This is a genomic window from Candidatus Ozemobacteraceae bacterium, from assembly GCA_035373905.1.
Lineage (GTDB): Bacteria > Muiribacteriota > Ozemobacteria > Ozemobacterales > Ozemobacteraceae > MWAR01.
On sequence record DAOSOK010000008.1, the window covers coordinates 1 to 57,671 of the forward strand.

The 57,671-nt window shown below is 62.1% G+C and carries 44 protein-coding genes (1 of these 44 running past the window's edge); 10 read left to right on the forward strand and 34 right to left on the reverse strand.

Annotated features, from left to right (window positions below; translation table 11 throughout):
- Positions 1-497: 497 nt before the first annotated feature.
- Entirely contained in the window at positions 498-1,307 is an 810-nt protein-coding gene (locus PLU72_05375; GenBank protein HOT27596.1) for an XdhC/CoxI family protein, read from the reverse strand.
- A gap of 363 nt (positions 1,308-1,670) precedes the next feature.
- Here PLU72_05375 and PLU72_05380 point away from each other — a divergent pair, with 363 nt between their 5' ends.
- The 6 genes from PLU72_05380 (at position 1,671) to PLU72_05405 (ending at position 6,512) form a co-directional block, all read left to right on the forward strand.
- Positions 1,671-2,891: a DNA methyltransferase gene (locus tag PLU72_05380; GenBank protein HOT27597.1), complete on the forward strand. Its 1,221-nt coding sequence runs from the start codon at positions 1,671-1,673 to the stop codon at positions 2,889-2,891.
- Positions 2,892-2,902: 11 nt separating this feature from the next.
- Positions 2,903-3,406, forward strand: a complete 504-nt coding sequence (locus PLU72_05385) for a DivIVA domain-containing protein (GenBank protein HOT27598.1) — start codon at positions 2,903-2,905, stop codon at positions 3,404-3,406.
- Positions 3,407-3,415: 9 nt separating this feature from the next.
- Positions 3,416-3,745, forward strand: a complete 330-nt coding sequence (locus tag PLU72_05390; GenBank protein ID HOT27599.1) for a DUF167 domain-containing protein — start codon at positions 3,416-3,418, stop codon at positions 3,743-3,745.
- Positions 3,742-4,188 (forward strand): hypothetical protein, encoded by a 447-nt coding sequence (locus PLU72_05395; GenBank protein ID HOT27600.1) that lies wholly within the window; start codon positions 3,742-3,744, stop codon positions 4,186-4,188. The genes PLU72_05390 and PLU72_05395 overlap by 4 nt, the downstream gene beginning before the upstream one ends.
- A gap of 153 nt (positions 4,189-4,341) precedes the next feature.
- The gene (locus tag PLU72_05400) at positions 4,342-5,202 is read left to right on the forward strand and encodes a zinc dependent phospholipase C family protein (GenBank protein ID HOT27601.1); all 861 of its coding nucleotides are present in this window, start codon (positions 4,342-4,344) and stop codon (positions 5,200-5,202) included.
- A complete protein-coding gene (locus PLU72_05405; protein HOT27602.1) occupies positions 5,199-6,512 on the forward strand; it encodes a pitrilysin family protein in 1,314 nt (437 codons plus the stop codon). Before PLU72_05400 ends, PLU72_05405 begins: the two co-directional genes overlap by 4 nt.
- Positions 6,513-6,527: 15 nt before the next feature.
- Here PLU72_05405 and PLU72_05410 read toward each other — a convergent pair whose 3' ends face one another.
- The 10 genes from PLU72_05410 to PLU72_05455 all read right to left on the reverse strand — a co-directional run bounded on the left by PLU72_05410 (position 6,528) and on the right by PLU72_05455 (position 26,072).
- Positions 6,528-7,001: a hypothetical protein gene (locus tag PLU72_05410; protein ID HOT27603.1), complete on the reverse strand. Its 474-nt coding sequence runs from the start codon at positions 6,999-7,001 to the stop codon at positions 6,528-6,530.
- A 64-nt stretch (positions 7,002-7,065) separates the two neighbouring features.
- On the reverse strand, positions 7,066-8,886 hold the full coding sequence (locus PLU72_05415) for a dockerin type I domain-containing protein (GenBank protein HOT27604.1): 1,821 nt from the start codon (positions 8,884-8,886) through the stop codon (positions 7,066-7,068).
- A gap of 117 nt (positions 8,887-9,003) precedes the next feature.
- Complete coding sequence (locus PLU72_05420; GenBank protein HOT27605.1) at positions 9,004-9,639, reverse strand: hypothetical protein; 636 nt, start codon at positions 9,637-9,639, stop codon at positions 9,004-9,006.
- Positions 9,636-10,154: a prepilin-type N-terminal cleavage/methylation domain-containing protein gene (locus PLU72_05425; GenBank protein ID HOT27606.1), complete on the reverse strand. Its 519-nt coding sequence runs from the start codon at positions 10,152-10,154 to the stop codon at positions 9,636-9,638. The genes PLU72_05420 and PLU72_05425 overlap by 4 nt, the downstream gene beginning before the upstream one ends.
- A 1-nt stretch (position 10,155) precedes the next feature.
- Positions 10,156-12,531, reverse strand: coding sequence for a hypothetical protein (locus tag PLU72_05430; protein ID HOT27607.1), 2,376 nt, complete (start codon positions 12,529-12,531; stop codon positions 10,156-10,158).
- A gap of 113 nt (positions 12,532-12,644) precedes the next feature.
- A complete protein-coding gene (locus PLU72_05435) occupies positions 12,645-15,053 on the reverse strand; it encodes an oligopeptide transporter, OPT family (GenBank protein ID HOT27608.1) in 2,409 nt (802 codons plus the stop codon).
- A 70-nt stretch (positions 15,054-15,123) separates the two neighbouring features.
- On the reverse strand, positions 15,124-16,467 hold the full coding sequence (locus PLU72_05440) for a HEAT repeat domain-containing protein (protein ID HOT27609.1): 1,344 nt from the start codon (positions 16,465-16,467) through the stop codon (positions 15,124-15,126).
- A gap of 21 nt (positions 16,468-16,488) precedes the next feature.
- Positions 16,489-22,254 (reverse strand): tetratricopeptide repeat protein, encoded by a 5,766-nt coding sequence (locus PLU72_05445; GenBank protein ID HOT27610.1) that lies wholly within the window; start codon positions 22,252-22,254, stop codon positions 16,489-16,491.
- Positions 22,255-22,368: 114 nt separating this feature from the next.
- Positions 22,369-22,980, reverse strand: a complete 612-nt coding sequence (locus tag PLU72_05450; GenBank protein HOT27611.1) for a hypothetical protein — start codon at positions 22,978-22,980, stop codon at positions 22,369-22,371.
- A 44-nt stretch (positions 22,981-23,024) separates the two neighbouring features.
- On the reverse strand, positions 23,025-26,072 hold the full coding sequence (locus PLU72_05455; GenBank protein ID HOT27612.1) for a hypothetical protein: 3,048 nt from the start codon (positions 26,070-26,072) through the stop codon (positions 23,025-23,027).
- 421 nt (positions 26,073-26,493) lie between these two features.
- Between PLU72_05455 and PLU72_05460 the strand changes: the two genes are divergently transcribed.
- Positions 26,494-28,836, forward strand: a complete 2,343-nt coding sequence (locus PLU72_05460; GenBank protein ID HOT27613.1) for a sulfite exporter TauE/SafE family protein — start codon at positions 26,494-26,496, stop codon at positions 28,834-28,836.
- 29 nt (positions 28,837-28,865) lie between these two features.
- Here PLU72_05460 and PLU72_05465 read toward each other — a convergent pair whose 3' ends face one another.
- From PLU72_05465 to PLU72_05480, 4 genes are all read right to left on the reverse strand, one after another.
- The gene (locus tag PLU72_05465) at positions 28,866-31,622 is read right to left on the reverse strand and encodes a hypothetical protein (GenBank protein ID HOT27614.1); all 2,757 of its coding nucleotides are present in this window, start codon (positions 31,620-31,622) and stop codon (positions 28,866-28,868) included.
- A gap of 3 nt (positions 31,623-31,625) precedes the next feature.
- Positions 31,626-33,173 (reverse strand): SpoIIE family protein phosphatase, encoded by a 1,548-nt coding sequence (locus tag PLU72_05470; GenBank protein ID HOT27615.1) that lies wholly within the window; start codon positions 33,171-33,173, stop codon positions 31,626-31,628.
- Positions 33,174-33,291: 118 nt separating this feature from the next.
- Positions 33,292-33,855: a hypothetical protein gene (locus PLU72_05475; GenBank protein HOT27616.1), complete on the reverse strand. Its 564-nt coding sequence runs from the start codon at positions 33,853-33,855 to the stop codon at positions 33,292-33,294.
- A gap of 224 nt (positions 33,856-34,079) precedes the next feature.
- Positions 34,080-34,232, reverse strand: coding sequence for a hypothetical protein (locus tag PLU72_05480; GenBank protein ID HOT27617.1), 153 nt, complete (start codon positions 34,230-34,232; stop codon positions 34,080-34,082).
- Between the two features lie 205 nt (positions 34,233-34,437).
- On the opposite strand from PLU72_05480, the gene PLU72_05485 reads away from it, so the two are divergent.
- Both PLU72_05485 and PLU72_05490 read left to right on the forward strand, forming a co-directional pair.
- Positions 34,438-35,166 carry a hypothetical protein gene (locus PLU72_05485; GenBank protein HOT27618.1) on the forward strand — a complete coding sequence of 243 codons (729 nt, stop codon included), beginning with the start codon at positions 34,438-34,440 and terminating at the stop codon, positions 35,164-35,166.
- Positions 35,167-35,244: 78 nt separating this feature from the next.
- Complete coding sequence (locus PLU72_05490; protein HOT27619.1) at positions 35,245-35,889, forward strand: two-component regulator propeller domain-containing protein; 645 nt, start codon at positions 35,245-35,247, stop codon at positions 35,887-35,889.
- A 63-nt stretch (positions 35,890-35,952) separates the two neighbouring features.
- On the opposite strand, the gene PLU72_05495 is transcribed toward PLU72_05490, so the two are convergent.
- The 4 genes from PLU72_05495 to PLU72_05510 all read right to left on the reverse strand — a co-directional run bounded on the left by PLU72_05495 (position 35,953) and on the right by PLU72_05510 (position 39,520).
- On the reverse strand, positions 35,953-36,294 hold the full coding sequence (locus PLU72_05495; GenBank protein HOT27620.1) for a hypothetical protein: 342 nt from the start codon (positions 36,292-36,294) through the stop codon (positions 35,953-35,955).
- Positions 36,295-36,397: 103 nt separating this feature from the next.
- Positions 36,398-37,024 carry a type II secretion system protein gene (locus PLU72_05500; protein ID HOT27621.1) on the reverse strand — a complete coding sequence of 209 codons (627 nt, stop codon included), beginning with the start codon at positions 37,022-37,024 and terminating at the stop codon, positions 36,398-36,400.
- Positions 37,024-37,413, reverse strand: coding sequence for a hypothetical protein (locus tag PLU72_05505; GenBank protein ID HOT27622.1), 390 nt, complete (start codon positions 37,411-37,413; stop codon positions 37,024-37,026). Before PLU72_05505 ends, PLU72_05500 begins: the two co-directional genes overlap by 1 nt.
- Before the next feature lie 64 nt (positions 37,414-37,477).
- Complete coding sequence (locus PLU72_05510) at positions 37,478-39,520, reverse strand: hypothetical protein (GenBank protein HOT27623.1); 2,043 nt, start codon at positions 39,518-39,520, stop codon at positions 37,478-37,480.
- Positions 39,521-39,619: 99 nt separating this feature from the next.
- Here PLU72_05510 and PLU72_05515 point away from each other — a divergent pair, with 99 nt between their 5' ends.
- Entirely contained in the window at positions 39,620-40,711 is a 1,092-nt protein-coding gene (locus tag PLU72_05515; protein ID HOT27624.1) for a hypothetical protein, read from the forward strand.
- Positions 40,712-40,722: 11 nt separating this feature from the next.
- On the opposite strand, the gene ccsB is transcribed toward PLU72_05515, so the two are convergent.
- The 15 genes from ccsB to PLU72_05590 all read right to left on the reverse strand — a co-directional run.
- Positions 40,723-41,790, reverse strand: coding sequence for a c-type cytochrome biogenesis protein CcsB (ccsB, locus tag PLU72_05520; protein HOT27625.1), 1,068 nt, complete (start codon positions 41,788-41,790; stop codon positions 40,723-40,725).
- Entirely contained in the window at positions 41,787-43,298 is a 1,512-nt protein-coding gene (locus PLU72_05525; protein HOT27626.1) for a cytochrome c biogenesis protein ResB, read from the reverse strand. Before PLU72_05525 ends, ccsB begins: the two co-directional genes overlap by 4 nt.
- A gap of 19 nt (positions 43,299-43,317) precedes the next feature.
- Positions 43,318-45,204 carry a 1-deoxy-D-xylulose-5-phosphate synthase gene (gene dxs / locus PLU72_05530; GenBank protein HOT27627.1) on the reverse strand — a complete coding sequence of 629 codons (1,887 nt, stop codon included), beginning with the start codon at positions 45,202-45,204 and terminating at the stop codon, positions 43,318-43,320.
- Positions 45,205-45,331: 127 nt separating this feature from the next.
- Positions 45,332-45,523, reverse strand: coding sequence for a DUF1858 domain-containing protein (locus tag PLU72_05535; protein HOT27628.1), 192 nt, complete (start codon positions 45,521-45,523; stop codon positions 45,332-45,334).
- Positions 45,524-45,565: 42 nt separating this feature from the next.
- Positions 45,566-47,011 carry a sugar transferase gene (locus tag PLU72_05540; GenBank protein HOT27629.1) on the reverse strand — a complete coding sequence of 482 codons (1,446 nt, stop codon included), beginning with the start codon at positions 47,009-47,011 and terminating at the stop codon, positions 45,566-45,568.
- Positions 47,008-47,499: a ferritin family protein gene (locus tag PLU72_05545; GenBank protein HOT27630.1), complete on the reverse strand. Its 492-nt coding sequence runs from the start codon at positions 47,497-47,499 to the stop codon at positions 47,008-47,010. Before PLU72_05545 ends, PLU72_05540 begins: the two co-directional genes overlap by 4 nt.
- Before the next feature lie 21 nt (positions 47,500-47,520).
- Complete coding sequence (locus PLU72_05550; GenBank protein ID HOT27631.1) at positions 47,521-48,585, reverse strand: chemotaxis response regulator protein-glutamate methylesterase; 1,065 nt, start codon at positions 48,583-48,585, stop codon at positions 47,521-47,523.
- Positions 48,575-49,456 carry a protein-glutamate O-methyltransferase CheR gene (locus tag PLU72_05555; GenBank protein ID HOT27632.1) on the reverse strand — a complete coding sequence of 294 codons (882 nt, stop codon included), beginning with the start codon at positions 49,454-49,456 and terminating at the stop codon, positions 48,575-48,577. The genes PLU72_05550 and PLU72_05555 overlap by 11 nt, the downstream gene beginning before the upstream one ends.
- Positions 49,453-49,878, reverse strand: a complete 426-nt coding sequence (locus tag PLU72_05560) for a 23S rRNA (pseudouridine(1915)-N(3))-methyltransferase RlmH (GenBank protein HOT27633.1) — start codon at positions 49,876-49,878, stop codon at positions 49,453-49,455. The genes PLU72_05555 and PLU72_05560 overlap by 4 nt, the downstream gene beginning before the upstream one ends.
- Before the next feature lies 1 nt (position 49,879).
- A complete protein-coding gene (locus PLU72_05565; GenBank protein HOT27634.1) occupies positions 49,880-50,758 on the reverse strand; it encodes an MBL fold metallo-hydrolase in 879 nt (292 codons plus the stop codon).
- Positions 50,759-50,910: 152 nt separating this feature from the next.
- The gene (locus PLU72_05570) at positions 50,911-52,476 is read right to left on the reverse strand and encodes an NAD(P)H-hydrate dehydratase (GenBank protein ID HOT27635.1); all 1,566 of its coding nucleotides are present in this window, start codon (positions 52,474-52,476) and stop codon (positions 50,911-50,913) included.
- 114 nt (positions 52,477-52,590) lie between these two features.
- Positions 52,591-53,328: a hypothetical protein gene (locus PLU72_05575; protein HOT27636.1), complete on the reverse strand. Its 738-nt coding sequence runs from the start codon at positions 53,326-53,328 to the stop codon at positions 52,591-52,593.
- Positions 53,325-53,675 (reverse strand): hypothetical protein, encoded by a 351-nt coding sequence (locus tag PLU72_05580; GenBank protein ID HOT27637.1) that lies wholly within the window; start codon positions 53,673-53,675, stop codon positions 53,325-53,327. Before PLU72_05580 ends, PLU72_05575 begins: the two co-directional genes overlap by 4 nt.
- Positions 53,676-53,767: 92 nt before the next feature.
- A complete protein-coding gene (locus PLU72_05585) occupies positions 53,768-56,215 on the reverse strand; it encodes a zinc ribbon domain-containing protein (protein ID HOT27638.1) in 2,448 nt (815 codons plus the stop codon).
- A gap of 18 nt (positions 56,216-56,233) precedes the next feature.
- Positions 56,234-57,671 carry the 3' portion of a 4Fe-4S binding protein gene (locus PLU72_05590; GenBank protein HOT27639.1) on the reverse strand. The gene runs 1,046 nt beyond the window's last position, so the window shows 1,438 of its 2,484 coding nt (coding positions 1,047-2,484); its start codon lies beyond the right edge, outside the window; the stop codon is at positions 56,234-56,236.

A 57,671-nucleotide genomic window follows, 5' to 3' on the forward strand; every position in this document is an offset into this window, starting at 1 on the left:
TTAGGCACGCCGCCAGCGTTAGTCCTGAGCCAGGATCAAACTCTCCACGAAAATTTTTCAAAAACAGATTCTTGCGAATCCGCCTTTTATCAACTCATGGAGTTTTATATCCCGAATTACTTCGGTCTAACAAACTCAACTTCCTTGGCGTAATCTTGCGATCACGCTCGGAAGCCCACTTGGCGTCTTCCTTGGTCCCTCGATCTTATTCTCAATGAGCTCCGGTCTTTCGATCGGTTCCTTCGGGGCTTGCGGCCTCGTTGGTAGGGTTATATTACCAGCTTCGGCTTCCCGAGTCAACTACCTTTTTTTAATTTTTTTCGGCCTGCGACCGGGGTTTGCGGTGTACCAGTATACAGTTCATACAGGAGATAGGAAACGTCTGTGGGGAGGGAGAGAGCCACCCCATGCAGGTTTTGCAATTTCTTCAGTACTTGCGGCACCCTATTCCTTCCATCCGTCCGTCATGGTCTGCAAAAATTGTTTCAGGATTTCCCTCATTTTCCAGAGGGCGTTCTTGCGTATCGGAGCGTGATGCCGTTCCGGAATGCGACGATCTGGGCGAGGATTTCGAGAGCGATCTCCTCGGGGGTCGTGCTCCCGAGATGGATGCCGATGGGCGCGAAAATGTTCTCGACCCGCTTCGGGTCGGCTCCCGATGCCAGTATGCTCTTTTTCATTTCCGCGACTTTCCTGGCCGAGCCGATCATCCCCACATATTCGGCCGGCGATGCGACGGCCTGCTCCAGCACTTCGAGATCGTGCAGGTGGCCGGGCGTGACGATGACGACGGCATCCGTCGCCTCGACGCCGATCGCCGCGACGCTCCCCGGGTAGGGGCGGCAGATCACGTGCTCGATCTCGGGAAACCTCGACGCATCGGCGTATTCCGGCCGGTCGTCGACGAGCGCCACATGAAAACGCATCTGGGAAGCAAGCCGGGCAAGGGCGAAGCCGATATGCCCGCCGCCAAAGATGACGATCCGGTTCCGGTCCGCCATGTATTCGAGAAAAACCTTCACGTTGCCGCCGCAGACAGGCTCGCCGCTGTCTATCTCGTTCGAGAGATCGTAAGAAAGCAGTCTCGTTCCGCCCCGCTCCGGGAACAGTTCCAGCGCGGCCCTTCTGGTCCGCTCCTCGTTGATACCGCCCCCGACCGTTCCGGCCGTCCGGCCGTCCTCGAAGACGATCATGCGCTGTCCCGATTTTCCAGGGCTGCTGCCGTCAACTTCGACGACAGTGCAGAGCACGAACGGTTTGCGACTGTTGAACGCTTCCTGAAGTTCCCTGAACAATTCCGTGGCCATGCGAACATTCCTTTCGATGTCGGATCCGCCTCATGCGGTCGTATCGTTTCTGTCCCGAATTGTAAATACTCGCTTTCCCAGAATCCAGCAATACTTTCATCTTCCTTCGAGTCATCCGCAGATCACGCAGATGGCGGAGATGTCGCCATTCGCTATTGAATAGGCATATTTATATTATAAAGGCACGACCGGGCCTTTATTTCTCATTTTCCGAATCTTCGAAAAATGTCCCGGAGAGGGCTTTTTCTCGTTCAAGGCTCTTTCCCGAAGGCGGTTTTTCGAGAAAGGCAACAGAAGCGTCAAGAAAACCCTTCGATGCGCCGATAACTTCCCTGATCGGTAGAAATCGTATTCGGAGGCATCATGAGCGCCCACCCCCTGTTCGCGTCACCGGAGACCGTCCGCTCCGTTCCCGGCAATGCCGGATTCATCGAAACGCCCCTTGGAGCGGTTCCCCGCATCTACGACGAATTCTGGACCGCGAAACAGCGCCAGATGCACTCGCTGCATTACGCCCTTTCGTATCGGGCCTCGTTCAAACCCGAGCTGCCCGACTACTTCATCCGAAAGTTCACGCGGCCGGGCGACGCCGTCGGCGACCCGTTCGGCGGCCGCGGCACGACGTTGCTCCAGGCGAACCTCCTCGGCCGGCGCGGCCACAGCAACGATGTGAACCCGCTTTCAGAGCGCATCGCCCGGCCCAAGGTCAATCCCGTGACGGTCGAAGCGGTCGAACGCCGTCTGCAGCAGATCCCGCTCGAGGCCCCCCGCGATCTTTCCCGGGAAGAGGATCTCAGCATGTTCTATCATCCGCAGACCTACATGGAGCTTCTGAATCTGCGGGATTATCTGAAAACGCACCGGGATGCGACCGACCGGTTCATCGAGATGCTTGCGCTCTCCCGCCTTCACGGTCATTCGCCGGGCTTCTTCTCAGCCTACTCGTTCCCGCAGATCTCGATTCCAAAGGCGAACCAGGTCAAGATCAACCGCACGCGGGGCGCGGATCCCGAGTATCGCGACATCGCTTCCCGCATCGTCAAGAAGGCGAAGAGCGCGCTGAAAGACGGACAACTCGACGAGATCAGGCAACATGGGAAAAACACCGTCATCACGACGGGCGATTCCCGGAACCTGAAGGGATGGGCCGACCACAGCGTCGATCTGATCGTCACCTCGCCCCCGTTTCTCAACACGGTCGATTACGTGCAGGATACCTGGCTCGAGACCTGGTTCTGCGGCATCGACTCGCAGAAGCTCGAGAAGGTCGTCGTCCAGACGCCCGATCTCGGGGAGTGGATGCAGTTCATCTCGGACACGCTCGCGGAGCTTCACCGCGTCGTGAAGAAGGGCGGCCTGGTGGCGATGGAAGTTGGCGAGGTGCGATATCAGGGCGAGCTGATCAACCTCGACGAGGCAGTTGTCAACCTGACGTGCAGCAAGAAATACAACGCCGGCCAGTTCAAGGTCGTCGAAGTCTACGTGCAGAGTCAGGAGTTCACGAAGCTGGCCAATTGTTTCAAGGTCACCAACAATCTTCTGGGAACGAACACGAACCGGATCGTCCTGATGGAAAACATCTAGGAGGCAAACAGATGAGAATCACACCCCTCGATATCTACCAGCGCGAGTTTTCGCGCAAGAAGATCGGCGGTCTCGACGAGAACGAGGTCTACGACTTTCTGAAGAAGGTCGGACGCGAATACGAGGCCGTCTACGCCGAGAGCAAGGACCTGAAAGACCAGGTCGAGCGCCTGACGGCCCAGATGAAGGATTATCTCGAGCTCGAGAAGACGCTCAAACAGACGCTCATTTCGGCCCAGAAGGCGTCAGGTGACCTCAAGAACAACGCCGAGAAGGAAGCCGAGCTGATCGTGAAGGAAGCCGAGATCCAGGCCGAGCGCATTCTCGACGAGGCGCGGTCCGAATCCGAGATGGTCGGCAAGGAGATCCGCGAGCTCAAGCGCCAGAAACGCATGCTCAAGGTCGAACTGAAGACGGTTCTCGAATCGTATATGGCGATGCTGACCGAGGATGGGCCTACGCCCATCAGGGCCGTCCCTTCCGTTTCCAAGGCTCCGGTCGCGGAAGCCGCCTGACGACCCGCAATGACGCTCGCCTGCCTGCGCCCGCACGCCCGCGGAACGTCCCTCAGCGTTCAGGCGGCGCCGCGGGCGTCACGGTCGGAAATTGTTGACATCAGCGGGGATCGTTGTAAAATGAGAATCAAGGCGGCTCCTGTCGAGGGGGAAGCCAACGAGGCTCTGACGGCGTTCATCGCCAAGACGTTCGGCATCACCAAGCGTCAAGTATCTCTGGAACACGGGGCTCGCGGCAAGCAGAAAACGTTCGTTCTTGCCGGCATCGCCCCGGAAACGGTTGAAATCATTCTTCGGCGTGCGGTTGAAGAATCCGCGCCGGACAAGGAGAGGGCATGAAAATCCAGTACTGGCTCTGGGCGTTATGGGGAGCCATGTTTCTGTCGATGCTCCTGAAGTGGAAGATCGACACCTATATGGTCGTGGCCCTCATCATTCTTCCCATCCTGATCGTCCTCATGGAAATGAAAGACGAGATTTCCGCTCTCCAGGAAGAATCGAAGCACCAGCGGAAGTTCGTCATGGACCGCTTCGCCGTCCTTTCCGACAAGCAGAAAGACCTCGCCAACCAGTTCGAGAAGAAGGTCGTCGTCGACTTCGCCGAGTTCGCCAAGAGCAACCCGCCTCCCGAAAAGGAGCAGCGGCCGCCCGCGGGCAACAAGAAGAAGAAGTCCGGCAAGCGGCCGGAAGCCGGCGAAGAGGCCGGCGGCGAGGCCCAGGCAGATCAGTCCGTCGATCTCGCCGAAGCGGACGAGAGAGACGCCGAGAAAAAAGAAGCCTGACAGCAAGACTGTTTTCCAGCGAGAATCCCCGGTCACGACGCCGGGGATTCGTTCTTTTCGTGCAGCACGCGGTACAGCCGTTTTCTTGACACCCTCCGGGATCATCCGTATAGTTACAGTATATGCCCCGCACTCGGGGCCAAGGACGGCATCATGCGCTTACGACACATCATGATCTCACTCGTCATTCTCACGGCCGTGCTGTTTGCTGCGGCTCCGGCCGATGCATGGGGCGGTCGCACGCACCGCAAGATCACTTCCGACGCCTATTTCATCATGCCGGCCGCGTTCCGCGCCTTTCTCGGGGCGACGGGCACGGGAGCGAGCGCAAAGAATCCCGCGCTCAAGCCGCTCCTGCAGGCATCCGTCGAACCCGACACCACCCTGAAGGATTTCAGGAACCATGTGTTTCACATTCACGGCAGCGACATGGGCAACGGTCCGTTCAAGGTCGAACAGCTTGCGAACGAGATCGTCGACGACATCAAAAGCAAAAAGTCGCGGGCGACGATCATCCAGAAGCTCGGCTGGCTGAGCCACTACGTCTCTGATCTCGTTCAGCCGCTTCACACCGGCATCGTCGTCATCGACGGCATCGAAGAAAAGCCGTATCACGCCGCCTCCGAGCGGGATATCAACGAGAACGTCCATCTGTTCGGCGTTTCGTTCGAAGGCTGCAGGAAGGTCGAGCGTCTCAGCGCCCTGATGGTATACTGGTCGCTATGGGCAAACAAGTATTACGACGCGATGATCGAGTATTACACGCCGGGAAACCTCAACCAGAAGAAAGGGCGGGCCATCGTCGCCTCCTGCTACTCACGGGCCGTGAACAACATCGTTCTGATGTGGTATACCATCTGGGCCCGCGCCGGCGGCAAGATCAATCCGAGCATCGACGCCCGGCCGAAGTATTTCCCCCCAAATACCGACAAGAACGAGATCTCCCTCCCGCACTCGACCGCCGAGATCGACGAACCCGACGAGGAGGCAGCTCCGGCTCCGGCTTCTGAATGATCTTTCCCTTCAGCCGCCTGTCGGCTCCCATCGAAACCATCGCGTTCCCGAACGGCCTCCAGCTGGTTCTTCACCCGTTTCCGTCGCCCGCCGTGGGTTTCGCCTGCCTGATCCGGAGCGGACCGATCTTCGAAACCGCCACGAACAGCGGCGTGTCGCATTTTCTCGAGCACATGCTGTTCCGCGGAACCCCCGAATACCCAACGTCATCCGAGTTGAGCTGCGCGCTCGACCGGGTCGGCTCGGAATCGAACGCGGCGACGTTTTCCGACATGACGATCGTCTCCTGCAAGGTGCTTCCAGAGTCGCTGGAAGAAGCCATGCGTCTGATCCATCGCATGCTGACCGCGCCGACGTTCAACGGGCTGGCGGCCGAGCGGCGGATCATCCTCGAGGAGTGTCTCGAGGACGAGGACGAAGAGGGCCAGGTGACCGCGATCGACCAGCTTTCTTCGCAACTCATGTATGGCGACCATCCGTATGCCCTGCCGATCCTGGGCACGCCCGAAACGGTGAAACGCATCAGACGGCATCATCTCGAGGCGCACCTGCACGATCATTACAGGCCGGAATCCGTCGTCGTCTCGCTGGCGGGGGGCTTCGATCTCCGAAAGGCCCGAGCCGCCGCCGGGAAGGTGTTCGGGAAATGGCAGCCGGCGCCCCTTCTGCGCGCTCCCGAGCGCCCCGGGCCCGTTCCCGCGTTGAACGGCCCGCGGATATTGTGCGTCGATTCACCCCGAAGCCAGGTTCAAGCGCGGGTTTCCTTCAGAGCGCTCGCCTTCAACGAACCCGATTTTTACGTGCAGAAATCTCTCGTACGCATTTTGGATGCCGGCTCGGGATCGCCCCTGCGACAGGCGATGCAGGATTCGAAGGGGTTCTGCTATTCACTGAGCGTCGGTACCGATTCCTACGAGAACGCCGGCGCGATCCACATCGACTTTTCCGTTCAGCCGGACGTTCTCGAAGACGCCGTCGGAGAATGCCTCCGGGTGATGGCGCAGATCGCGAAAGCCCCGCTCGGAAAGGACGTCGTGGACCACATGCTGTACCAGTATGTGAAGGCGAAACGGTTCGCCTCGACCGACGTCTGGGATTTCTCCGGTCGATACGCCTTCAGGGCGCTGTATCCGTCGCCGATCAGCTTCGCCGAGGAGTTTGCTGCGACCCAGAAGCTCCGGCCGGCGGACATTCATGCCATGGCGTCACGCCTTCTGCGCCGGGCGCATCTCGGCGTGACGCTCGTCGGCGACATTTCAAAAGCCCGCGCGGCGCGGGTGAAAAAACGATTACGAAGCTTCCCGGAGTAACGGGAGCCGCACCCCTCACTTTTTGATCCTGTCCACCTCGGTCGTTGAGGGCGTCTCCTGGACGATCTTGTGCAGGGCCGTTTTCCGCTTCCTTTTCACCGCGGGTTTCAACACAGGCTCCGGCTCTTTGGTCGCGACATTCCTGTCGTTCACTGACTTGCTCTGGGACGTCATGCTCATCGGGGAATTCGGAGCGCTCATTCCCTTGATTCCGGCAGAGTCGGGCTTGTACGGAACATAATGGACGATCGTCCGCCACTCCCCGTTGATGAGGACCCTGGTTTCGACGGCCCGCATTTCGACGAGAGGCGTAGCGGTCGCAATCTGCCCGGTTTTCACCTGTTCTGGCTTGAGGTCGGCCGACATCCGCGAGGCCTCGTCGAAAGATCCCGGGACGGCGGCGACAGCGACGGACCAGCCGGCCGCCCACAGCGCGCATGCGGCAACACATCCAATTATATATTTATCAGTATTATATTTTCCGGACATCCTTCCCTCCGGTTCCGGGAACCGGGGGCGGCGGCCAGTGCCGCCGCCCCCTCGTCGCGCGTTCTCAGTTGTCGCCCATCGAGCCGGCCGGCTGGGCGGTTTCCTGCGGGTTGGCGCCCGTTTCGACCGTCGTCCCCGTCGCCGTGTCGGCTGGCGTTGTCGCCGCTTCGGTTGCAACCGCCGCTTCCGTGCCCGACGCCGGTTCCACGGCGGGCTTGTAGACGACGGGAGGCTGGGTGATCTTCTTCACGAGCGCCTGGAAGTCTTCGTTGTTGATCACCTTGTCGCCGTTGATGTCGAACTGGGCGAGCCAGGGAGAACTGACCTTGATCCCGTTCTTTCCGGCACGCTGGACGACGTGAGCCAGCTTGAGAAGGTCGGCCCAGCCAAGCTTCCCGTTTCCATTCAGGTCGCCGGGAATGTAGGTGGGATCGGCCGGGAACACGGTGCGGCCGCCGAACACGGCTTCACGCAGGAACTGGAAGTCGCTGATCGTGATCCTGCCGTCGCCGTCGAGATCGGCATTGGCAAGAGTCGACGCCTTGCGGCCGAGGTGGAGGACCAGCTTCGCCAGGTCTTTCCGGTCGATCTTGCCGTCACCGTTGACGTCGCCAAGCTTCGCCGTCGCTTTTTCCATGGCAGCGATCTGCTCGTCGATGCGGGCGTTTTCCTGCCCGATCGCGGTCTCTGCTTTCAGCAGGGCGGCGAGCTGCTCTCTGAAAGCGATCATCTGCTTGGGGTCGAGAGCGTTGAACGTGCCGGCGTTCATGAAGTCTGCTTCGACGCCGTCGAGATTCTTCGCCATCTCGGCGCTCAGCTTGTCGAGTTTCTCGTTGAGGGCGCGGATGCGCTTCTTCGCATCTTCCGAATACGGCTTCTTCGCGAGCAAGTCCAGAAGCTCTTTCTGGAGGGCGGTGATTTCCTTCTGCTGGGCGGTGAGCTTGTTCATGCGGTCGCTCAAACCCTGCCAGGAGTGCTCGGCCTTCTCGGCCAGGGCAAGCAGGCCCTTCCGGACGGCAGCCTCGCCGTCTTTGATCTGGGCCTGGATCGCCTGCTGAGCCTTTTCTGCGGCCTCGACGTTCGCCGTCAGCTGGGGGTTCAGGATGATGCCGTCGTATTTCTTGTCGTCGAGGAGCTTCTTGTGAGCGGCGTTTTCCTTCTCGATTTCCTTGCGGCCGGCGGCGATCTTTTCGTTCAGCGCCTTGATCCGTCCCTGGAGTTCCTTGAGGGCGTCGGGGGTGATCTTCTTGCTGCTCTGGAGAAGCTCGTCAACCATCTTCTGTTTCTGGGTCGTCAGGTCGAGAACGTCCTTCTCGATCTTCGCCACGGCATTCTGATGGTTGCGGATCGCCTTGTAATACTCGTTCCGGGTCTCTTTCCGGATATCATACCGGGACGCAAGCTCGACGAGATTGCCGACGTTCACGCCCGCCGCCTTCCCGGCTTCGTATCCGGCTCTGATTTTGTTCGCGGCGACCATGTAATAGCCCTGGCCGTTCAGGCCGGCTGCGTTGGCCGTGTAGGCTTGGACGATGTGGTTCTTGTAGACATCGGGCTCCTTGTCCTTGATCGAATCGAGCCACCGGGTGAACGCGACCGCCGAACTGCGGAGTCCGGCATAATCCTTCTGACGCTCCATGTCGTCGAGCCGTTTTGCCCAAATGCCAGCCTGTTCCTTGGGGGTGACGCGCACGAACTCGGCAGCCATTTTCTTCTCAACGTCGTCCGCGTCGGGCTTGCCCTCGTCTTCCCTGATATCCGTCTCTTCCTGGGCGGCCGGAACGAGAGCGGCTTCGGCGCCCGCCGTTTCCTCGCAGAACGAGGCCGTCGACATGCTCAGCAGTGTCGCCACGATCAGACCGCCGGTCAGAACTGTTTTCCTCATACGTTTCGAAACCTCCGATTTAATATATTATTTCTGATATATATTTACCGTGGGGCCGCCGACATGCAATCCATGTCGGCAGCATCACTCCAGATCATTCTAGCATACGCCCTTTCCTTACAAGGAGTCGTAGAAATAATTCCACCAGGCCGTCTGCATCAGCTGGCCCGTCACGAAGAAACTGGAAAGATCGACCTTGCCGCCCGGGAACCGCGGGTCGGATGATTCGACGGATATCCGCACAAACAGCTGGTCCTGGACGAACACGTCGTACCCGGCGGCGACCCGCTGCATCTGGCCGATCTTCGCCGCATCGAAACTCCTGATGCGGGGAACCGCGAAGTTTCTCTTCGAAATCGTCCCGGCGGCGTTTTCCTCGCGTTCGACGTATTTTCCGCCGGCTCCGGAAATGAGCCTGTAGGTTACGGTGGCGACGGGCTGAACGAAAACCAGGGTGTCCGACATCGCCGTCGTCAGATCGGGAAACGTCGTCGCCCCGGTCGGAATCGTGATCTTCGGGGCGGATGTATTGACCTGGACCGAACCCCGCAGATCCTTCCGGATGTTGGAAAAGATCTCGTTCGCGGCTCTGATCGATTCGAGGAGGTCCATCCCTTTGACGGAGCTTCGAATTCCCTGGGAGAACATGGCATGGGCCGCGCCCAGAATCAGGCTGCAGAGCAGAACCACCACCAGAGCCTCGACATACGTGAAGCCTTTCGCGGAAGCGGATCTCGGGCGCAAACCGGTCATGGCTCTTCCCTCAGGACAAGCGAGAACGACGCGTTGTGGATGACGGAATCGTTTTTGGACATCCGCCACGCGAGGCCGATCGTCACGTTCCAGAATATGCCGTTTTTCAGAACCTGTTTTCCCGCGGTATCGAGCTGTTCGATCTTCACGACACGGGCCAGGAAGTTCGGATTCAGGGGCGAGCACAGCAGAACGATCTCAGTGCCAGGGATGCGAATGATGCCCGGTTCGACCGCCGGGGGCGTCTGCGGGTTCAGGGCGGCAACGATCTGCGGGTCTTCGAGCAGGGTTTTGATGCTTTCGCCCGTCACCTCGCGCATCGATTTCAGCCGCTGGGACAGCCGCAAAAGCTGTTCGCCGAGTTCCTCGGCGTACTGTACGGCCATGATCTCGAACACCGAAGCCCTGCTCGTCCGATTGGACGAGGAGAGCATGCCGAGCATCGGCGCCGCCGCGAGTCCCACGACGACGCAGGCGACAAGCACCTCGACGAGGGAAAAGGCTGAACGGCGCATGTCAATCGTCTCCCGAAATTTCGAGCGAACTGGGCTTGTCTTCTGGCAAGAACTCGCGCGAAGCGGCATACCCGGGCCCGCCCGGATTGAACCGGGGGTTGTATCTGATCTTTCCTCCGCCGGTGAAGTCGGTCATCGTCGTCCTCGTCGAGCTGTCGTCGGGATACATGCCCATTTCCCAGACCGCAACGCCTCCGAAGATATCCATGCGGCGCTGACCGTTCGAGCTTCCGCACAGCAGCTTTCCCCCTCCCCGGCCTCCTCCCGGCCCTTTCCGCTGGGCGAGCAGGTAGGCATGGACCGGCTTGTCGGTGTCGAGAATGATATTCCCGCCGAGAGCGGCGAGGGTCAGCAGTTTTTCGGGAGCATCCCCTGCCATCGGAGCAACGATGGTATTGCCGATCGACACATCGCCGCGGTCGGCGATGATCATCATGTTCTGGTTCAGCCATATCCCGGGCACGCCGGGCGGCGGGACGACAAGCGGCTGGCCGGGGGCAGCGCGCCGGCGGATGTAGAAAACGCCCTTTCGCCGGGGTTTCCACCAGCCGGCATGGGAGGCATCCTCGGAGGCGGTGATTTTTGCGAAGAGGGTATTGGCGAACAACTGGTTTTCCTCAGCCTGGCTCGAGCATCCCGAAAGATCGACGATATGGGAAACGCGCCCCGGAAGATTGTCCTTCGTCATCGCCAGATCGACCAGATTCCCCTGGAAGAACAGATCGTCGGGCGAGTTGCCTTCGCGAAACCGTATCTCGAACGAGGTTTCCCAGGGGTGCAGTCCCGGCGGGAGCGTGCCGCCCATGTCCGCCGCGCCGGGTACGAGGCTCCGCTGAACGACGCCGGCCAGCGCCGCGCTTCCGGAGAGGAAGTTCGGATAGTTCGACGTATAGCTCATGAAATCGAACAGGGCATTGAACGCGACTCCCGCTGAGGTCGCCCCCGGAATGAACGCGACCGGCGAGACACGGGAAAGGTTCGTGAGGCCTTCCTTGCCGGCAGGATCGCCTGACGCGGCCTTGAACACGTCCTGATACGCCGGTACCGCTGGCGCCACCGCGTCGGGCGCATTCACCTGCGCGGTCTTGTCGTAGACGAGGGAGGGATCGGGGCTCGTTTCGAGCTTCCGCTTGATGCATACAGACCAGTATGCCGGGTCGGATGACGGCAACGCGGGCTCCTTCAGCATGAAGAACTTGAGAAAGCCCGCCAGCACGGGGCCGACCACGAGGGTGCGGGAAGGTTCGTCGTTCTCCCCGAACGGCATCAGCCATGAGGCCGCGGAGTCACCGGGATTCGGCAGGGACCAGAACCCTTTCGTCGCGACCGGGGCGGGGGTGATCACGCCAGGGACGTTTTCCTCGGCCGTGAAGAAGCCCTGGTAGATTCCATGTATAGCGATAGGTATTCCATGAGTCGTCGGGATCGCGAAGGCGGCGGGATCGAGGATATTCTCGGGCGGCAGAACGAGTTTTCCCGCGGCATTGACGACCGCTCTCGAGAACATGAAGTTGCCGCCGGCCGCGTTGTTGTATCCGGATGGGATACGCAGAAGCACCTGGCCGGGCAGGGACGTGTCATGACTCGGGCCGAGGAAGATCCATCCGCGGTTTTCGAGGTCGGTGGTCGTCACCGGCGAGCCGGCCGAGATCGAGTCGGTGCCGTTGATGATCTTCAGGGGCGCGTTGAGATGGAGTCCCGAGGGCGGGAACGGATGGGTGTATCCCGGATCGACCTTGCCATTGTAGACGACGCCAAGACCGTTGTATGAAGTATACGACGGCGTATACGGCACGAAGAGGGTGAAGCGGGCGAAGGGGCCGGGCACCATGCTGACGATGCGGAACTGGCGCCTGACCCTGGCTCTTCTCGCCAGGCCCTGGTACTCGACGGCGCAGGTGATGTTCAGATACCCCATCTTCTCGACCGGATCGCGGCCGTCCTGCATCTGCTGGGGGGTGGTGTCGGGATTGACCTGCACCATGTCGTCGAAGGAGACTTCCATGCGTCTGCAGATCGGCCGCGGCTCGAGATCGGCGATCGACTGGAGATACGAGTGGTAGTCGGCTGCCACCTTCGCCAGCAGCCCGGTCGGATCGGGTGCGACGAACGGAGCCGTGTCGGCCGAGGTTTTCAGGGAAGCGGCCGCGTTGTCGATGAACGTGTCCCCAGCCGTCTGAATCTGCTCGGCGAGGAGGTTCGCGCCGGCCAGGGCCAGCATGCCGGCCACCTCGCCGATCTTTTCGTGATGAGCGCGGATATTCTGTCGCCGCACCAGGGTGTTGTAGCTGAACAGGAAGATCGCCAGCACCATCGCGGAAAGAATGACCACGCCGAGGACGAAGCCTCTTCTCGCGTCTCTCAGACCCGTTTCCATATCTCTCACAAGCATGGCACGCCGGAAGAGGGGTGGCAATACATTTTTTTCAACACGTCGGGCCGGAAGGCGAGGCTGCCTCCCGGCCCGACAGGGCTTTCACCGCATCGAGGTTACGGTTTCGAACCTGCCGAAGGCTTGAGAATCCATTGGCGGCCGACGGAGAAGAGGAACGCCCCGAGGCCGAGGAAGATCAGCGTCGGATACAGGTCCGACGTGGCCAGGGCGCCGACCTTCTCGTGCATGTCGAGGGCCTTCGAGACGTTCTCGCTCGCGCCCAGGAAGGCGATGAAGATGCCGGCGATGGCGCCTCCCGCGATCAGGCCCGACGAGAGAAGCATGCCGGGGCTCGATTCGGTCTCGGCGATCGACTGGTTCTTCGCCGTGCGGTCGACGAGCCACCGGATCGCGCCGCCGATGAAGATCGGAAGCGAGGAGGAGAGAGGCAGGTAGACGCCGACGGCGAAGGGCAGGGCCGACACCTGGCACAGCTCCATGATGAGGGCGATGAACGCGCCGATGAACACGAGAATCCACGGCAGTTTCTGGGTCAGGATGCCGTCGATGATGACGGACATCAGTTTCGCCTGCGGCGCGCCGTATTTGGGCACCGAGCCGGTATAGTTTACTTTATATTTCACCGTTCCGTCGTCGAGAACCAGATACCGGCCCTCGGGCACTCCCTCGACCTCCTGATCGAGCTGGAGCACGAGATACAGCGACGAATCGTTCCCAGCCGTCGGCCCGCGGCGGCGTTCGCGCGCCGTCAGCCGCGAGGCGTCGACCTTCATTCCCCTCGAGCCGACGTCCTCATAGACGATGTCCGAGTCTCGATGCGCGATGGTGCCGTTGATGCCAGGATCTATGATATAAGCGATCTCCCCCTTCGCGTCGACGAGATACCGGCCGGGAAGAACGTCCTCGACTGCCTCATGCACGCGCAGCATCCGGTATTCCCCTGGGTCGGCACGTCGCTCGTTTTCGGGGAGGATTGCCGGCTCGAGCTTCGCTGCCTGTTCAGCGGTGATTCGATGTTTGAAGGGCACCGGCGGTTTCGCGTAGACGGTCGAGGCCGAATCGAGGGCGAGCAGAATGACGCCGATGACGACGGCCGACGAGAGGGCGCCGACAAGGATGGCGATCTGCTGGTAGTAGGGCGTCGCGCCGACGAGCCAGCCGGTCTTCAGGTCCTGGGAGGTCGTGCCGCCGTTCGAGGCCGCGATGCAGACGACGGCCGCGATCGAGAGGGCCGTGAGCCGGTATCCCGCGCCCGTCCAGCCCATGGCGAGGAAGATGAGGCAGGTGAGCAACAGCGTCGAGACGGTCATGCCGGAGATCGGGTTCGACGAGGAGCCGATCTCGCCGACGAGTCGCGAGCTGACGGTCACGAACAGGAAGCCGAACATGATGATGAGAAGCGCGCCGAGGAGATTCACCTGGAGGGACGGCGAGGCCCAGATCGCCGCAACGAGGGCAAGCGAGCCGATCACGACGGCGCTCATCGGCATGTCCCGGTCGGTCCGCTTCTGCGCCTCGGCGCCCGCGCCGTTTTTCGAGCCGGAGAAGATATCCGTCACGCCGGCTTTGAAGGCGCTGAATATGAGCGGAAGCGAAGAGATCATGCTGATGATGCCGCCCGTCGCCACCGCGCCGGCGCCGATGTACAGCACGTAGGCACTGCGGATGTCGGAGGTGGTCATCGCCGAGATCGGCAGGGTGCCGGGAAAGATCGGGTCGTTGAGCTGCTCGCCGAACATCTTGATCAGCGGCGTCAAAACGAGAGTGGCCAGGATGCCGCCGGCGAGCATGATGCAGCCGGTCGCCGGCCCGATGATGTAACCCACGCCCATTAGCTCGGGGGAAAACTCGCCCGCGACCTCGACACCCTTGTACCAGCGAATAATATACGATGGGATATCTTTCCACAGTTTGAGGCCGGCCATCAGCAGTTTGTAGAGGAACCCGATGCCGAAGCCGGTGAAGACGGTCTTCGCGTTGGTGCCGCCCTGCTCGCCGACGATGAGCACCTCGGCACAGGCCGTTCCCTCGGGATACGTCAACTTGCCGTGCTGGGCGACGATGAGGCCGCGGCGCAGCGGGATCATCATCAGAATGCCGAGGAGGCCGCCGAGGCAGGAGACGGTCATGACGCGCGTCACTTCCATGTCGTAGCCGAGAATCATGAGGGCGGGCATCGTCACGCCGACGCCGAATGCGATCGACTCGCCGGCCGACCCGGTCGTCTGGACGATGTTGTTCTCCAGGATCGTGGCCGGCCTGATTTTGAACATCTTCGCGAACAGGCGGAACAGGGTGATCGAAATAACCGCGACGGGAATCGACGCGCTGATCGTCATGCCGACCTTGAGCACCAGGTAGACGGACGACGCGCCGAATACGATGCCGAGCAGCGCCCCCACCAGCACCGGCAGCAGGGAAAACTCGGGAATGACCGTTTCCGCGGGAATATAGGGTTTGTGCTGTTCCGCCGGCTGGGCAACAGCGCCTTCAGGGTAACTCATCGGATCCTCCGCTACAAAGAATACGCCGTGCCGAAGCCGGTTCGAGCCGGCATCGGCGCGGCCAACGATATCACATATCGACCGGCTTGGAAAGTCGCATCAGCAGGTCGGTCGCCATCTCGCCGAGCTCGGTTTCGGAGGTGCTGACGGCGAGAAGCGTGTCGACCCCTTGGGGGTCGTCCGTCAGGCCGATCACGTACGCGGCGCAGATCTGCTGTTCCGGCGAGCCGTGGACCAGCAGGTATCGGAGGATTTCGCATCCCGTCGCGCCCAGTCCGAGCAGGGCGATGGCGGCGGTTTTGCGAACGTTCCATGAGGAATCGTCGGTCAGGCCAACGAGGCTGTCCTTGAACTGGAGGAGCCGCAGTTTGCCGGCGAGATAGGCCCCCGACGCCCGGCGTTTCTCGTCGGGGCTTTCGAGAAGCCGCTCGATCTCGCCCATACTCTCGACGCAGCCGAGTTCCCAGAGCGTCTGGACGGCGTCTGCCTTGACCCGGTGGTCCTCGTCCTGCAGCAGTCCCTTGATCCGCTCGATGATCGCCTCGTCTTTCCGGCCGCCGGCGAGGAACTGGCGCTTCAGTGCCACCGCCGCGTTCGCGCGCGTGCGGGTGTCTTCGTGCCTCAGCATGTCGCCCAGGAACTTCTGCGTCGCCGCGCCCGGGAAGCCGCCCAGGGCGGAAACAGCCGTCGCCCGCACGCGATCGTTGTCCGTCGTTTTCGCCAGTTCGAGCAGGGGCTCGACCGAGCCGGGATCGCGCAGCGACGCCACGGCCTGGACGGCTGCGATGGCCACGATCTCGGATCTGTTTTTCAGCAACCTGTGGAGCCGACCCGATGCGTTCGGCAGTCCGCTCTTCCCGAGGGCGCTCACGGCGATGCAGACGACGTCGCCCTCGGGATCGTCGAGGGCCGACAGGAACAACGGCGTCCAGCGCCGATCGCCGCCCTGCTCGAGAATGACGAGCACGCCCCACCGGAGCAGCCGCGGAAGCTTCGAGAACGTTTCCTGAAGCTGTTCGCCTGCCTTCGCATGACCGAAGGTCGCGAGGGCGGCCATGGCGAAGGCCCGCTCGGTATCGTCGCCCCGCGCCATGAACTCGAGCAGGGGCTTGTTCGCGAACTCTTTTCCGACCTCGTTGCCGATGAACTCGGCGACGTCGGTCAGCAGACGATGCCGCTCCATCAGCGCCTCGAACGTCTTGACGCGCGCCATCTCCGGGTCGTTCATCCGCTCGAGATGACGGCTGAGCAGGCTGAACGGGACGGGCATCACGGTTCCCTTGATCACGCCGAGAAGCTTGCGCTCGACCTCGGGCCGCCCCTCGCCGAGTGTGCGGAGAACGGAAACGGCGAACCACGTGAGAAATCGCTCGTACCGCTCGACCAGGTCCAGGAGTTCACTCATCTTCAACATACCGGGCACCTCGTGACAGCGTCATTTGCCGCTGATCCGCAGAAGGGCGTCGCGCACCTGGTTCTGCAGCGGCGAGTTCGGATACAGATTGAGAATCTTCTCGTAGGCGGCACGCGCCTTCGTGTAGTCACGCTGGTAGACTTCGTACGTGTAGGCGATCGCGAACTGGGCGTCGGCGGCGAACTGGTTGTTGTAATATTGGGAATTCAATTCTTCCCAGTATTTTATCGCCTCCGCGTAACTGGCGAAGCCGTCCCTCAGGACGCTTCCCATGCGATAATACGCCTCGTGCACGATCGGGTCGTTCTTCTTCGTGTCGATGATGCGCTGGTAGATGCGCCGCGCCTCGTCCCAGTTCATGACGAGCTGTTCGTTCGCCATACCGAGCTTGAGATTCGCCTCGTCGACGAACGGCGAGTTCGGCACCTCGCGGGTGAACGCCTCGAGCAGGCGAAGCGCCTTCTGGCCGTCGCGCAGCTTTTCCATATACAGGTCGTACAGTTTCATCACGTACTCGCCGTAGAGCGGGTCGCCCTTGTTCTCGGACAGCCAGCGCTCGTAGTATTCGCCGGCCTTTTCCGGGTCCATGAGCTGGTTCTCGCAAAGCGCGACCAGCTCATTCAGGATATCGAGGGTCGCGGGCGAGTCGAGACTCTCGTCCCACAGGCCAACCAGCTCGCGCTCCGCTCGGGTGTAGTCCCCGAGATCATCGATGAAACGCTCCTTGATGTCCTTCAGGATCTCGAGAATCTCCTTGTCGTCGTCGGTATACACGCGTTTCACAGCCTTGCGCACCGGTTTCTTCGCCACCGCCATCTTCTTTTCGACGAGCCGCTTGAGCTTGGAAACGGCGAACTCGCGCACGTCGGCGATGTCGCGGTACTCGTCTTTCACCGTTTCCCAGAACACGCGGGCCAGTTCCTGATTCGCAAGCTTGTCCTCGACGAGGGCGCCGATGCGGATCAGCAGGTCGAGATTGCGCGAATCCGGCGCGACGGTCTTGAGATACTCGTCGAGCACGGTGACCGCCTTCACGGCGTTTCCCTTGCGCTCATACAGCGAGGCGATCTTCAGCATGAGATCGCGGGACCGCGACAGGTTCGGATGGCTCTTCAGATATTTTTCGTATTGCGCGATGGCCCGGTCGAGATCCCGCAGGTCATTCTCGAGCACCTTCCCGATGTAATACGGGAACTCCGAGCCGCCCTGCTTGGAAAGCCCGCGAAGCCGTTCCAGCTGCGCAATGTCGAGTTGGGCCGCCACGTTTTTTTCGAGCGCCTGGATGGCCGCTCGATGGCTCGGGGCAAGCTGACGGAAGGCGAGAAGTCCCGTCAGCCGCTCGTGCGCCTGGGCGAGCCGGCCGGCCGCCTCATCCTGCTTGTAAAGCCAGTAGAATCCCGATCGGCTGAGCCGGCTCCGGGGATACCGGTTCACGAGGGCCGAGTAGAGGCGATAGGCTTCGGCCGTCTGCTGCCGCCGGGCTTGAATCCGGGCCATTCTATACAATACAATATCTTTACGACAGCCGGGATGGTACAAACTCTCCCAGGCCTTCTTGTACATATCGAGCGCGCCGACGTCGTTCCCCGTCTCCTCGAGCAGGCGGCCGGCCAGATATCGCAGTCTCGCGGCATGCGGCCGGTTCTCGATGCGGGACAGCGCCTCCTGGAGAAGACTGAGCGCGTAGTCCGGATCTTTCTCGAGGCGCCAGATGCGCCAGATCTGCTGTTCGGCCGCATCGTGGTCGGCCCGTTTCTCTGAATACAAGACGCGTTCGCGGAACCGGCCCAGACCGTTGATTTTCCTGGTCAGCTCCTGGCGGGCGGCGGGATCGGTGCAGGCTGCGAGACCGGCCTCCCAGAGGCGAAGGGCGGCCGAGGCGTCGCGATCCTGCGTCAAGGCGATCTCGCCCAGCCCCAGCCAGGCTTCGTCGCGCCGGGGCGAATCGGGATACAGCTTCAACAAAGCCTCGTAATCCTCGCGGGCCTTCGACGGCTCCTTCAGGGCCTCGCCGTAGATCCGGGCGCGCTCGAGCAGGATCTCCTCGCCGTCGGAGCCCTTCACGCCCTTCCGGAGCATGTCGCCGAGTTCGGCGACGGCTTTGACGGCCCGAGTGTTCTCCGAGCGAATCTTGCTCTCGCGGAAGAATTCGGAGCCGGGATACACGAGCGTGATCTCGTAAAACAGGTCCTGCGCGCGGTATTTCGCGTCCTCGCGTCCCTCGACCAGGCCGGCGAGCCTGAACAGGCGCGCAGGCGTTTCGGGCTCTTCGGGGAACAGTTCGATCTGGCGCTCGATCTCCTCGATGACGCCGAGCTTCGAAAGCTCGTCGCGCTTCTTCTCGACCCATAGCTGGGCCTCGGGCATCGTCCAGATGTCGCCGTATCCGTCGAGCAGCGCACGAACGGCCTTTTCATCCTTGTCTTTACGGGCTTTTTCGACGAGTCGCTTGAGCGCCGCGAATCGGAACTTTTCCTCGCCCTGCGATTCGAGGGCGTTTTTCACGTAATCGTAATTGTCGGTCAGCTTTTCGAGACGCAGGCAAATCTCGCCGCGCCGGGGCGATTCGAAGGCAAGCGCGGCCTCGAGCGTCTTAACCGCCTCCTCCTTCTTCTCATCCTTTTCCAGGAGCACCGCCTTGCGAATCGACGCATCGACCCGCACCGCCGCCGGAAGGGACGAGTCTTCGATCAGCTTCTCGTAGAATCGAAGGGCGTTCTTCCCGTCGTCGGCGGCCTCGTAGATCTGCGGCAGCCGCTGACGGATCTCGACGGCCCTCGGACCTTTCGGGAAGAACGAGAGATACTCGAAATACGCCTTGTTGGCGGGCTCGTATTTTTTGAGCATCCGATCGAGGGCCATCGCCATCCGGTACAGAAGTTCGGAAAGAGCGTCGGGGTAGTTTCGCTCCGTGAGCAGTTTCTGCGCCTGTTTGACGAACGTCTCGGCATCGGGCGCCCGAAACATCATCCAGGATATATAATGCCGCACCGCCTTGCCATATATGTCGGCCGGAACTTTTCCGCGCTTCAGGAGTTCCGCCAGGATCTCGACGGCCTTCTTGCCGTCGGGTTTCCTGGCGTCCATCAGACTCAGATACCGCTCATACAGCTCTGCAGGCTCGAGATCCTCGAGTGTTTCGGTTTCGGAAGCGGTCGCCCGGGTCCCGGAACGCTCTCCGAGCTCCTGCGTGTCCGAGGCGGCGGCAAGCTCGGCGGCCTCGCGGCGCTTTTTCCGTTCCTCAGCCTGAGCGGCAAGCCAGGTATCCGGCCCGCCTTCAAGGTCGGCCTGCTCGATTCCCTTTTTCGCCTCATCCGCCAGGGCAGGAGACAGGCGCACGACGCGCCGGAAGAACCTGATCGCCTGGACCGGGTGGTGCAGCGCAAGATACGCCTGCCCCATGGCCAGCGAAGCTTTCGCGACATGTCTGCTCTGCGGGTATCGCCGCAGGAATGCCTGGAGCGTCGGAAGGCCGCGGGCGGCGTCCCCGGATGACAGATACAGCCGTCCCAGACGGTACAACGGCGTCTCCATGTTCGGATCGAGCGGTTCGGCAAGCGAAGCGGCGGTCTCGTAGAGCTGGATCGCCTTCGGAATCGACTTGTCAATTCGATATGCGATATTTCCCAGGGTGAGCAGGCAGGCGAGCTTCGTCGTTCCCGAGCTCGTTTCGGCGAGCCGCTCGAACACGGCGCGCGACTGAGCCGGGTAGTGCCTGTAGAGCGCGCCGCCGATGTCGTAGGTGAGTCCCCACCGGATCTCGTCGGGCATCTCGGCCTCGGCGATCTCGCCGGCGAGGCTCTCCAGCGGCGCACTCGAACTGGCGAGCGTGAGAACGTCGATGAGCTGACCGTAGAGGTCGAACCGGTCGCGCAGGCCAGCGGCGGCCATGCGGTCGCGCAGTTCGGCCTCGCGGCGCCGGAACAGCAGATCGCGCCATTGCGCCTTCGTTTCGAGATACCCCTTTTCGGACGGCAGACTGTGGTCGAGGTATGCCCGCAGCATTTCGAGGGCGCCGACGTAATCCTGGCTCCCGAGCAGCCGATCGGCAAGGTCTTTTCTGAATATCTGGGCGTCTTTGGAGTCGGGATATTTCGCAATGAAGTCGCGCATCTTCTTCTGGGCGGTGTTTTCGTCGCCGAGGGATTCCCGGTAGACCCGGATGCTGTCCTTCATGCCCTGCATCGCCCAGTAACTGTCAGGATAGGCGGCGGACAGATCGCCCCAGGCTTTCAGAGCGCCGACGGGGTCTTTCCGGTGAAGCGCGAGCAGGTTTCCGATCTTGTACCGCACCTCGTCGAGGCGGCCCCAGTCGTAAAGCACGTCCAGCTTCCAGGTCGACTGTCGCGGAACGGCTTTGACGAGATACCGGTTGTAGAGATCGAGCGCCGCATCGTAGTCGCGGAGGTCGTTGTCGGTGATCAGCGCGGTCCGGAACAACGCTTCGCGTACCAGTTCGTGATCCGGGTGCTCGGTGAGAAACTTTTCGTACAGCTTGAGGGCGGCACGCACGTCGCGACTGCGGTATTTTTCATACGCCATGTCGAACAGGAGCTGCGCCTTCGAGACTTTCGGCTCGGTGCGAGCGAGCGCCTGCACGAGCCAAGGATCGACGGCGACGCCCCGGCGCTTTCGGTGGATGTCGAGAGCGCGTTCGTAGCACGACTTCGAGCGGTCGGGGTCGTTCATTTTATACTCGGCTGTATATCCGGCCATCTTCAGGCCGAGAACGCCCCACCACCGGTCCTCGTCCTCGACCTCCTCTCGCTTCTGGAGAGAGAGCGACGGGGTCGCGGGAACGAGGTGCGGCGGCAGACTCGCGAGTTCCTCGAACACCTCGATCGCCGCGGCGGGATCGTTCAGTCGCTCCACCAGAAGATGACCGAGGAGGATGCCGCTGATCCGGTATTCGAGGGGGTCTTTCGTCGCCTTCCGGAATGCACGGTAATCCTCGAGCGCGTCCTTCGGCTCTTCGAGGGGCAGATGGAATTGGCGCAACGCGCCCCGCACGAACAGGGACTGCACGGCCGCCTCGGACTCATACGGGGGCTTGATGGCCTGCAGATACGGAGACGCCCGTTCCGGCTTCGACAAGTCGTAGGCATAAAACAGGCCGATGTGGAGTCTCGCGAGGTCGGCGGCGTCGCGCTCGGGAAAGCGGGAGATTTCCTCCCAGGCTTCGAGAGCGCGCATGCCGATTTCGAGGTCGTACCCGCGGGCGAACCCCATCAGATACGGCATTTCCTCCATCTCGCTGAGTTCGGGGAACGGCGTGTAATACCGGCGGAACGCCTTGTACAGGTCTTCGATCCGCGTCAGTCCTCTTCCGACGATGCGGGCGCGGGCGATCTTGCCCTTGACCAGATACTCGCGCGGCGGGTTCCACTCGAGCATCCGCTCGAGTTCGCGCTGGGCCTTGTCGAACTCTTTCTGGTCGACGAGAATCTCGGAAAGCAGCAGCTGCGCCTCGCACTTGACGTCGACCGGCACGGGATCGGACCGCACGAGCGTGCGGATCAACTCGAGCGCAGGCTCGGGCCGCGCCAGTTCCTTGTACTGGCGCGACAGGAACAACCAGCCCTCGCCGGGTTTTCGCGACGGATGCTCGCGCAGGAAGCTCAGAACGCTTCGCTTGATCACCTCGTCCTGTTCCCGGGCCGCAAACACAGGCGCGCTCGCGATCCGATCGCGCGGCCGCGCGTCCGCCTGACCGGACCAAGCCATGGCGATGCAGCAGCCAAGAACCAGGCGGCGGCTGGTCAGAAATACGTTATCGAAGAGAGGCATGGCAAGGGGATGATAGCAGATATTGCGGGTGCGAGACCACCGATCGGGAACACCCGGTAGTACACGTAGGGGCGGGTTTGAAACCCGCCCCTACAGGAACATCCGGGAACTGCGTCAGTCGGACCATCCGAGAAGCCGGAACGCCTCGTCGATGCGGTCGACGGTTGTGCCAACCATCATCGAGTCGAGGGCGGCGGCCTTGTTCATGTTCGCTTTCGCCTGGTCCTTGTCGCCCGCAAATGCATAGGCCAGGGCCGTCAGCGCGTATACTTTCGCCGTGCTCAGCGCGAGGCCGTTGTGCTGGCTGACGAACTTGTCGGGAGGCATGTTCCCGAGCAACTCGGCAGCCCTCAGGTAATCGTCGGTCGTCTGGTGCCTGAAGATCAGCGCCGCGGCCAGGCCGACCTTGGCTTCCTTGCTGCTTCCGGCGGCGATTTCGAAATAGGGAATCGACTCGAGGATCTTGCCGTTTTTCGAGATCGCCCAGCCGAGGCCGTTGTTGGCATCGATCCGCTGGGCATCCGTCAAAGGCTCGGCGAGCGCCTGCATGAAACTGGACTCGGCCGTCTTGTAGGCGCCCGTTTCCAGGTTCGCCCAGCCGTCGTTGATCAACTGCTGCGCCACGACCGCATCGGACGTTCCGCCGCCGTTGCTGCCGCCGCAGTTCTGAATCATCGGGAACGTCAGCAGCACCAGCAGCAGAATCGCCAGCTTTCCCTTGTTCATCACCTGTCCCCCGTTTTCCGGCATCGTCATCTCTCAGTCCTCGCTCACCGCAGCACGGCCATCTTGCGGCGTTCCGTCCAGGATTCGCCGTTCGCCGACGCCTCGAACTCGACGACGTAGGCGCCGTTCGCGACGGCATCGCCGCGCCGGTTTCGCAGGTCCCAGCGGGCCTGGTAGACTCCGCCGCCAACATGCGTCATCCTCGTTTTCCAGACATCCTCGCCGGCGATGTCGTAGATGCGCGCTTCGATCTGGGCACCCACAGCGGCGCCGCCCCGGAAGGTCATCCGCAGGTAGGCAACCGTGCGGGCCGGGCTCGGATACACGATGGCCTGCGCGAGGCCGAACGCACTCGCCATATTTGCCGTTATATTCGAATGCACTTTATTCCCCAGTCTGTCGGCGACCTCGACGTCGAGATCGTACCGGCCGTCGAGCCGCCCGGCGAGATTCGCGACGATCTTCCCGGAAGCGGCGTCCCACCGGGCAGGAACGCGTTCGTTTCCGATCTTCACGACGATGCTTCCGGCGTCTATCCCCGAACCATTCTCGGTGACGCCGATCGAGACCATGCCGTTTTTGTCGGTTTCGGCTTCGCCGCCGATGACAGGCGCAACTTGGTCGATCGCGGCGAACACGGTCGCCGAGCGGCTCAGAGCGCCGAGAATCTCGTTACCGACCTTGTCCGCGCGGCCCAACCATTGCGGGCCATTGTCGGAGGCAGCGAACAGACCGACCGGCAGGCTTGCCGTCCAGGGGCCGCTCAGAGGCAGGGCCACGCTGACGGGCGCGTCGGTCGTATCGCCGGGCAGAGCGACGTCAAGCATAGGCGTGATGCGCCGCAGACCGGCGTAGGAATGCTGTTCGGTCGAAGCCGCAAGGACCACGTATCCGGCCTTGCGAAGCGATCCGGTCGGGAAGGTGATGCGCCCGTAGGAGGCGGAGAGCGAGCCCTGGCTCTTCGGCGGGTAGTAGACCGCGCTGAACTTCAGGTTGTTGGTGAGGATCGTGCCATTGCTGTTGGTCCCGTAGGCTTCGACGACGCCTTCCCCGGATTCGGTCAGCGCATAGTTCGTGATATATGTGCTGTCGTTGATCGGGGTCATCGTCAGGTATCCCTGCTGGGAATTGAAGGTCATCTGCAGCCGGGGCGTCGAGGCGAACTTGTCGTTCGTGCGCACGACGATGTGCAGGTTGTTCTCGTAGACCGGGTTCGGGAAGACCGCGACCTTCAGGTCGGAGAACGTGGTCGAGTAGACGTAGTTCGCCTTCTCGTAGTTTCCCTTCGTCGTGATCATGGGCAGAAGCACGAGATTCTCGTAGGCGTTGCCGGCGCCGTAATTCTGCACGATGAGGTTGCCGGCCTGCTTCTCGTTGAGATAGATGAACTCGACCGACGGGTCGATGTCCTCGCCGCGTTTGACAACGGCGGCCTTGAACAGGAGCGTGTCGTCACCGTCAAAGCCCAGGTTCAGGTTTCCCGAACTACCGGAGATCTCGATGTAATCGGAGGCCCACGGGTTGACGTTCGCCGAGCGGACGGCGCCGGACGGGCTCAGGATGACCCGTTCCGAGAATTTCACGGGCAGGCTCTGGTTGACGCCGATGTTGTTGGTCGTGTCGTAGTCGTTGTCGGCGTTGTAGCCCCACTTCCCGTCGTTGAGGCTGCTCAAATCGTTCTTGCGGGTCTTGTCAAGGATGTTGGCGATGGCGAAGTCGGCGAACACGTTTTCCATCGTCGTGTTGAAGCCGAGCAGGGCCTTGTTGATCGACTCGATGCCTGTCGCCTTGTCGCGGACGAGATTCTTCATGAAGGTCGAGACATTTGCTCCTCCGTATTTCTCGGCGAGGTAATACATGAAGAGAAAGCTCGCCCCGTAGTTCTTGAACGGACTCGAGCCGAGCCAGACGCTCGTGCGCGGCTCGACGAGGATCGTATCGGGCTCCTTGATGAACTCGTCGACGTTCGTCGTCTGGGACTTGTCATACACATACTGGGCATACTGCGTGAAGCCTTCCTCGATCCATCGTTCCTCTTCCTGGAGCGTGCCATCGACGATTTGGGTGCCCTCGTTGAAGTGGATCATATGAGTGAATTCGTGGGCCGTCGTGCGGTATGCCTGCTTTGGCTCGGTCAGGAAGGTCGGGAATAGATCGATATGCAGGAGTTCCTTCTCGTTGCTGTAGGGAATCTGCGTCCGCGGGAACTGGTTCACGGCCCAGAAGTAGCCGCGGAATGAGCCGACGCCGTCGCGAATGTCATCGAGAAGGATGAAGACCTTGGAATCCTGGTCGACATCAGGCTCGCTGCCGAAATACTCGCGCATTTTCGGATAGATGACGCTGTCGAACTCGTCGGCGAACGCCTTGAGGCTGGCGCGGGCCGAGTTTTTGTCCATCCCGAAGACGAAGCGCGGATCGAGCGTCTTGGCACCGGTCGCAGGGGCGAAATACAGCTTGTCGCTTCCCCAGCCGGCGGTGTCGGGCCAGTACAGGCCCCATGCAGGATCGGGAGCCGGGGTCGTGTCCTCGGTCGAGGAGATGCCTCGCGGAAGGGTCGGGAAGAACATCGGCGGCACGAAGATGTAGCAGTGGCTGCCGATATAGCGAAGCACGGCCTTGGGGTAGTGGCCGTTCCGGTCGAGATCGTAGAATTCGCCCGCCCAGTCGGTGCCGAAGCTGGCGCGGCCGTCGTCTTTCGCTGTGTCGCCGCCGGTGCCGGGCCATTCGCCGCCGTCGTGGAGGAGAGCCGTGAGGCCGAGGCCGTTGACGGTGTAGAAGGGAACCTCAGCGTAGTCGAGATCAGCCGCGGTGAAGTTTCGGCCACCCACGATGCGGCTGATGTTGCCCTTGACGCCTTCGAAGCCGTTCGCGCGCATGCCCTGGATCTGAACGGACAGATCCCGGTTCAGCAGCATGCTCAGACACGCCTCGCCGCCCTTCTTCGCCGCCACGGCCTGCGTCTGCGCAACCGAGCGGATCGAGGGGGCGACGGGCGAGGTCGCCGCGTGCGCCGTCACGGCCGCTGAGAGGAACCCCAGCAGCGCGATCAGAACCGCGCCTCCAGTGAGTTTGCTTTTCATTCGTTTCATATCAGCACCTGATCAGGTTTTGGCCGAAAAAGAGAGAGAACCCCGCTATGTTATCGGCACGCCTCTCCAATTTCGTGAGCCCCTCCCAGGTTTCCCATGAAACGTCCGACCGTTCCTCCTCGTTTCAACCCAGGAAATCAGACAACGAACCCCAGAGATTCAGAGACACAGAGGCTTGGTTTTTCTTGAGAACCATTCCGCAGATGTCGCTGATGAAGCAGACAACGCAGAATAAATTCTGAAGTCCGACAGCCGTCACCCTGCCGAGCAAAGCAGATTAACGAAGTTAAGATGTTCCGGTTTTCAAACTTCAATCTTCAAACTTCGAACTTCATGCCCGTACCCTTGTGGCCCCCGGGGAGCGGTTGGTATAATCAGTAAAATTGGCGTTTTGAACCCTGATTGGCCGGAGGTTTTCGATATGGAACGCATGTCGCGGTATCGCCCATTCTTCCTGGTGGTGCTGGCTCTGCTGCTGGCTCTGCCCGTCTTTGCCGGCGGGGCGTTCGAGCTGACCACGGCGGGCGTGCGCTACGTCGTCCGGGACGACTCCGGCCAGATCGTCCAGACGGTGAAGCCCGAATACGACACCACTTCAGGGAAATACTATGTCCGCGACGGGGCGAACCGCGTCATCGCGCAGAATCTCTCGTCGGAAGCGGCGATGTCGCAGATCAAGATCGTGGCGCCGGTCGAAGGCAATACGCACAGCGTCAAGACCCGCGATTTCCTGGGAAACACCGTTCCCGTCCTTCGCGAGCTTTCCGCCAGCGACGGCCGGTATCAGCAGCTGAAATCCTACATCGAGAGCGATCCGGGACTCCGGAACATCGTCGCGATGCAGGTCGAGGCGCGCAACACGAAGATCGAGCGGCTCCAGCAGGAAGTGAACGCGGGCGTCCGCGACCCGAAGCTGGCCGAGTGGCTGGTCAGCGACCTGAAGAAGCCGGTGTATCTCGAAGTGGGCGATTCCGGCTCGATCTATCACGACTCGAAGGGCTTCGTCCTCGCCGAAACCGATACGAACGGCCAGGTCGCCTACCGCGACAACAGCAACGCGAACCGGCTCGTCATCCCGGGCGACAGTGAAGCGTTCCAGGGCGGCATGAACGACTCGTCGGCGGCCTCGGTCATCGCGCACGAAGTCGGCCACATGATCATGGACCAGACCTACGAGACGCCGAACTACCCCAGGACGCGCTACGCCGGCGCCCACACGAAGAACTCGGTCACCGACGAGGGGTTCGCCTACTCCGAGGGCTGGGCCGAGGCGATCGAGACGCTGGCGAACAAGGACCGCCTCGGCAACTCGAGCTCCTGGCGCGTGCAGAGCCAGAAGAACATCGCGGAAAACAACTACGTTTTCAAGAACCAGGGCGTGGTCAGCGGGGCGAACGACGGCATCCTCAAGACCGGCAGCGAGCAGCTTTCGACCGAAGGCGTCAACGCGTCGCTGTTCTACAAGATGCTCACCGACAACCGCATCCAGGCGCCGTATCAGAAAGTGCTCGACGTGTTCGAGTCATCCAAGCCGCAGACCTACCGCGACTTTCTCCAGTCGTATATCCAGAAATACCCGGAAGACCGCAGCTACGTCATCAAGCAGTTCCTCGAAAACACGAAATACACGACGGTCGATCCGACCGCCACCAGCCGCTACAAGGCACTTTTCGACGCCGAACAGGCCTGGAAGAACTCCCCGAACGACGCCGCGCTCGAAGCGGCCTACAGGCAGCAGCAGGCTTCGTACAACCAGTGGAAGGAACAGGCCTACCAGCAGACGGTCGTCGACGGGAAAATCGACCGGGCGATCGACGGCGGCACGGCGTATGCCTATTCCGACGATACGTCGAAGCAGTTCCGGCAGCTCAAGCTCAGCGAAACCCTCCTGAGAGGCAAGAAAGCGCTCGGCGTCGGTCTGGAACGGGCCGCCGACTCGATCAAGCAGTCGTTCAGCGTAAAGAACGTCGCGATCACGGCGGGAACGTCGATCGCGGTCAACCTGGTCAGCCAGATCGCCTCGGGGGAAAAGCCGAGCCTCAAGCAGGCCCTGTCGGCCGTCGCCTCGATGCAGTTCGTCGGCAACGTCGTCGGCAGCTCGATGGGCGCGGCGGCGGGCCATGTCATCGCGCCGCTGATCCAGACGTTCGTCCCGATCCCGGTCGTGGGGGCCATCGCCGGCTCCCTGCTTCCGACCCTGACCTCGATCGCGGGCGGCCAGTTCGGCGGCAACCTCGGCGCCGGCATGAGTTTCAAGGAAGCCCTCAAGAACCTCGATCCCGTCGCGATCGCCGGCCAGGCCGTCGGCTCGACCGTCGGCTCGATGCTCGGCGCGATGATCCCGATCCCGGTCATCGGGCCGATGATCGGCGGCATGCTGGGCGGGTTCCTCGGTGAGAAGCTGTTCACCGGTATCGCGAAGCTGTTCGGCCGCGACAAGAAATCGAAGAAGACCACCGCGGCAACGACCGCCCCCGTCCCCCAGATGATGCTTCAGGACACCGAATCCGAGCCGGTCGTGAAAACGGCCCCGAAAGCGCGCGAATCGTACGACCCGGTTCGGCTCGACGCCTCGATCGACTGCATTCCCTACGCGAACATGCACAAGAACCTGCGCGTCGTGAAAGACGAGTATGAGGCGGCATACCAGAAATACGTCCAGGCCGCCACGTCGGGCAACCAGGCGCAGGCCCAGGCCATGCTCAATGCCTTCGTCCAGCAGCGCGAGCGGTACCGCCGGGCCCTGGGCGCCTACACCAAGTGATCTGACCGCCTGCCGGCGGCAGGGAGACGTTACCGGAGAATCGCGATACGACCGGTTGCAGAAAGCCGGTCGTTCCCGTGCTCGATCCGCACCCGGAACAGGTAGACGCCATTCGCGACGGCGGTTCCTGCGGCGTTTCGGCCGTCCCAGCACGCCGTCAGGGTGCGGTTTCCCGCGGAGGAAAGCGGGAGGATGGCGACGACGTGCCCCGATACGTCGCGGATCACGGCTTCGCCTTCGAGCGTGGGATCGTCGGCCCCGTCTCCGGCGAGCATCACGGCGATCGTCACGGGGCCGCGCGCCGGATTCGGCCAGGCGACGGCCTGCACGATCTTCAGCGGTCCCGCGAGGTTTGCGGCAAGCGCTGTCCGAACGACATTTCCGGCATGATCGGACGCCTCGAGCGAGATCGTCTGACGCCCCCCGCCCACGCGCGCCAGGTCGGCCCGCACGAGGCCGGTCGCGGCATCGTATTCATGCGGCACGGCCGCACCGGCCGACTCGACCCGTATCGATCCGGCATCGATGCCGGAACCGTCATCGGAAATTCTGGCCTGGAGGGAAGGCCGCCCGGGCGTCTCGTCGACATGCGCGTCATGGATGCGGGGAGGCACCGCATCCGCCGTCAGCAGATACCGGCCGGCGCTTCGCAGGTCGCTGAAGAACCCTTTCCCGTTGCGCCTGACGCGGATCCAGCGTTCCGACGAACCGTCGGCGGCCCAGAGGCCGATCCGGCCATCGTCACCGTCCCATCCCGCGGGAATATCGATCGAGAGCCGCGCCTCCGAAATGCCGGCTTCGGGGAAAACGACGAGATAGGGTCTCGAAAGAACATTCAGGCCGCCCGGCAGATCGGGAACGGCCGACTCGAACAGGGAAGCGCCGAGACCGTCCGCCCGCGCGGTGACCGTCAGGGCGGCCCCGCGCAAGGAAAGGCTGGAGGCCGCTCCGGAGCGGGTGATCGCGTTGAAGAACGAGAAGCTGCTGTTGTTGCCGCCCGGAAGAGTCGCCATCACCTGGCCTTCGCCGATGCCCGGAACGGTGTAGTTTCCGACGAAAACGGTCCTCGACGCGGGGTCGGTGGGGCTCATCACCAGCGAATTTTCGAGGTTGCTGAACTTCACCGTCACCGTCGGGGTCGCGAGGGGAGCCCCGTCGCGCGAGGCGACGACGACGATGAATTCGCCTGGGAAGGCGGGGTGCGGAATGGGATACAGCATGACCCGGGCCGGCGACAGGCTGAATCGGTATCCGACTGGCTCCGAACCGGTCAGGGCAGATGCGGTTGCGATCGCGCTGACCAGGACGTAGCGGGGATTCGCGTCGAAGTCGAGTTCGATCTCCGCGGCACCCGAGGCGTCGGGCGTCAGGCTCGTCCAGCGTTCGTATCCGGGCTCGGCCGGGGTGACGAGGAGGGGCGTCACGCCCGGGGCATCGCCTTTGAACCGCAGCGTCACGCGCCCGGAGCCGGTGAGTATGTCGTAATGAGCCGAATTGGGCCTGACGCGGCCTTCGCCGCCGACGAACGAGTCGCCGCCGGGCACGTATCGATGCAGCGTCCCCGGAATCGGCAGGCCGCGCGCCTCGTCACCAAGACGGCGGTGCTTGTCGACGTAGCCCCAGAAGCCGTTCTGCAGATCGACCCGGTCGAGGTGATTCGCGATCAGCCAGTGGCGGACGACGTCTTCGAACGTCATCGACGCGTTCCGCCGATCGAGCGCCGCGCTGATTCCGGCGGCACCGGTTTTTCCGCTGTCGACGATCGAGCGGATGAAACCGCGCGCCTCGTCCGGAATCCTGCCGAACTTTTCCTGGAGATAGTAGACGAACAGGAAGGAAGCCCCGTAGTGCCTGTACAGCGTCGCGTCGTCGAACCATTCCCTCTCGGCGTTCATCGTCAGGACGATGTCGGGGTTCTCGAGAAAACTGGAAAGGTGGGGATCGGGAGGAAGACCGTTCCCGCCGGCATCCATCGTCGCCGTATAGGCGTATTCGGCGAAACAGGAAAGCCCCTCTTCGAGCCATCGTTCTTCGGGAGGAGCACCCTGGGCGAGATGGCGCGCGAAGTTGATCATGTGCTGACACTCGTGGGCGAGCGTTCTATAGAACATATTATTCTTGTCGTCCGGCCGCCCCGGCGCGCCCGGATTGATGTCCAGGTGAAGCACGGGCTTGAGATTTCCCACCGGGAAGGCGGCCGGGTCGAGGTCCCGCGAATCGAAATACCCGGCGATGAAACCGTTCGACATCCCGTCGCGGATATCGCACAGGTTGATGATGACCCTGGTATCCGCAAGCCCCAGTCCCGGAGACAGTACGAGGTCTCCGAACCAGGCCGCCAGCAGCGGATGGATGACATCGTCATACGTGTCGCGGATCTCGGCCACGAGCCGCTCAGAAGCGCTTCCGAGCAGGGCTGCGGAGTCCTTCGCCACATAGACGTGACAATATTTTCCGCTGGCGACGAGGGTCGCGGAGCGGGATTCATACCGCCCGAGATTGAAATCGAAGACCAGGAACTCCTCCGCGCGTGCCGCGCCGCGTTTTCCCGCCCTCAGCGAAGCCGAACGGGCGAGCATTGTTGCGCCCATCGCCGGGTCGGCGGACATCCGGTACAGGAGGTCGGCTTCGGCCGCGGGCCGCGCGGATCTGACCCTGAAGGTTCCATCGCGAACGGCGGTCCCCGGCGGGCGGCCGGCCGCCCAGGCGACGTGTTGCAGGAGCAGCAGCAGGACGAACAGTACCGGCGCGACGCGACGGCTTCGGATTCCGGTGAACGGCATCACCTGTCAGCCCTCGTAGGTGAGCATCGCGGCGGAAATGTCGTCGTGCGACTCCGCGGTGGAAGCGTCGATCATTTTCTCGATCTCGGCGATGATCTCGGCGGGCGGCCGCGGAAGCCGTTCGAGCAGCCAGGCCTGCAACATTTCGTATCCGTCTTCGGCCCCCCGCTCCTGCTCGAAGAAATCGGTGAGGCCGTCGGTATAGAGGAACACCGCATCGCCGGGCGCCAGTTCGACCGTCCTGGTGGTAAAGGCGCTTTCCCGGAAGATGCCGATGAGGGTCCCGGTCGATTCGAGCGGTTCCAGCTTGCCCGTCGATGCCCGCCACAGCAGAGGAAAATCATGGCCGGCATTCGCGTAGACGAAGCGATTCGTGGCTTTGCTGACGAACCCGACGAACGCGCTCGAGTGCAGCCTCGACTCGGCCCCAAGGAAATCCTTGAGCGACACGTTCACCTCGCTGAGCAGGCAGGCGGGATCCGCGCAGCCCGCGACTTTTTCTCTGAACAGGCAGTTGACGACCGCCATGACGAGAGCCGCCGGAATGCCCTTCCCGCAGACGTCGCCGATCAGCATTCCGAACAACTTGTCGGGGCACGAGACGTCGCAGGACGGACGATTGCAGGCGCCGCGACCGCGGCCGCACGTTTCGAGGTAGGTGAAGAAATCGCCCCCGATCACCCTTGCGGACCGGAGACAGACGGCCGGAACGAGCCCCGGCCAGTTTGGGGGGGTGCGCGGCAACACGCCGTCCTGGACCAGTTTGGCGAGCTGGACTTCGCGCTTGTATCGTTCGTTCTGGGCCGTCACGAGGGTGGCCCTCCGGCTCAACTCCTCGTTCAGCGAGTGGTTCTGGAACGTGATGCCGACCTGGTCGGCGAGCACCTGCAGCTGCAGCAGGTCGTCGTCGGTGATGGGCTCTTTCTCGACGTGACGGTCGACCAGCAGCATCCCCCAGCATTTTCCGCCCCGGGCGATGGGCGCGAGCGCGACGGCATCGGTACGAAGCAGGTCCAGCCATCGGGCCATGTCGGGATCGGTCCAGGGGGAGCGGGATATAATACACGCCTCGGTATGTTTCAACAGTTTCCAGATCAGCGAGCCTTCGGATTTCGGAATCACCATGGCCGCGCGCCGCTCCTCGTCGAGATCGATCGCCTGTACGGCGCGCAGGGTCTGCGCCTGCTCGTCCTCGAGGAAGATGACGGCCCGGTCGAAGCCAACGATGCGCTGAACCGATTCGAGGATGTGGTCGAACGGCCGCTCGGTGTCGAGCTCGCGGATATCGTCGAGCGTCTGGGAGAGGTGCTGGAACTCGCGCAGGAAGCGTATTTCCCGTCTGTATTGCAGCCAGGAGCGCACCGTCAGCGCCATGGCGACGACGAGATAGAGGATGGCCCCGGCCCACAAGGCGGAGTTCTGGGGGCGGGCGAGGAGGATTCCCAGGGCGACGGCCCAGCCGAGCCCGAACAGAACGGTGCGGGTCACCTCGGATTCGCGGGGCATGCCCAGAAAGGAGAAGCCTGCCGATCGCATCCCGGCTCGGGGCGTCATGCGGGCCCCCTTCCGGTTTCACGGTAACGTGCCGGAAGCGGAAAACCAGCCTGGGCCGGCCGAACACGGCGGCACCCCTGCCGAAACGACGGCAGGCACCTGTCGTCGGGTTCCCCGCTCACTGTTCCGGCGTTCCGGAGTCGCCCCCCCACTCGGCCAGTCGGAGAACGAGTTTTTTCGGCGTCGGGGCGTCGATGACGAACCGACGATCTTTTTCGAGGAAGTTTTTCAGTCTCTGGCGGATCTTGAACATGAGATCCTTCGTGAAGACGTTCTTGAGTTCGAAACTCGCCACGAGCGGGGCAGAAAAGTGCTTCCAGAGCTCCGAGAGGGTCTGGGGCTTCCCGCGGCGTTTCATATCGACGTAGATACGCTCGACCATCGCCTCGAATAACTCGGCACCGTTGAACGCATAGAAAAAGGCGACAGGGGGGAGAAAACCGAACTGGGTGACGACGTTGCGCGCCTTTCCCACCAGTCTCTCACCTTCTCCCTGGAGGGTGGCGATTTCGGAGCGCATGATGCGCATCAGCATCAGATCGATATCCTTGCGGTTCAAGGTATCGATCAGCGCCTTGTCGGACGGGAAGAACTTCTGCAGGATGGGTACGATCGTCTGCATCGTTTCGGCGCTGAGAAACTGGATATTACGCTGATATGTCTCGGGGTTCTTCCGCTTCATGTCCCCGAGGATCTTCTCAAATTGCAGGATGAACTCGAATTTCGTATCGAATGACATAAGATTTCGATGTTATCCGGAGAAAATAAATTTTTATTTATCGTAGCCGAGTTATCGGCAGAATGCAACAAGAACGATCGCGATTTTTGCGTTTCTTGTGAAAAAAAGAGAACCGCCTTTTCAAGAATACCCGAAAAGGCGGCTGCGTCAACTGGAGTACGACACGATCAACGGTGCGGCAGTTCTTCGAGGTCTTCGAGCGGCGAGATCCCTCCGTTCGCGTTCACGAGCGGAAAGCGATCTTGCAGGAACCGGATGAAACCCAGCAATGAAAGCGAATAGGCGCGAATCATCGGGGACAGTACGGATTTTCGTTTCACGCCGTCATTTCTCCTTTCACAAGGTGGTTGGCCCCCCGGTCTTCCCCCTCATCGGCACGAGTCGGAAATCCTTTAACGTTCTTTGAAGCGGTGCGATGCCGGAACGTGGGATTTGATCGTAAGACCAATCTGCGGACGTGCGCCGATCCAGAGAACATGCGGGCGGTGTTGGCGAAATGGAGCGGCGGAAGGTATACTGCGCAACATGCCAGCAGAGCGTTTCGAACACAACTCCCTTCCTGCCCGGCCGACAACGGCGCGGCATCGCCTCGTCGTCATCGTGATCGTTCTCGCCGGGTTTCTGGTCGGAGCGCACCGTGTCTCGGCCCTGGAATGCGGATCCTGCGGGGCGAAGGGGCTGTCCGCGCTCACCATGTTCTGCCCGAAATGCAGGCAGTCGCTTCACACGCCTCAGATCCAGCGATCCGTGCGGGCGACGGCCGTTCTGTCGATCGACCTCGTCTACACGGGAGACCGCCCCGATCGGTTGCCCGAGTATGGGAAACTCTTCATCAACGGCGTCTACAAAGGGAATATCCCCCTCATCGAGCGCGAAGCGCGGCAACGGGAGATCGACCTCGGTTACAATCGCGGGCTGGGTCACGATTACACGGCGAAGTATCACGCAGACCTGCGCGATCTCGACGTGGGGGTCGTCCGGGTCGAGGTCGAGATGAAATTCAAGCGGCTGTTCGGCTTCGCGCGCAGTTTCCGCAGAGTCTGCTTCCCGTACGTTGCGCTCAAATCGGGAGAAAAAACGACGCTGACGCACTCGTTCAGCCGCGGAAGCAGTTTCCAGATCAAGGCCAACGCCTCCGCCCCCGCGCCGCTGCAGCTTCTGCCGGGTCTTCCCGGTCTTCCAGCTCTGAACGAGCTCATGAAGGTGTCCCCCGGAACGGGTACCATGGGGATCGAGGTGCCCTTCTTCGAATAGCGCTCAGGTTTCCCCTGCATCAGGCCGATGAGAGTATGGGACTCTCAGAGAATCAGATGTGAACGGGAGACATTCAAAATGGCTGCAAACAAGCGTTGTATGCTGATCTTTGTCGTTCTCGGCCTGCTCGGCCTGTTTTTCTTCCCCGATACGGGGTACGCCGCAACGAACTGGATGAAGTATTTCCGCAAGGACACCCTGCTGAACACATACATGCGGGCGTATGCGGTCCAGGGCGATCGTCTGTGGGTCGGCACCTGGGGCGACGGCATCGTGGTCTACGACGGGGCCGGAACGAAGAATTTCAACTCGAAAAACACTCGTTCCGCGCCGGGGCTGAACGACGGCCTCCTCTCCGACTGCGTCACGACGCTCACCGTCGACGATCGGGCCGGGAGGGTCTGGATTGGAACGAACGAAGGCCTCGCCTCATGCAACCTCGAATGCGGGGACTGGAAGCGGTATACCTCGAAAGACGGGCTTCCCAACGACGTCATCCGCGACGTCGCCGTCGACGGCAAGGGCGTGGTCTGGGTCGGCACCCCTTCGGGCGTCGCCAGTTTCGACGGTGAAAGCTGGAAGAAGCACGACAGCACGTCCGGCCTTCACGAAGACAGTATCCACTCGATGACCGTCACCGGCGACACCGTCTGGGTCGCCACGGTCGGCGGCAGCGTCTGCCGGTTCAAGGACGGAGAGTGGAAGGTGTTCATGCACAACTGACGCAGCCTGAGAAAAAACCGCCCCGGAGCTCATTGGGCTCCGGGGCGGTTTCTATATTGCTACTTATTTATCTGGGCTGTCGGTGGCGGAGGTCGCTTCGGTCGTGCCTACCTTGGCTGAAGTGCTGGACGCGGTCGTGGTCGTCGCAGGCGTCGTTGCCGGCGTTGTGGTCGTCGTTGTCGCCGTTCCGGTACTCACCGCGGCCGTTCCGCTTGCGGTCGAGGCGCTCTGCGACCTGAGGGTGCTGCTGAAGGAACTGAGAGCGCCGCCGACCTTGGTGAAAATATCGCCGACCTTGCCGATGAAATCGGCGATCTGGCTCATGTCGCAACCAGTCAGGGTGATCGAAACGATCAGGGCGAGGGTGATGAACAGAGATCCCCGGAACAGATTCCGCAGTTTCATGAAGCATCCTCCTTGAATGTAATTTTTGGATATTCCACTATACCATAACGCGCAAGGAAGGGCATCCGTTACATCTTCTGCGGCCCTCACCCGCCGAAACGCCTCACGGCGGAGAGATATCGACAAGGGAACGCCGGTTGGAAATGAGGTTTGGATTCCGTTCCAGCCGGGAAAGGAACTCGGACCGGACGGCCATTCTGAGCCTGGTGCGAGCCTTCTGTCGCCCGGGATGTTCCGGCGAACACTCGATTTCGACATCGAATGCATCGAGACCGAACATCTTCTTCCGCTCCAGGGAAAAAGAGGTCACATTCGCGGCCAGAAGCCGGCTCGTTCGCGGCTCGGCGGCAGCGAGCTGCGGATGGCGGATCTCCTGGCGGACAATCGTGCGTTTTCCCGGCTCATACACGTATCGCACCCAGTTCGCATAATTTTCTCCGCCCGGTGGCCTGGAACCGAGATCCATGATCGGGAAGACGGGAAACTGCCATTCGGTCGTCTGCGTCGAGTCGATTTTCGAGTATCCGTAGGAGTCGTTGAAGCAGAATGACTTGATGTCGCGCTGGACCTGTTCGATGACGATCCGCGCCGATGCGAGCGTGTCGAGCCGCTCGAGTCCCTGATAGGCTGATTTTCTCGACACGACCATGAAATCGACGATCGGGATGAGCAACAGAACGCCGACGATCGTCACGATCATCATCTCGATCAGCGTGAAAGCGCGACGCATCAGTAATCCGCCCCCACGACGCGCTCGAGGACGATTCCTTGGCGCCGGAGAAACCCGAATTCGCGCGCCTGGACGGTGACCCGGACGAGCACGAGCCTGTTTCCCGGATCGGGCAGCAGGTCGACCTTGCGCTCGAAATGCGCGTAGTCCTCAGGATACGTCACCTTGGCGCCGTCGTCGTATTTCACGTCTTCAAGAGATTTGAAGGAGCCGATTCCGAGGCGGTTCGCGATCTCGCTTCCGGGCGTTTCGACGGCCTCGAGGAGTCGTTCGTATCCGAGCCCAGCGGTCCATTCGATCGCCTCGCACGCGATCGTATACGCGATCGTTTCGCGGTAGGAATCGGCCGTTCCGCGCGTCGACGACGAAAACGCAGAGTATAGGAACACGACGCATACCATAAGAAATATAATGGCAACGACAATTTCAAGAAAGGAAAAGCCGCCGCAGGCGTCATTCCGCCGCATTGTTGTATACCATCCGCATCGCGCGCAGCCGTCCGCCAAGCGTCACCTCGAACCTGGTCTCGCCGGAAAGCGCCGAGCTGTCGTATTCGATGCGATTCGTCTCGTTGCGCGCCATGGTATCGATGTTGATGCGGTCGACCACCAGGTTGCCGAGCACGTCGGCGCGGCGTCCCGAAAAATCCACGCCGCTGCGCGTCGCCATCGGGCTCGCAGGATCATATCGGAAGTTGAGCGCGATCAGCGAGGCCTCGATACGCCCCTGTTCGACCGCGTTGGCCCTGATGACGCCGTCGTAGGTATACAGAACGCAGGGGCCGGCGTCGGCCGCGTTTTTCCTGAACTCCCCTTCGACGACGATGTTTCCGTAGGAAAGGAGAACCCCCGTTCCTTCGTATTTCAGCCCCTTTTTGATGACGAGCCCGCCGTCCTTATCCTCGATCATGAAGACGCCGTTCAGCCTGAGAACGTTTCTTCTCTCGTCGTAGAAGGGGCTCGCATACAGACTGTCGCTCGTCGCGAACCGCTGGGAACGAGTCAGAAAGGACACATAGGGCAGGAAATCGACGAAATCGACCGGCCCGGTGCGGCCTTCGAACGGCGGGCTGGGATCCTTTCCCGGCGAGTTGCGCTCTTCGTACGCGGGTTTCCGCTTGAGCGGATACATGCCGTTCGGCATCGACATCAGGAGGGTCTTGTTCAGCTCCTGATAGCGCTGGACAAGATTGTACACCTCAGGGGCTTTTTCATCGGTCGCCATGGTCTGCATCTGGGCGATTTCCTCGGGGGTGAAGTACTTCAGATCGATTTCGCCCTGTTCCGCGCACATCTGGCGAATTTTTTCGCGCACCTCGGCGTTGTCGCAGATCTCCGTGAGATCGAGCTTGAACGTGGCGGTCTGCCAGAACCGCTGACGGACGTTCCCCTCGATGCGGTCGCACATGGCGATGTCGCCATTCTGTTCACCCAGCAACCCGAGAGCTTCATCCTTGTTGCCGTCTCGGGTGTTCGCGTTCTTGTTGAAAAAATGATTGAACAGTTCGACGATCCTGGTCCAGAGGATCTGGAGAACGTTCCCTTTCCCGGGGAGAGGCTTGTATTCGACCGATATCGTCACCTTGATGCGCTCGGGATGCACATCAAGCTTCCCTTCCGCCGCTTGTTTCATCTCATCGACGATCTTATCGATCTCGGCGGTGAATTTGGGCATCAACCCCGATTGTTTCACTTCATCCCAGGGAATCGTCAGCGGGGGCGGGTTGTCGGGAATCAGATCCTTCATCCGCTCGTCGATGTTCAGGTAAACGAACTTTTCGGCACGGGCCGCGTCCGACGGCCGCGCGCAGCCGAGGAATATCTTTCCACGCCGCCCGGGGTCGGCATGGGTGATCAGCAGGGTCCGGTCGTTGTTGTTCATGCACTTGCCGTTGAACTGGTCGAACTCGCCGAGAGAGTCGCGCACGAAAAGCACGTAATCGTTCGCAGCCGTCGACGTGTAGCCTCTTCCCGCGCGTTCGGCCGGGGCGCTCCGCATGCAGAGTCGCTTGAGATCGAACTCCTCGACGAAGACGGACGACCGGCTCTGGGCGCCGGATCGGAGGGTGACCGTGACGCTCAGCGCAAGCGTCGCCTGGTATTCCCCCTGAAAGGCGCTGCGCTTCGATCTTCCGCCGAAATTTTCGATGAGCGCGTCATCGACGTCTCGAAGCTGGGCCAGGGCATCGATCGTACAGTTTCCGCCGACGAGGCGATCGATCAGAGCCGCCGTGGCCGGGAGTTCCTGGAGCGTGATGGGAAGGCGGGTATCAGGCTTTCCCGGATCGGCGAGCATCGCCCGAAGCGCCGGGTTCGTGCGCAAACGCGACTGGAACCCGGCCCGCCACTCGTCGATGACGCTCTGGGCAATCAGACGGGCGATGTCGTCGCGGTAAAACACCTGGAAGATGTTCTTCGACTGGACGGCCGAGCGCATGAACGCGATGCCCAGCGTCATCATCAACGACACCAGCACGATCACGAGGGGAAGGATCATTCCCCGTTTCCGCACGCTCCGCTTCACTCTCCCCTCCGTTCCCGCACCTTTCATTCTAGAAGGGACCAACGGTATCGTCAACAATCACCGCGGGAGGCGATGACCGGCTTTGACAATCCCCATGTCTTCTGGTACGCTCCCCGCATGTCAAGTCCGCTTCACATCGAGATTCCAGATACATCCCTCCGTCCCGCGCCGTCTCCGGACGCCGGCGGGGGCGCGCGGCACGCGCATCGCGGGGCTTACGAGCATCTGTGGGCAGAACACCGGTATTCGATCGTCGGCCTTTCGATCAAACACTCAAGGACAGCGGCGGGAAAACTCGGAAGAACGCCGCATCTGTTGTCGTTTCTCGGGTTTCTCGCAAGGCACCGGAACGAGCGGCGCCGCGGGCTGAACCATGCCCTGCTGAGCGTCTACGACCATCTCCAGCCGCACCTGGAGCGATCGGAACGGGAAATACTCGTAGAGGCGGTTCTTTCCGGCAATTCGGACATCGACCGAATGCTGTATGACCTGGTCAGATCGACGCAGAAAACCGGCCTGTATGGTTGCAGGCTGTTTTTTCCGCCGCGCGCGCCGAACAAATTCTGGGATTACGGAGAACAGCCGGGCCTGCAGGTTCTGCTCGGGCCGCGCATGGTCCACGTTCCGTTCGCCGTCGTCAGGAAGCGCCTCGAAAGTCTTTCGGGCATTCGCGGCGCCGGCCTTCACGAGCGACTCGCGGCCCTGAGGACCGGCGTTTCCCGCGACGAATACGACACCTGGCCGGAGCTGTTCCGGATGGCTCTGGAAGACCATCTCATGGTCGCCGTGCTGCCGACGGCGGCCCGGCTTCATCCGCGGGTCGAGCTGCCGCTTCCCGAAGCCGTCGTCGAGGACGTCGAGCCGATGCATGCGGCCCTGCTCGCCCTGGAACGCCTCTGGGATGCCGACCCGGACATGCTCCCCCATCTGCCGTCCGTGGAAGACTGGCGTGCGGCGATGGCCCCCGATCGTCTCCCCTGGGCCCGTCCGATCGACCCGGCAAGTATAGATATAGCTATAGGAATGGTCAGCGAGGAGTTCGCGGATCAGCTCGACCTCGAATGCGGGCGGAAAGCGGGAAGCGAGACCGCCCCGGAAGACATGCCGCCGGAAACTCCGGAGAACGGAGAAAGCGGCGAAGGGGATACTCCCGAGTTCGTCTGACCTGAGGTTCCCTACATGCTCGCGTAGGAGTGCAGTCCGGACAGGAGCAGGTTCACGCCGAACAGGGTGAACAGCGTCACGAGGAAGCCCGTGATCGACAGAAAGGCCGTCCAGGTTCCGCGCCAGCCGCGTGTCAGACGGACGTGCAGGTAGAGCGAGTAGACCAGGAAGGTAATGAGGGCCCAAGTTTCCTTGGGGTCCCAGCCCCAGTAGCGACCCCACGCCTTGTTGGCCCATACCATGCCGAAGATGATCGCACCGACGGTGAACAGGGGGTAGCCGAGGGCGATCGCGCGGTAGGTCAGATCGTCGAGCGTCGCGGCGGACGGCAGCCAGCGTTCGGCCGTGCGGCCGACGACCCCGCGGTAGAGATACGCCATGAAGATCAGGATGCCGAGGAAAAACAGGACGGGAAGCACGACCCACAGCACCAGCGTGCGGCCCTCCTCGCCCGGCGACCCTTTTTCGATGTATCTCCGGGCGAGCCCCGCCATGACGGCAAGGAACGCGGTCGGCAGGCCCGCGACGACGAGGGCGCACACGGTCTTTTCGCCGCCCTCTGCCGGCGGCGGCTCGTCGGACGCGGCGCGGCCGGTGCGGCCTTCGATCAGGCGGCGGAGGCAGAACAGGTAACTGAGCACGAAGGCGAGGGCAAAACAAGCCTCACCCAGGAACGCCACGGCGACGTGAAGATACAGCCAGTAGGACTGGAGTGCCGGCACGAGGGGCCGCGCGTCGCGCGCGAAGACCGAGGCGACGCCGATCATCAGGACGGCCAGCACCGCCGATCCCGCTTCGGCCAAGGCGATCGGGGTCTTGCGGGTGAAGACGACCGAAACCCACGCCAGAAACGTGGAGAGGGTCACCAGCGACTCGTACATATTGGACAGGGGCGGGTGACCGGCCGATGTCCAGCGCAGTCCCAGGGCCGCCGTGGCGATGGCGGCGGCGGCGATCGAGGCGGCGCGGGCTTTCGAATACCAGGCGCCGCGGTTGAGGGTGGCCGCGGCCGCGTGGCCGATGAACGCGATCATGTACAGGCACATGGCCATCGTGAAACAGCCGGTTTCGAGATTCAAGCCCGTTCCTCCGGTGTTCGGTCTTCGGCCACCGTCGGCGGCGGCGCGGATGTTGCCCTGATGTCCTCCAGAAGTCTCTTCAGCATGACCGGAGGCCGATTGCCGGCCACGGCGAGCCAGGTCGAGCCGTCTGCACGGCGCAGCAGCCATGTTTCATAGTATCCGATGTAAAACGTCAGGCACAGCCCGAGCGTCATCAGCAGGCAACCCGCCCAGACGACCGGCACGCCGGGGTCGTAGGCAACCCGGAGGCCGCTTTCGTAAACCGGGTCGGCGGAGAGAACCTCGAACCGGTACGGGAGGGTGTTCGCATGGCCGGAGAGTTCCGCCATTTCGGGAACGAAGGCCCAGCCGCGCCCGGCGGCCTTGCCGTCGGGGCCGTAGGCGACGATATGGCCGGCCGGGTTGCGCAGCTCGTCCGACACGCTGACGACACGCTCGCCCATGATCCGGAAGTCGGGCAGAAACTCGATCAGAGCAAAGGAGTTGTCGCTCCAGTCAGGTTTGAACGGCTTTCCGACCTCGAGCGTGAGGGTCGCAACCATCGCGTCGGGACCGGTCGCTCCCGGTCGCATCGCCGCCAGCACGACCTTCCGGTATTTTTTCTTCCAGTCGGCCTGGTAGAACGTGTATTCGCCCCAGGAGAAAGGCTGGTTCACCCGCACGACCCCGCTCGCCGGCTCATGCCCGGCTCCCGAAACGGCGATTCGGGAGTTCCAGCTTTTGACGCTCGGGGGTTCTTCCGGCGTCGTTTCGTGGTACTCGACCCAGAGTTGCTCGAACTTCACCCGGCAGGCCGGGTTCAGCATTCCCGACTGGAATGCGGCGGCGCCGGCCTCGACATCGCGCCTGATCGTCTCGAGTTGCGGATCGTGAGGATTCCGCATCTGGATGGCGCGGGCCTGCCGGCTCATCCGATCGGCCGCCGCCGCGGCGCGGAGGACCGCAACGGGAGGCACGGCCGCCGTCTCGCCTTCCATGCCGAAGATCGCCATTTCGGCGCCGGATATCGCGCCCCACATGCCGCCCGCAAGGATCGCCACGAACCCGACGTGAATGAGCAGCCCGCCGACGAGCGAGGCCCTTCCGCGGACGCGCAACTGGAGTGTCGTTCCGTCCTCGAAATGTTTCTGTTCCCAGCCGGTGGTATCTGGAAGCGGCTTTTCCGGCGGCCATGCCGCGCCGGCCTGCATCGACGCGATCTCGGCCGGCTGGGCCAGCGCCAGGCGCCTGAACAGTTTCGCCCGGGTGAGCTTGAGCCGCGTGACCGTGCAGACGATCGACGATGCCGCGAGCAACCCCAGGAGCAGGTTGAACAGCCAGCCTCGATACAAATCGTCGAACCCGAGGTCGAGCATGATCTGGCCGATGCGGGGATAGGCGATGAGATACTCGGCGGCCTCGCGGCCCTGGGGGACGAGCGTTCCCGCCATCGACATCAGGCTCAGGAGGCCGATGAGAACGATGGCGGTGCGAAGAGAGGCTAGGAATCGAAACAACGGCCGCATCAGGCCAACTCTTTCATGATCAGGAAACCGCCTTCAGGGCGCGTTTCGCCGGCATCCATTCCTGGATGCGCCGGCTGATCCCCGCGGCGTCGAGGCCCAGCATGGCCCGGAGCTCCACCTGCTTGCCCTGCGGAACGAAGCCGTCGGCGATGCCGATCCGCAGGATGCGCGGCGCATAGCCGAGATCGGTCGCCGTTTCCATGACCGCGCTTCCGAATCCGCCCTCGAGGACCCCTTCCTCGACCGTCACGATCGGAATCCGCCGGCTCAGATGGGTCTCGAGCAGGTCGCGGTCCAGGGGCTTCACGAACCGCGCGTTGATGACGGCCGCGTCGATGCCGGCCCGGGCTAGCGTTTCCGCGGCTTCGAGAGCGGGATGGACCGTGTTTCCGATGGCCCAGATCGCGAGATCCGCTCCCTCGCGGCACTGCTCTGCCCTGCCGAGGGAGATCGGCTCCTGCGGGACTTCTGCCTTTTCCCCGATCCCGGATCCGCGCGGATACCGGATGCTCGTCGGCCCTTCAATGGTCGCGGCGAACCGCAGCATCGCGGGAAGTTCGATTTCATCCTTGGGCGCCATGACGACCATGTTCGGGATGGGCCGGAGAAGGGGAATGTCGAAAACACCGTGATGCGTCGGGCCGTCTTCGCCGACCAGGCCCGCGCGGTCGAGGCAGAACATGACCGGCAGGCGCATCAGGGCGACGTCGTGGATGACCTGATCGACGGCGCGCTGCAGAAACGTCGAGTAGACAGCGAAGATCGGCCGTCTGCCGCCGCGGGCAAGTCCCGCCGCGAACGTCACGGCGTGTTCTTCGGCGATGCCGACGTCGAAAAATCGCTCGGGAAAATCGTGAGCGAAGCCGGCAAGGCCCGTTCCCTCTTTCATCGCGGCGGTGATGGCCACTACCCGCTCGTCTTCGCAGGCCATCTCGATGACGGTCTGGCCGAAAACGCCGGTGTAGGAGGCGGGGGATTTGACCTTTTTCACTTCGCCGGTCGAGATTTCGAACGGCCCGATCCCGTGGAAGAGCGGCGGCTGGTCCACCGCAGGCTTGTATCCGCGCCCCTTTTCGGTGAGCACGTGGACGAGAACCGGGCCGCCGCGGTCCCGCGCAAACGTGAGCGTCCGCTCGAGCAGCTCGAAGTTGTACCCGTCGATCGGGCCCATGTATTTGAACCCGAATTCTTCGAACAGCATGCCCGGCGTGAGCAGATACTTGAGACTGCCCTCGATTCTCGAGAGCATGTTGAAAATACGGGCCCCGATGCCGGGAATCTGCTTCACGATATGGGCCATGTAATCCTTCGGCGTCGTGAAATACGGCTCCATACGGAGAGAATGCAGATACCGCGACAGCGCGCCGACGTTCGGCGAGATCGACATGCCGTTGTCGTTGAGAACGACGACCAAGTCGGGATGCAGGTGGCCGGCGTGGTTGAGCGCCTCGAACGCCATTCCGCTCATCGCGCCGTCGCCGATGACCGCGACGACCTTGTGCCGTTGCGCGTTCTGATCGCGGGCGACGGCCATTCCCAGCGCGGCCGAAATCGAGGTCGAGCTGTGCCCGGTGTCGAATGCGTCGTGCTCGCTTTCGGTGATCTTGGGAAAGCCGCTCAGGCCGCCGAGCGTGCGCAACGTCGGGAACTGCTGAATCCGACCGGTCACCATTTTGTGGATGTATGTCTGGTGGCCGACATCGAAGACGATTTTATCCTGGGGAGAATGAAATACCCGGTGCAGCGCCAGGGTGAGCTCGACGATGCCGAGATTGCTGGCCAAGTGGCCGCCGTTGCGGGCGACGACCTGGATGATCCGCTCCCGGATCTGGCCGCTCAGCCGTTGCAACTGGGCGTGGGACAACCCTCTCAGGTCTTCCGGGGAACGGATCTGGTCGAGATCCATGTCTGCCTCCGCGCCGACGATGACGTGTATGCCCTCCATGAGGGCGAAGCGTGAGTATACCACAGACACTCCGGCCGGAGCAAAGCGCCGAAGGCCGATCGGGGCGGTGACGGAATGCGGCGGACCCTTACGCGTTCAGGGCTGCGATCAACTTGTCGATCTCAATCCCGTGCGCTTCGGCGGCCTGGGCGAGGCTTTCTCCCGAAGCGATCGAGCAGCCGAGACAGTGCATGCCGAAGCCCATGAGGATATTCCCCGCCTCCGGTTTTTTTTTGAGAATATCGCCAATGAGCATATCCGACGTTATTTTATCCGACATTGTTCTTCTCCCGTGTCGTGATGTTGGCCGTTTCGTTTCTTCTCAGAGATCATTCGGGGGCGTCGACATGCGATCCAGGTCGTGGTGCTTATCCTCGAGAGCCTTCGATTGTCCGGGAACGAAGAGAAGGACCCAGACGGTCTGGAACACAATCTTGACGTCGAGAATGATACTATATTGATCGATATAATAATAATCGTACCCAACCTTGTCGGTCAGGCGCAGGTAGTAGCGGGAGTTGACGGCCGCCAGTCCCGTGACGCCGGGCCGCACCGAAAGCCGTCGGCCCTGGAACTCCAGGTGCTGATTGACGAAGAAGGGCCGCTCGGGGCGTGGGCCCACAACCGACATGTCGCCGGTGAGAACCAGGAAGAACTGGGGCAGTTCGTCGAGCCCCACGCGCCGGATGAAGCGGCCGAGCCGCGTCACGCGGGGGTCGTTCTCGGTCGAGATCTGAGGCCCCGTTCCCGCCTCGGCGCCGGTCCGCATGGACCGGAACTTGATGACGTCGTATTCCCTGCCGTATCTCCCAACCCGCTTCTGCCTGTAGAATACGGGGCCCGGCGAGTCGAGCCGCATCAGAACGGCCGTCAGGAGCATGAGCGGCGAAGAGACGACGATGGCGAAGATGCTGAAGCAGATATCGAAAGTCCGTTTCACCAAGCGTTGAGCGTCGGTGAGCGGAAGGGCCGACACGGTGATCAGCGGCAAATCCTCGAGGCTCGACAGGCCGGTCATGCCGGCGGCCGTCGTCGGGTCGCAGGCGATCCGGACGAGGAACTGGTGGGGTTCGACCTTGCGGTGATAAAAGATTTCGGCCCAGAACGCGTCGAGGCGGATATGCGGGTTCGTCACGAGAACCTCGTGGGCATGCCGAAAAATGACTTCGGACGCCAGTTCCCGAACCTCTTCCGGCTTGAAGACCCCCAGGAGGTGGTAACGCACGCCGCCGCGACGGTGAAAGTGCCGGATGATCCGCTTTCCCTCGGTTTCTTCTCCGATGATGACGACCCGCTTCAGGAGAGGATACGGCTTGAACCATCTCAGGAGGAAGATACGCGCGAAGAAGAGCACGAGAATGCCGATGATCGTCGAGAGGAGGATGATCGGACGCGGGAACGTATACGCGAGCGTCGCCATGGGGCGGTACAGGGAAATCAGCAGGTTGAACGCCACGAACGTCGAGAGAAGGGTCGCGCCGACGTGGGAAAAGATGTCCGATGCCGCCGTCAGCGCCCTGATGCGAAAGACGTCGAACATGAGGCCGAAACAGGCGAACAGCGTGAACAGGTACCAGCGCACGTCGAAATACGCATTGATATAGATCATCCGGCCAGCAATCTCGTGCAGCCAGTATTTGAACACCCCGCGGAATATCGCGTTCAGAAGAAACGCGTCGAGCAGGAGTAGCCCGATGCCGAACAGCCACTCCCCGCCGTGGGAGAGACGGAACACGAACCGTCGCAGCGAACGCCGGTCCTGGCTCACGAGGGCTCGTCTCCGAGCATGACGCAGATGTGCGCCAGATGGCTTTTCTCGGCCCTGATCAGCGCCGCGACGCCCGTTCGCGCAGGCATCGAGGGCGGGAGCAGGTCGTAGATCTCGTGCAGCAGGAGAATGGCATCCTTCTCGTATTCGACGGCCTGCAGCAGGGCCTGGTTTTCGCTGACGGGCGGCTGCCGGTGGTCTCCCGCCGCGATGTGAAGAGCGCACCCGCGTCGCAGGGCGTCGAGATACGCCATCATCTCGGGAGAGGCATAGCCGTCGGGGATCTCGAAGGGCATGGCGAGGGCCTCGCCGACGATCCGCCGAAACTCGCTCTCGTGCTCGCCTTCTTCGCGCGCCAGGCGCTCGAACAATTCCCTGGAGCGCGGCGTGAACGCGTCCCGGCTCATCCGCTCGTAAAATTCGCGACCGCGCTTCTCGATCCGGTCCGCCAGCTCGAACAGATCCCCGGGACGGAAAACAGTCACCATGTCAGGCGCTCCATCGGCTCTTCAGCGCTTCAGCGCCAGCTCGATCTCGTTCGCCATGTCGGGCAGGGCCAGAACCCGCGTCACGGCCCCCTGCTCGAGCGCCGCCCTCGGCATCCCGTAGACGACCGACGTCGCGCGGTCCTGGCCGATCGTCAATCCGCCAACCAGTTTCAGATTCTTGAGCCCGCGCACGCCGTCCTCGCCCATCCCCGTGAGGATGATGCCGAGCGCTTTTCTGCCGAAATTCTCGGCGGCCGAAAAGAAGGTCACGTCGATGCACGGCGCATACCGTTCCTTCTCGGCTTCGTTCGGAGTGATGACGAACTGATAACGTCCGTCAGGATGGCGGCGGAACCGCGTCTGCGCATCGCCCGGACAGACATAGGCAACCGAACGCTGCAGGATTTCGCCGTTGACCGCCTCCTTGACGCGAATGTTGCACAGCATGTTCAGCCGCTGGGCGAACGCTCCCGTGAAGGTCCCGGGCATGTGCTGGGCAATGACGACAGGCGCGGGCAGGTTCGGCGAGATTCCAGCCAGGACCTGTTGAAGCGCAGGCGGCCCGCCGGTCGACGAACCGATCACGACGACCCAGTCGATGCGCGTATCGTTCTCGATCGCGACCGCCGGGCGTTTGGGCTGCACCTCGACGGCGGTGAACCGCGGCTGGCGCGGCTGACTGTCCGCCGCCGCCCTGATTTTCGCCAGGAGGTTTTGCTTCAGGACAAGAATATTCGACGTTATCCCCGATCCGGGCTTGCCTACGTAATCGAACGCTCCCAGGTCGAGGGCGTCGAACGTGACTTTCGCTCCGTCCTGCGTCATCGAGCTGACCATCAGCACCGGAACCGGGCAAATCCGCATGATCTCCCGGAGCGCATGCAGGCCGTCCATGATCGGCATCTCGATATCCATCGTCACGACGTCCGGCCGCAGGCGCTGAGCTTTCTCGATCGCCTCCTGACCGTTCGACGCGGACCCGATGACCTCCATCTGGGAGTCTTCCCTGATCATGCGCTCGATCGCGGTACGCATGAACGCCGAATCGTCGACGATCAGCACCTTGATTTTCCTGTCAGCGGTCATGTCGCCGTTCCTGCTCCCCCGCGGAGATTTTCCTGTAACCGTATGCCCCGTTGCAATGTGTCAGCTCGAACACCCCGGGCATCGGCGGCAGACTCTCGGTCTCCCCGAGAAACAGCATGCCGCCGGCGTTCAGAAGCCCGTGGAACGTGCGCACCAGCACCTGCCGGAACTCTTCGTCGAAATAGATCAGCACGTTCCGGCACATGATGATATCCGAGCCGGCATGGCATTTCAACTCGCCAAGATCTTTCAGATTCCGCACATGGAAGTTCACCAGCCTCCGGATGCCTTCTCCGACGCGAAATACAGCGTCCTCCTCGAGGCCTGCCGGAAGAGGCAATTCGAATTCGTCCCGTATCTCGCCGGTCTGGCGTCTGAACGACCGGGCGCCGTATTCCCCGGCACAGGCATGGTCGAGAAGGCGCCTGTTGATGTCCGTCGCCGTGATCTCGATCTGCATCTTTCCGTCTCTCCGGCGTACCCAGTCCGCGATATAGGCAAGCGAATATGCCTCTTCCCCGGTCGCACACGCCGCGCTCCAGATGCGCACGGCGTCGATGCCGTGCCGTTTTTTTTCCGCCAGCAGCGCCGGCAGGAACGTATGGGCGAGATATCGAAACTGGCCGGGATTGCGAAAGAAAAAACTTTCTCCGATCGTTATGCGGGACATCAGATCGTCTCTCAGATGATTCCCGATCGCGCTGGTCAAAAGGGCCAGATACTCGTCCATCGATGCCAGGCCGAGTTCACGGATATGCCGGCAGATTTTCTCATCCAGCCCGCTCGGGGAAATCCTGGACAGAAGAATACCGGCGTAATCCCGGATGAAATCGGAAAGAGCGGCCCTGTGTTGCGGCGTGATACGGATCATGCCTTGTGATACGGCTCGCCCGCGAGAATGCTCAATCCGCGATACAACTGTTCGGCCAGCACGAGCAGGGCCAGCTGATGATTCAGCGTGAAGGAGGAGAGCGCCAGCTTTTCATGGGCCGCCGCCTTGATATCGGCCGCCAGTCCTGCCGACGGGCCAAGGCAGATCACCAGCTTGTTCAGACCGGATCTCAGGGTTGCGGAAATCCACCCGGCGAACGTCATCGAATCGTACACCTTCCCATGTTCATCCAGCGCCACGACCCTCTCCGCGTCCTCGATGCGACGCCGCATTTCGGCCTCGTCGCGGCAATGGATGACGCTGACCCCGAGCCTGCCCCGGCATCTTCCGAGGTATTCGTCGACGAGTTCGCGGTATGGCTTGTCCGTGTATTTGCCGACCATCAGGATTTCTACGCGCACGTCATCCCCCGTGGACCGGCGCGTCGGAAAACTCGAATCGCTTCTGGGATGGCATCGTCGCCGGGAAAAGGCTTCGCGCCGTCTTCCGCCGGGCCGATGCCGCCGCGCACGCGCACGTTTCCGTCGCCGCGTCCTGGGTAGCAATCGTCAGGCCGGCACCGGCCATCATCGGAAGCGCGAGAAGGGGCTCCACGTTTTCGCGCACCAGTCGCGGCGTGTTCGCCTCCTGGCTGACGTGAACGAGCACGAGGTGCCGTAACGGCTTCTGGAGGCGGGTCAGCACGCCTCGCACCCCCGCGTTCGGCAGATGGCCGGTTCGTCCCCTGATGCGGCGCTTCAGCCAGTCGGGATAGGAACAGGTCGCGAGCATCTCCTCGTCGTAGTTACTTTCGAGGCAGAGCACGTCGGAGCAGGTCAGATGCGCCATCGCAACGGGCGTCAGGTGACCGAGATCGGTCGCCGCAGCCAGAGAGAGCCCTCCGGCCTCAAACCTGAATCCGACGGGTTCGACGGCATCGTGGGGAACCGGGAACGTCCAGACCCTCAGGCCGGCAAACTCGAATTCCCTGTCGGTCGGAAGCCGGACGGCATGTTTCACCTCGAGCCCCTTGCGCTCAATCGCCGCGAGCGTCCCGCGCGTCGCGAAAATGGGCAGTTCTCCACGTTTTCCGAGGAGAACGCGAAGCCCTTTCACGTGATCTTCGTGGTCATGGGTGATGAACAGGCCGTTCAGCTCGTCGAGCGTGATGCCGAGCGCCTCGAGCCCTTGGACGATCCGTCTGCAGCTCAAGCCGGCGTCCAGCAGGAAACGGCGCTGCCCGAACCCGATCACGGCGGCGTTTCCCTGACTGCCGGACCCCAGAAACGTGACGGTGATCACTCGGAGATCCTGAAACGCTGCCGGTTGATCCGGATTCTCGAAACGAAGATATTCATGGATGGAATAAGTATGCACCGAACGGCTCATTTTTTCCAGTGGGTTTTCGGCCATCCACGGGGCACGTGCTCTGCAAAAAGCGGGGCACGTATATTTCAGGAATCGCCGTGCTTTTCCTCGCCACGAAGGCGTCTGAAACTCTTCGGAAGCGCCGCGACGACATCGCTGACGCTCATGGCGTCCGCCCCGAACTCGCCCCGGGCGACGTCGGCGGCGTCCGAGTGCAGATATACGCCGACGATTGCGGCATGGAGGGCGGAAAGCCCCTGGGCCATCAACCCGCCGATCAGCCCCGACAGCACGTCGCCGGCCCCGCCGCGGGCGAGCCCGGAGTTCGGTCTGCTGCAGACGTAGACCCGGCCGTCCGGGGCAGCAATGATGGTCGTCGCCGACTTCAGGACGAGAACGCACGACATCAGCCCTGCGAACTCGCGCGCGACGCCAATCATGTCTTCCTGGATGGAGGTGATCGTCCGTCCCGTCATCCGCGCCATTTCGCCGACGTGGGGCGTCAGCACCATATCGTGTCCATGTTTTTTCAGTTTCGCGAGGTCGGCGGGCTCCGGCAGCGCATCCGCGTCGAGAACGATACCGCCGGCCCATGCGTCGGTCAACGCGTTCATCGAGGCCTTTGACGATTCCGAGCGTCCCCAGCCCGGACCGGCAACCACGGCCGCATATCTCCCGACGAATCCGCGGATTTCTTCCGCCTCGAGGGCAAAGCCGCCGTCCCGGTCGTCGAACGGGCGCACGATGACTTCGGGCGGAACGGGGCATGTCATCTGGCGCGCGATACTGGCTGGCAGGCCGAGGGTGACCAGGCCGGCTCCCGACCTCAGCCCGCTCTGGGCCGCGAGAACGCCTGCCCCCTGGTAAGCATCGGATCCCCCGAGAATCAGCAGATGCCCGAATGCGTTCTTGTGGGCGGATTCACGTCTTGCGGGCAGAAGAGCGGACGCCAGCTCATGAGTGACGAGGGTATGCGAGGCGGAAACGGTTTCGAACGAGATCTGCGGCAATCCGATATCGGCCACCCAGACCTCTCCGACGATGTCCCGCCCCGGATACACGAACATGCCGAGCTTCGGCGCCCCCAGCGTGATCGTGCTGCTGGCGCGGATAGAAGGATCGGACACGCGGCCGGTGGTCGCGTCGAGCCCCGACGGGACGTCGACCGCGACGCACCAGACATGGCTCTGGTTGATGGTCCGCACGACTTCGCGCAGATAGCCGTTGATATTGCCGGTGAAGCCGGTTCCGAAGATGGCGTCCACGACCACGTCCGAGAAGTTGAGCGTCACGCGGAGCCTGTCGAGATCCTCCGCATCAGCCATGACCACGGGCTGGCCGCCGGAAGCCATGAACACGGTGAGGTTTTTCGTCGCATCCGGTGACAGCTCGTCCATTCTCGAGGTCAGGAACACTTCGACGGACACGCCGGCGTTCAACAGGTGGCGTGCCACGACGAGGCCATCGCCGCCGTTGTTCCCGCGGCCGCAGACGATCGTGAATCGTTTTCCCCTGAGTCCCGAGAGATTTTTTTCGAGCGTGAACAGGATCTTCAGTCCGGCATTTTCCATCAGGACAAGACTGGGAATGCCTATTTTCTCGATCGCATGACGGTCGATCTCGCGCATCTCATTCGCCGTAACAAGCCTCATCACGCACCCCCCACGATTCTCAGGTGCGGAAAGTATACCATGCCGCCGGCCCCGCAATACCGGCCCCCCAACGTTCGGGAAATGCCGCCCCGCGCACCGAAGGGGGGCGAAGCGTCAGAAGATGGCGCCGAGACCGAAAATGAGCGGCTTCCAGTCGTAAAAATCGGTGTAGGAACTCTTGGTCTGAGCGCCCAGGTCGGCCCAGAAACCGCGATGCGACTTGTACCGCCAGCCGATCGAAAAGACGTCGCCGTTGTAATCTGCGAGGAAACGGCCTCGATATCCGCGTTCCCCCGGCCTCGTCGGCGGATACTCGGTTCCGGCGAGCAGGCACAGGGATTTCGGCTCGCGACGGCCGCGGTCGTAGGAGCCGTAATTGGCGACGCCCGAACCAGGGTTGCCCCCGAAATTCCAGCCGACGCCGAAGCCGCCGAACGTCAGAAACATCGTGTGATAATTGTTCGAATTCGTGTCGAGCACCATGCCCACCGCGGTTTCGGCGAATTCACCGGTTCCGAAGGCCGGAAGCCGGAATTTCAGGTTGATCGTGGCGTCGGGATCGACGTCGTCGACGCCCCTGCGCGAATCCATCGCCTTTTGAACGCCGAGTTCGAAATCTCGCAACGGAGAAAATCCGAACGCCAGGTTCGTCAGCGAGCGCTCGGTCTTCGTGCCGGGAACCTGATACAAGCGGGTGTGCGCGGCAAGCTCGACCCCGCCCTGCCTGATCGTCGTTCCCGTCGGCGCCTGGATGTAGCCCGAAGGGCCCTGGAGCGTCAGATCGGCCGAAGCGGTCGAGACTGCCGCCAGAAATGCGAACAGGAGTGCAGCAATCGAACGAGAGCGCATCACAAAGACTGGTCGCCTCCATCACCCGGATTTTCCGCGAGAAAGCGCTTGTGGCATTCCCAGAAGTTCTGGCAGTAGGTGCAACAGTTCCGCCGATCCATGCACCGCTCGCCCCGGTACCAGTTGATCTTGCAGGTCGGGAAATACTTGCACCGCCAGCAGCAGTGCCAGTTGATCCGGAGGAAGTTCCGCCGTTTGATCTCCTCGATGATCAGCGCCATCGAGATGACGTTGCGTTCGAGGGCGGGATTCTGCATCAACTGGTTGAATTCGGCAATCTCCTCATCGTTTCCGTACAGGTTCACGATGAAGATCTCTTCGGCAAAAACGGGCAGATATTCGTCACTCATACGTTTTCACGATGCATCCGGCATTCAGCCAGAGATACCACACCCACTAGTATCGACCGCCAGGCACGTATTCCTGAGGAGAAAAAGCCGGTTCAGCGCGGCAGACCGACCGTCCGGACGCCATCCATGGTCACGACGAGGGCAGCCGCACGCGAAACGACAGGTTGCATGCTGAGAATGCCCGACGGCAGCGGACCGCCGGCGGCAACAGGGGGGCCTCCCGCCGATGGAAGTTGATAGATCGTGTTTTCCCCGCTTATCCAGAGGTTCCGGTCCCAGGTGAGACCTCGCACGCGGCCGCCGATGGAAGCGATTTTCGAGGCGACGCGCCCCGCATAGGCGTAGATGGAACCGTTCGAAAGCCCGATATACAGCCGTCCTTCGCCCGCCACGGATGCGGTCGCCTTGAGGTCCGGTCCGGTTTCCCCCGGGTAAAACGTGATGACCCATCGTCCGGATTGATCCTGTTCGAGAACGCCTCGATCCGTCACGACAAGGGGCTGGTCCCCAAGCGTCTGAACGAACCGCGCCTCCCTGAAGAAGTCTTCGGGAATCCGGCCTGCCGGCTCTGTCTTTCCGGCGGCGTCGACGCGCACGAGCCATCCGCCCTTCTTCAGCAGCAGGAGACCGCTCCCGCTTCCAGCCGCGGAAACAAGCTCCGCCGCCTGGTCAGGTTTGAGAAGGGGGGTGGGCCTGCCGCCTTCCAGGGACATGATCCCGAGGACCCAGGAATAGAGATAGGATTTTCCGTTCAGCCGCCAGAGAGCGACGATTTGATCGTCGCCCAGCGCGCCGTTTGCCCGGTTGAGGTTTTCCCAGCGGCCGTTTTCGAAGAACCACAGGCCGTCGTTCGTCGTTCCGACCCACACGCGCGCACCATCCCACAGGACGCAGGAGGCGGAAGGACCGCGCAGCGAGGCGGGAAGAGGGACCGTTCCGAAAATGGGATCGGAAACGGCCTGCGCCGACGTCGGCGCCTGCGAAATCGCCTGATACTGCGGAAGCACGGGAGCCGTCACCTGCGGAACCGGCGGAGCGGCGGCCGCAGGGCCGGATACCGGCACGGGGGTTTCCGGGACAAACGTTCCCACCGAGGGAATGATCGGCTGGACGGGAGCGGCCGCGGGAACGACGGGTGGCGCTCCCGGCACGGGCGCGTCCGTCGTCGCGTTCGTCGGCGCCAATGCGGAACCGTTCACGGTCGGAAGTCCCTGAAACGCATGGAGCAGAATGCGTTTCGGGCCGACCGTCGCGACGAACTCGCCGCTGATCGCAAGGGCGCGCTGGCCGACGTCGCCGCTCAACTTTTCGAAACGGCCATCGCGGTAGCGGAACAGGCCCTCGTCAGAACAGACCAGGAGGGCATCTCCAGCCATCGCCATGTCGCGGACACTCCGCGGCTCGCCCGGCGAGAGCGTCGTCCAAACCCAGTCCCGGCCGTTTTTGAAGCCGGCGGCGAGACCGACGTCGGTGCCCAGGTAGATCGCAGAGCGATCGGCGACAAGAGCGGTGACGGCGCGCCCGGCGAGGAGCTGGAGCCGAACCGGCTCGAAGGTGGTACCGTCGCCTTTGAGAAGCCCGCGCTCGTGAGCGACCCAGAGCTCTCCGTCGAGCCATCCGAACCCGACCGGGGTCAGGCCCTGGGTTCCGAGAAGCACGACGGCAAGGCCGTTGCGGCCCTTCAGCAGACCGTGGCCGACGGTTCCGATGAGATGCCCTCCGTCGCTCGTCGGAGCAACCTGGTTCAGCAGGTGGACGGGAAGCGTGTTTCCCTCGTAGAGCGGCGTCACGACGCCAGTCGTATCGAGAGCGAACGCTCCTCCGAATCCGGCGACGACAAGGCGGCCGCCGTCGACCAGGAGATGCCGTGCGTAGTAGTCGGCCGGCAGGCCGCTCACGGCCGTTGCGATGCCGCTTGCGGGGTCGATTTGCGAAACGCCGCCGTCGCCGCCGACGAACAGGCTGCCGTTCCACCAGGCCGCGGTCGTCACGTTTGCAAAGCCGGCGAGCCGGTGCTCGACGGTCCGACTGATGGCGCCGGTCGCGCCTGCCGGAACACCGGCCGGCGTCGCCTGAAGAACGAGGTCCGTGCGCGGCTGGAGCAGCAGGATTCCCGCGATAAAGGCGATGACGATCGCCCCGAACAGGATCTCGGGAGTCAGGGCCCAGCTGCGACGGCGAAGGATCTCGTCTTTCGCCTTCAACTCAGCGATCTCGCCGGAGAGCGCCATCAGCCGCTCGCGGTCGGGACTTTGCGCGTCGGCGGTTTCCTTCTGTGCCCCGGCTTTGGCGAATAGAACGGCCCGCCGTCGCTCCAGAGACTTGATCCTGACGGTGAGACCACCGATTTCCCACCAACGCTGGAGTTCGGCAACGGCCCACGCCATCCCGTCGGCAAGGTGGCCGAACAGGCGGCCGGGAAGCGAGGCACGTGAAATCGAACCGACCTCGAACAGCGGTTCGCCGCAATGCCGGCAGTATTCCGCGATCGGGAAATTCGCCTGCTGACAACGGGAGCAAACCTTCGGGCTCTGTTCCATCACGCCTCCTGCAGCCTGTTAGAGATACTCGGGAATGACCTGGGTCGAGGACGAGCGCTTGTCTTCGATCTTCAGAATCGGCTTGCTCTGCCTGATTTCGCGATACTTCGTGATCGTGCCGAACGGCACCAGGTCAACCTCCGTCCGCTGTCCGAACGCGTCGGCGAGATTGCGGGCCATGGTCTCGCGGGAATCGTGGGCGCCGTATTCCTCGGCGGTCACCCGGATGCGGTCGTCTTCGATGACGACGCGATAATCGCCGAACAGGCCGTGCGAGAAGATCGCCTCCTCGAAGTGGCGCACCCCCATGCGCCGGCCGTTGAGGACGACGGTCAGTTCCCATCTGCCGTGCGGCTCGATGCTGACGGTGAACCCGTAGGGGCAGGCGCTGTCAGCGACGGTGACGAAGTCGTCGAGCAGATATCGCACGAGCGGGGAACTTTTCTTGAGAAGGTTCGTATAGGCGAACCGTCCCTCTCCGCGCGTGCCGATGCAGGTCAGCCGCTCGTCGAAAATTTCCGGATGGTAGATGGGCAGAACGTGCTTCTCGCCGCACGGACACGGCAGGGAGAAGAAGCCCTCGACACAAGCATAAACATCGATATGTTTGAAGCCGAATTCTTTCGAAATGGCCCTGCTGCGGGAAGCGGCGCACAGTTCCGCGGTCGAGAGCGTCAGTTTCAGGTGCTCGAGAAGCCTGGGATACTGATCGGGGGTGTCTTCCTTCACGATGCGCATCCAGGAGAGGATGTCGATCGGGGTTCCGGTGAGCACCGACGGCCGCAGGCGCCGGAGGGCCCTCGCCATGCGCTCGGGCGTGGCGATCGTCGAGCGTGTCCCGACATTGGCGACGAGGCCGCCGAGGCTTCCGAGCAGATCGCCGAACGTCATTCCGGCGACCGTGAAGCCGAAGGTGAGGCCGTTCACGACGGCCCGGTTCTCGGCGAGAATGCCGTCCATGAGGCCGATATACGGCGTGATCCGGGCGAGCGCCCGGCCGCCGTGGAACTCGCGCGTGGTGAAGAAGGAAGGGGTCGGATACCCCGTCGACCCCGTCGTTTCGCCGTACAGAACCACCTGGTCGCGCATCGCGTCGGCGAGAACGTCGTACGGATCGGCGCTTCCGAGCTCCTTCTTGATCGTGAGCGGAAGGCTCTCGAACTCGGCGGGGGGACGACCGTAGAGGCGGCGGTAGAAGGCCGTTTGCTCGAACGCATATCGGGCCATGCCGAGCGGGGTTTTCGCCGCCAGCCGCATCACGACGAGGAAGAGGTCGCGTCGGAGGCGGTTCCAAAATCCACCGTATACTTCCGTCATGGTCCCGCTCATTTCAGTCTCTCCCCTCGATTTCTCTCCGGCAGGCCCGAACCGGAACCTCCGGGCCCCGGTCCGGCAGACCGGGATACATCTTCCGCAGCTCATGCAGGACGTCCGGTCGGCGAAGCCGGCGAACTCA

What these genes read in the sequence shown, in the direction of transcription:
- dxs (HOT27627.1), bottom strand. Translation starts at nt 45,204, where the DNA reads ATGGATCTCGACCAGATCCGTTCCCCGGAAGACCTGAGAGGGTTGTCC.
- PLU72_05430 (HOT27607.1), bottom strand. Translation starts at nt 12,531, where the DNA reads ATGGAAACGGGTCTGAGAGACGCGAGAAGAGGCTTCGTCCTCGGCGTG.
- PLU72_05455 (HOT27612.1), bottom strand. Translation starts at nt 26,072, where the DNA reads ATGAAACGAATGAAAAGCAAACTCACTGGAGGCGCGGTTCTGATCGCG.
- PLU72_05490 (HOT27619.1), top strand. Translation starts at nt 35,245, where the DNA reads ATGGCTGCAAACAAGCGTTGTATGCTGATCTTTGTCGTTCTCGGCCTG.
- PLU72_05380 (HOT27597.1), top strand. Translation starts at nt 1,671, where the DNA reads ATGAGCGCCCACCCCCTGTTCGCGTCACCGGAGACCGTCCGCTCCGTT.
- PLU72_05425 (HOT27606.1), bottom strand. Translation starts at nt 10,154, where the DNA reads ATGCGCCGTTCAGCCTTTTCCCTCGTCGAGGTGCTTGTCGCCTGCGTC.
- PLU72_05475 (HOT27616.1), bottom strand. Translation starts at nt 33,855, where the DNA reads ATGAAGCGGAAGAACCCCGAGACATATCAGCGTAATATCCAGTTTCTC.
- PLU72_05435 (HOT27608.1), bottom strand. Translation starts at nt 15,053, where the DNA reads ATGAGTTACCCTGAAGGCGCTGTTGCCCAGCCGGCGGAACAGCACAAA.
- PLU72_05415 (HOT27604.1), bottom strand. Translation starts at nt 8,886, where the DNA reads ATGAGGAAAACAGTTCTGACCGGCGGTCTGATCGTGGCGACACTGCTG.
- PLU72_05585 (HOT27638.1), bottom strand. Translation starts at nt 56,215, where the DNA reads ATGGAACAGAGCCCGAAGGTTTGCTCCCGTTGTCAGCAGGCGAATTTC.
- PLU72_05450 (HOT27611.1), bottom strand. Translation starts at nt 22,980, where the DNA reads ATGAACAAGGGAAAGCTGGCGATTCTGCTGCTGGTGCTGCTGACGTTC.
- PLU72_05550 (HOT27631.1), bottom strand. Translation starts at nt 48,585, where the DNA reads ATGACCGCTGACAGGAAAATCAAGGTGCTGATCGTCGACGATTCGGCG.
- PLU72_05545 (HOT27630.1), bottom strand. Translation starts at nt 47,499, where the DNA reads ATGGTGACTGTTTTCCGTCCCGGGGATCTGTTCGAGCTGGCGGACCGG.
- PLU72_05400 (HOT27601.1), top strand. Translation starts at nt 4,342, where the DNA reads ATGCGCTTACGACACATCATGATCTCACTCGTCATTCTCACGGCCGTG.
- PLU72_05535 (HOT27628.1), bottom strand. Translation starts at nt 45,523, where the DNA reads ATGTCGGATAAAATAACGTCGGATATGCTCATTGGCGATATTCTCAAA.
- PLU72_05395 (HOT27600.1), top strand. Translation starts at nt 3,742, where the DNA reads ATGAAAATCCAGTACTGGCTCTGGGCGTTATGGGGAGCCATGTTTCTG.
- PLU72_05570 (HOT27635.1), bottom strand. Translation starts at nt 52,476, where the DNA reads ATGAGGCTTGTTACGGCGAATGAGATGCGCGAGATCGACCGTCATGCG.
- PLU72_05375 (HOT27596.1), bottom strand. Translation starts at nt 1,307, where the DNA reads ATGGCCACGGAATTGTTCAGGGAACTTCAGGAAGCGTTCAACAGTCGC.
- PLU72_05410 (HOT27603.1), bottom strand. Translation starts at nt 7,001, where the DNA reads ATGTCCGGAAAATATAATACTGATAAATATATAATTGGATGTGTTGCC.
- PLU72_05580 (HOT27637.1), bottom strand. Translation starts at nt 53,675, where the DNA reads ATGAGTGACGAATATCTGCCCGTTTTTGCCGAAGAGATCTTCATCGTG.
- PLU72_05420 (HOT27605.1), bottom strand. Translation starts at nt 9,639, where the DNA reads ATGACCGGTTTGCGCCCGAGATCCGCTTCCGCGAAAGGCTTCACGTAT.
- PLU72_05440 (HOT27609.1), bottom strand. Translation starts at nt 16,467, where the DNA reads ATGTTGAAGATGAGTGAACTCCTGGACCTGGTCGAGCGGTACGAGCGA.
- PLU72_05500 (HOT27621.1), bottom strand. Translation starts at nt 37,024, where the DNA reads ATGCGTCGCGCTTTCACGCTGATCGAGATGATGATCGTGACGATCGTC.
- PLU72_05515 (HOT27624.1), top strand. Translation starts at nt 39,620, where the DNA reads ATGACCGGCTTTGACAATCCCCATGTCTTCTGGTACGCTCCCCGCATG.
- PLU72_05445 (HOT27610.1), bottom strand. Translation starts at nt 22,254, where the DNA reads ATGCCTCTCTTCGATAACGTATTTCTGACCAGCCGCCGCCTGGTTCTT.
- PLU72_05525 (HOT27626.1), bottom strand. Translation starts at nt 43,298, where the DNA reads ATGCGGCCGTTGTTTCGATTCCTAGCCTCTCTTCGCACCGCCATCGTT.
- PLU72_05555 (HOT27632.1), bottom strand. Translation starts at nt 49,456, where the DNA reads ATGATCCGTATCACGCCGCAACACAGGGCCGCTCTTTCCGATTTCATC.
- PLU72_05385 (HOT27598.1), top strand. Translation starts at nt 2,903, where the DNA reads ATGAGAATCACACCCCTCGATATCTACCAGCGCGAGTTTTCGCGCAAG.
- PLU72_05390 (HOT27599.1), top strand. Translation starts at nt 3,416, where the DNA reads ATGACGCTCGCCTGCCTGCGCCCGCACGCCCGCGGAACGTCCCTCAGC.
- PLU72_05405 (HOT27602.1), top strand. Translation starts at nt 5,199, where the DNA reads ATGATCTTTCCCTTCAGCCGCCTGTCGGCTCCCATCGAAACCATCGCG.
- PLU72_05460 (HOT27613.1), top strand. Translation starts at nt 26,494, where the DNA reads ATGGAACGCATGTCGCGGTATCGCCCATTCTTCCTGGTGGTGCTGGCT.
- PLU72_05510 (HOT27623.1), bottom strand. Translation starts at nt 39,520, where the DNA reads ATGATCCTTCCCCTCGTGATCGTGCTGGTGTCGTTGATGATGACGCTG.
- PLU72_05485 (HOT27618.1), top strand. Translation starts at nt 34,438, where the DNA reads ATGCCAGCAGAGCGTTTCGAACACAACTCCCTTCCTGCCCGGCCGACA.
- PLU72_05470 (HOT27615.1), bottom strand. Translation starts at nt 33,173, where the DNA reads ATGACGCCCCGAGCCGGGATGCGATCGGCAGGCTTCTCCTTTCTGGGC.
- PLU72_05495 (HOT27620.1), bottom strand. Translation starts at nt 36,294, where the DNA reads ATGAAACTGCGGAATCTGTTCCGGGGATCTCTGTTCATCACCCTCGCC.